The organism is Hyphomicrobium sp., assembly GCF_036262015.1.
Taxonomy (GTDB): Bacteria; Pseudomonadota; Alphaproteobacteria; order Rhizobiales; family Hyphomicrobiaceae; genus Hyphomicrobium_C.
This window is the reverse complement of record NZ_DATAJR010000008.1, coordinates 1,398,373-1,452,498: the sequence shown is the minus strand read 5'-3', so window position 1 is coordinate 1,452,498 and position 54,126 is coordinate 1,398,373. Positions and strand designations below refer to the sequence as shown.

At 61.2% G+C, this 54,126-nt stretch carries 59 protein-coding genes and 1 tRNA gene (2 of these 60 cut by a window edge); 38 read left to right on the top strand and 22 right to left on the bottom strand.

Going from position 1 to position 54,126, the window contains the following annotated elements:
• The 4 genes from VHO05_RS15345 to VHO05_RS15330 form a co-directional block, all read left to right on the top strand.
• A protein-coding gene (locus VHO05_RS15345) for a vitamin B12-dependent ribonucleotide reductase (protein WP_329647452.1) crosses the window boundary here: on the top strand, window positions 1-3,287 show its 3' portion. 490 nt of this gene lie to the left of the window's left edge; 3,287 of the gene's 3,777 nt are visible here — the last part of the coding sequence; its start codon lies off the left edge, out of view; its stop codon occupies window positions 3,285-3,287.
• A 101-nt stretch (window positions 3,288-3,388) separates the two neighbouring features.
• The gene (locus tag VHO05_RS15340; RefSeq protein ID WP_329647451.1) at window positions 3,389-3,628 is read left to right on the top strand and encodes a hypothetical protein; all 240 of its coding nucleotides are present in this window, start codon (window positions 3,389-3,391) and stop codon (window positions 3,626-3,628) included.
• A gap of 353 nt (window positions 3,629-3,981) precedes the next feature.
• Window positions 3,982-4,323: a hypothetical protein gene (locus VHO05_RS15335; RefSeq protein WP_329647450.1), complete on the top strand. Its 342-nt coding sequence runs from the start codon at window positions 3,982-3,984 to the stop codon at window positions 4,321-4,323.
• A 150-nt stretch (window positions 4,324-4,473) separates the two neighbouring features.
• Window positions 4,474-5,082, top strand: a complete 609-nt coding sequence (locus tag VHO05_RS15330) for a hypothetical protein (protein WP_329647449.1) — start codon at window positions 4,474-4,476, stop codon at window positions 5,080-5,082.
• A 114-nt stretch (window positions 5,083-5,196) separates the two neighbouring features.
• Here the strand turns inward: VHO05_RS15330 and VHO05_RS15325 are convergent, their stop codons facing one another.
• Window positions 5,197-6,405: a septal ring lytic transglycosylase RlpA family protein gene (locus tag VHO05_RS15325; protein ID WP_329647448.1), complete on the bottom strand. Its 1,209-nt coding sequence runs from the start codon at window positions 6,403-6,405 to the stop codon at window positions 5,197-5,199.
• A gap of 161 nt (window positions 6,406-6,566) precedes the next feature.
• A complete protein-coding gene (locus VHO05_RS15320) occupies window positions 6,567-7,310 on the bottom strand; it encodes a competence/damage-inducible protein A (RefSeq protein WP_329647447.1) in 744 nt (247 codons plus the stop codon).
• Between the two features lie 96 nt (window positions 7,311-7,406).
• Between VHO05_RS15320 and sfsA the strand changes: the two genes are divergently transcribed.
• Together sfsA and msrB are read left to right on the top strand one after the other, a co-directional pair.
• The gene (gene sfsA / locus VHO05_RS15315; RefSeq protein WP_329647446.1) at window positions 7,407-8,129 is read left to right on the top strand and encodes a DNA/RNA nuclease SfsA; all 723 of its coding nucleotides are present in this window, start codon (window positions 7,407-7,409) and stop codon (window positions 8,127-8,129) included.
• 84 nt (window positions 8,130-8,213) lie between these two features.
• Window positions 8,214-8,702 carry a peptide-methionine (R)-S-oxide reductase MsrB gene (msrB, locus tag VHO05_RS15310; RefSeq protein WP_329647445.1) on the top strand — a complete coding sequence of 163 codons (489 nt, stop codon included), beginning with the start codon at window positions 8,214-8,216 and terminating at the stop codon, window positions 8,700-8,702.
• A gap of 65 nt (window positions 8,703-8,767) precedes the next feature.
• On the opposite strand, the gene VHO05_RS15305 is transcribed toward msrB, so the two are convergent.
• Window positions 8,768-10,855: an elongation factor G gene (locus VHO05_RS15305; RefSeq protein WP_329647444.1), complete on the bottom strand. Its 2,088-nt coding sequence runs from the start codon at window positions 10,853-10,855 to the stop codon at window positions 8,768-8,770.
• A 489-nt stretch (window positions 10,856-11,344) separates the two neighbouring features.
• Here VHO05_RS15305 and VHO05_RS15300 point away from each other — a divergent pair, with 489 nt between their 5' ends.
• From VHO05_RS15300 to VHO05_RS15290, 3 genes are all read left to right on the top strand, one after another.
• Window positions 11,345-11,605, top strand: coding sequence for a hypothetical protein (locus tag VHO05_RS15300; RefSeq protein ID WP_329647443.1), 261 nt, complete (start codon window positions 11,345-11,347; stop codon window positions 11,603-11,605).
• Window positions 11,606-11,765: 160 nt separating this feature from the next.
• Complete coding sequence (locus tag VHO05_RS15295) at window positions 11,766-12,206, top strand: cytochrome c (RefSeq protein ID WP_329647442.1); 441 nt, start codon at window positions 11,766-11,768, stop codon at window positions 12,204-12,206.
• 16 nt (window positions 12,207-12,222) lie between these two features.
• On the top strand, window positions 12,223-12,945 hold the full coding sequence (locus tag VHO05_RS15290) for a cytochrome b/b6 domain-containing protein (RefSeq protein ID WP_329647441.1): 723 nt from the start codon (window positions 12,223-12,225) through the stop codon (window positions 12,943-12,945).
• Window positions 12,946-12,954: 9 nt separating this feature from the next.
• Here VHO05_RS15290 and VHO05_RS15285 read toward each other — a convergent pair whose 3' ends face one another.
• Window positions 12,955-14,163, bottom strand: coding sequence for a pyridoxal phosphate-dependent aminotransferase (locus tag VHO05_RS15285; protein WP_329647440.1), 1,209 nt, complete (start codon window positions 14,161-14,163; stop codon window positions 12,955-12,957).
• 361 nt (window positions 14,164-14,524) lie between these two features.
• Here VHO05_RS15285 and VHO05_RS15280 point away from each other — a divergent pair, with 361 nt between their 5' ends.
• The 3 genes from VHO05_RS15280 to VHO05_RS15270 all read left to right on the top strand — a co-directional run bounded on the left by VHO05_RS15280 (window position 14,525) and on the right by VHO05_RS15270 (window position 15,819).
• The gene (locus VHO05_RS15280; RefSeq protein ID WP_329647439.1) at window positions 14,525-14,830 is read left to right on the top strand and encodes a hypothetical protein; all 306 of its coding nucleotides are present in this window, start codon (window positions 14,525-14,527) and stop codon (window positions 14,828-14,830) included.
• Between the two features lie 113 nt (window positions 14,831-14,943).
• Window positions 14,944-15,477 (top strand): hypothetical protein, encoded by a 534-nt coding sequence (locus tag VHO05_RS15275; protein ID WP_329647438.1) that lies wholly within the window; start codon window positions 14,944-14,946, stop codon window positions 15,475-15,477.
• Between the two features lie 162 nt (window positions 15,478-15,639).
• Window positions 15,640-15,819 (top strand): hypothetical protein, encoded by a 180-nt coding sequence (locus VHO05_RS15270; RefSeq protein WP_329647437.1) that lies wholly within the window; start codon window positions 15,640-15,642, stop codon window positions 15,817-15,819.
• Between the two features lie 15 nt (window positions 15,820-15,834).
• Here VHO05_RS15270 and VHO05_RS15265 read toward each other — a convergent pair whose 3' ends face one another.
• Window positions 15,835-16,551: an SDR family oxidoreductase gene (locus VHO05_RS15265; RefSeq protein WP_329647436.1), complete on the bottom strand. Its 717-nt coding sequence runs from the start codon at window positions 16,549-16,551 to the stop codon at window positions 15,835-15,837.
• Between the two features lie 199 nt (window positions 16,552-16,750).
• On the opposite strand from VHO05_RS15265, the gene VHO05_RS15260 reads away from it, so the two are divergent.
• On the top strand, window positions 16,751-17,983 hold the full coding sequence (locus tag VHO05_RS15260; protein ID WP_329647435.1) for a ParA family protein: 1,233 nt from the start codon (window positions 16,751-16,753) through the stop codon (window positions 17,981-17,983).
• Window positions 17,984-17,995: 12 nt separating this feature from the next.
• Entirely contained in the window at window positions 17,996-18,658 is a 663-nt protein-coding gene (locus VHO05_RS15255; protein WP_329647434.1) for a hypothetical protein, read from the top strand.
• Window positions 18,659-18,729: 71 nt separating this feature from the next.
• Here the strand turns inward: VHO05_RS15255 and VHO05_RS15250 are convergent, their stop codons facing one another.
• The 3 genes from VHO05_RS15250 to VHO05_RS15240 form a co-directional block, all read right to left on the bottom strand.
• A complete protein-coding gene (locus tag VHO05_RS15250) occupies window positions 18,730-19,023 on the bottom strand; it encodes a hypothetical protein (protein WP_329647433.1) in 294 nt (97 codons plus the stop codon).
• 151 nt (window positions 19,024-19,174) lie between these two features.
• Complete coding sequence (locus VHO05_RS15245) at window positions 19,175-19,855, bottom strand: hypothetical protein (protein WP_329647432.1); 681 nt, start codon at window positions 19,853-19,855, stop codon at window positions 19,175-19,177.
• Window positions 19,856-19,958: 103 nt separating this feature from the next.
• Window positions 19,959-20,276: a hypothetical protein gene (locus VHO05_RS15240; protein WP_329647431.1), complete on the bottom strand. Its 318-nt coding sequence runs from the start codon at window positions 20,274-20,276 to the stop codon at window positions 19,959-19,961.
• 265 nt (window positions 20,277-20,541) lie between these two features.
• Between VHO05_RS15240 and uvrB the strand changes: the two genes are divergently transcribed.
• On the top strand, window positions 20,542-23,403 hold the full coding sequence (gene uvrB, locus VHO05_RS15235) for an excinuclease ABC subunit UvrB (RefSeq protein WP_329647430.1): 2,862 nt from the start codon (window positions 20,542-20,544) through the stop codon (window positions 23,401-23,403).
• An 18-nt stretch (window positions 23,404-23,421) separates the two neighbouring features.
• Here uvrB and VHO05_RS15230 read toward each other — a convergent pair whose 3' ends face one another.
• Both VHO05_RS15230 and VHO05_RS15225 read right to left on the bottom strand, forming a co-directional pair.
• Window positions 23,422-23,676, bottom strand: coding sequence for a hypothetical protein (locus VHO05_RS15230; RefSeq protein WP_329647429.1), 255 nt, complete (start codon window positions 23,674-23,676; stop codon window positions 23,422-23,424).
• Between the two features lie 133 nt (window positions 23,677-23,809).
• Entirely contained in the window at window positions 23,810-24,196 is a 387-nt protein-coding gene (locus VHO05_RS15225; protein ID WP_329647428.1) for a hypothetical protein, read from the bottom strand.
• 169 nt (window positions 24,197-24,365) lie between these two features.
• Between VHO05_RS15225 and VHO05_RS15220 the strand changes: the two genes are divergently transcribed.
• Window positions 24,366-25,010 (top strand): DUF502 domain-containing protein, encoded by a 645-nt coding sequence (locus tag VHO05_RS15220; protein WP_329647427.1) that lies wholly within the window; start codon window positions 24,366-24,368, stop codon window positions 25,008-25,010.
• A gap of 17 nt (window positions 25,011-25,027) precedes the next feature.
• Here the strand turns inward: VHO05_RS15220 and VHO05_RS15215 are convergent, their stop codons facing one another.
• Window positions 25,028-25,765 carry a LuxR C-terminal-related transcriptional regulator gene (locus VHO05_RS15215; protein WP_329647426.1) on the bottom strand — a complete coding sequence of 246 codons (738 nt, stop codon included), beginning with the start codon at window positions 25,763-25,765 and terminating at the stop codon, window positions 25,028-25,030.
• Between the two features lie 349 nt (window positions 25,766-26,114).
• Here VHO05_RS15215 and VHO05_RS15210 point away from each other — a divergent pair, with 349 nt between their 5' ends.
• Together VHO05_RS15210 and VHO05_RS15205 are read left to right on the top strand one after the other, a co-directional pair.
• A complete protein-coding gene (locus tag VHO05_RS15210; protein WP_329647425.1) occupies window positions 26,115-26,408 on the top strand; it encodes a GYD domain-containing protein in 294 nt (97 codons plus the stop codon).
• Window positions 26,409-26,439: 31 nt separating this feature from the next.
• On the top strand, window positions 26,440-26,763 hold the full coding sequence (locus VHO05_RS15205; protein WP_329647424.1) for a hypothetical protein: 324 nt from the start codon (window positions 26,440-26,442) through the stop codon (window positions 26,761-26,763).
• 81 nt (window positions 26,764-26,844) lie between these two features.
• Here the strand turns inward: VHO05_RS15205 and VHO05_RS15200 are convergent, their stop codons facing one another.
• From VHO05_RS15200 to VHO05_RS15190, 3 genes are all read right to left on the bottom strand, one after another.
• Window positions 26,845-28,305 carry a methyl-accepting chemotaxis protein gene (locus VHO05_RS15200; RefSeq protein ID WP_329647423.1) on the bottom strand — a complete coding sequence of 487 codons (1,461 nt, stop codon included), beginning with the start codon at window positions 28,303-28,305 and terminating at the stop codon, window positions 26,845-26,847.
• 143 nt (window positions 28,306-28,448) lie between these two features.
• A complete protein-coding gene (locus tag VHO05_RS15195) occupies window positions 28,449-29,036 on the bottom strand; it encodes a hypothetical protein (RefSeq protein WP_329647422.1) in 588 nt (195 codons plus the stop codon).
• Between the two features lie 95 nt (window positions 29,037-29,131).
• Window positions 29,132-31,714, bottom strand: a complete 2,583-nt coding sequence (locus VHO05_RS15190) for a hypothetical protein (RefSeq protein ID WP_329647421.1) — start codon at window positions 31,712-31,714, stop codon at window positions 29,132-29,134.
• A 349-nt stretch (window positions 31,715-32,063) separates the two neighbouring features.
• Between VHO05_RS15190 and VHO05_RS15185 the strand changes: the two genes are divergently transcribed.
• The 5 genes from VHO05_RS15185 (at window position 32,064) to VHO05_RS15165 (ending at window position 34,521) form a co-directional block, all read left to right on the top strand.
• A complete protein-coding gene (locus tag VHO05_RS15185; protein ID WP_329647420.1) occupies window positions 32,064-32,561 on the top strand; it encodes a GFA family protein in 498 nt (165 codons plus the stop codon).
• 107 nt (window positions 32,562-32,668) lie between these two features.
• A complete protein-coding gene (locus VHO05_RS15180) occupies window positions 32,669-32,980 on the top strand; it encodes a hypothetical protein (RefSeq protein ID WP_329647419.1) in 312 nt (103 codons plus the stop codon).
• A 99-nt stretch (window positions 32,981-33,079) separates the two neighbouring features.
• Window positions 33,080-33,226 carry a hypothetical protein gene (locus VHO05_RS15175; protein ID WP_329647418.1) on the top strand — a complete coding sequence of 49 codons (147 nt, stop codon included), beginning with the start codon at window positions 33,080-33,082 and terminating at the stop codon, window positions 33,224-33,226.
• Between the two features lie 27 nt (window positions 33,227-33,253).
• Window positions 33,254-33,856 (top strand): hypothetical protein, encoded by a 603-nt coding sequence (locus VHO05_RS15170; protein ID WP_329647417.1) that lies wholly within the window; start codon window positions 33,254-33,256, stop codon window positions 33,854-33,856.
• Between the two features lie 86 nt (window positions 33,857-33,942).
• Window positions 33,943-34,521 carry a type 1 glutamine amidotransferase domain-containing protein gene (locus VHO05_RS15165; RefSeq protein WP_329647416.1) on the top strand — a complete coding sequence of 193 codons (579 nt, stop codon included), beginning with the start codon at window positions 33,943-33,945 and terminating at the stop codon, window positions 34,519-34,521.
• 67 nt (window positions 34,522-34,588) lie between these two features.
• Here the strand turns inward: VHO05_RS15165 and VHO05_RS15160 are convergent, their stop codons facing one another.
• Entirely contained in the window at window positions 34,589-35,131 is a 543-nt protein-coding gene (locus VHO05_RS15160) for a tetratricopeptide repeat protein (RefSeq protein ID WP_329647415.1), read from the bottom strand.
• Between the two features lie 659 nt (window positions 35,132-35,790).
• On the bottom strand, window positions 35,791-36,672 hold the full coding sequence (locus VHO05_RS15155; protein WP_329647414.1) for an aldo/keto reductase: 882 nt from the start codon (window positions 36,670-36,672) through the stop codon (window positions 35,791-35,793).
• 320 nt (window positions 36,673-36,992) lie between these two features.
• Between VHO05_RS15155 and VHO05_RS15150 the strand changes: the two genes are divergently transcribed.
• Window positions 36,993-37,286 (top strand): hypothetical protein, encoded by a 294-nt coding sequence (locus tag VHO05_RS15150; RefSeq protein WP_329647413.1) that lies wholly within the window; start codon window positions 36,993-36,995, stop codon window positions 37,284-37,286.
• Between the two features lie 124 nt (window positions 37,287-37,410).
• Here the strand turns inward: VHO05_RS15150 and VHO05_RS15145 are convergent, their stop codons facing one another.
• Window positions 37,411-37,878, bottom strand: a complete 468-nt coding sequence (locus VHO05_RS15145) for a DoxX family protein (RefSeq protein WP_329647532.1) — start codon at window positions 37,876-37,878, stop codon at window positions 37,411-37,413.
• A 224-nt stretch (window positions 37,879-38,102) separates the two neighbouring features.
• Between VHO05_RS15145 and VHO05_RS15140 the strand changes: the two genes are divergently transcribed.
• From VHO05_RS15140 to VHO05_RS15120, 5 genes are all read left to right on the top strand, one after another.
• Window positions 38,103-39,506, top strand: coding sequence for a phenylacetate--CoA ligase family protein (locus tag VHO05_RS15140; protein WP_329647412.1), 1,404 nt, complete (start codon window positions 38,103-38,105; stop codon window positions 39,504-39,506).
• Window positions 39,507-39,559: 53 nt separating this feature from the next.
• Window positions 39,560-39,883, top strand: a complete 324-nt coding sequence (locus VHO05_RS15135; protein ID WP_329647411.1) for a ribosomal protein L7/L12 — start codon at window positions 39,560-39,562, stop codon at window positions 39,881-39,883.
• A gap of 255 nt (window positions 39,884-40,138) precedes the next feature.
• On the top strand, window positions 40,139-40,423 hold the full coding sequence (locus tag VHO05_RS15130) for a glycosyl hydrolase family 5 (RefSeq protein ID WP_329647410.1): 285 nt from the start codon (window positions 40,139-40,141) through the stop codon (window positions 40,421-40,423).
• A gap of 329 nt (window positions 40,424-40,752) precedes the next feature.
• The gene (locus VHO05_RS15125) at window positions 40,753-41,235 is read left to right on the top strand and encodes a hypothetical protein (protein WP_329647409.1); all 483 of its coding nucleotides are present in this window, start codon (window positions 40,753-40,755) and stop codon (window positions 41,233-41,235) included.
• Window positions 41,236-41,255: 20 nt separating this feature from the next.
• On the top strand, window positions 41,256-41,615 hold the full coding sequence (locus tag VHO05_RS15120) for a hypothetical protein (RefSeq protein WP_329647408.1): 360 nt from the start codon (window positions 41,256-41,258) through the stop codon (window positions 41,613-41,615).
• A 19-nt stretch (window positions 41,616-41,634) separates the two neighbouring features.
• Here the strand turns inward: VHO05_RS15120 and VHO05_RS15115 are convergent, their stop codons facing one another.
• Window positions 41,635-42,291: an MBL fold metallo-hydrolase gene (locus VHO05_RS15115; protein ID WP_329647407.1), complete on the bottom strand. Its 657-nt coding sequence runs from the start codon at window positions 42,289-42,291 to the stop codon at window positions 41,635-41,637.
• Between the two features lie 231 nt (window positions 42,292-42,522).
• Here VHO05_RS15115 and VHO05_RS15110 point away from each other — a divergent pair, with 231 nt between their 5' ends.
• From VHO05_RS15110 to VHO05_RS15100, 3 genes are all read left to right on the top strand, one after another.
• Window positions 42,523-42,852, top strand: a complete 330-nt coding sequence (locus tag VHO05_RS15110) for a hypothetical protein (protein ID WP_329647406.1) — start codon at window positions 42,523-42,525, stop codon at window positions 42,850-42,852.
• Window positions 42,853-42,960: 108 nt separating this feature from the next.
• Window positions 42,961-43,497 (top strand): RNA polymerase sigma factor, encoded by a 537-nt coding sequence (locus VHO05_RS15105; RefSeq protein WP_329647405.1) that lies wholly within the window; start codon window positions 42,961-42,963, stop codon window positions 43,495-43,497.
• 1 nt (window position 43,498) lies between these two features.
• Entirely contained in the window at window positions 43,499-44,344 is an 846-nt protein-coding gene (locus tag VHO05_RS15100) for a hypothetical protein (protein ID WP_329647404.1), read from the top strand.
• 9 nt (window positions 44,345-44,353) lie between these two features.
• On the opposite strand, the gene VHO05_RS15095 is transcribed toward VHO05_RS15100, so the two are convergent.
• Together VHO05_RS15095 and ctrA are read right to left on the bottom strand one after the other, a co-directional pair.
• Entirely contained in the window at window positions 44,354-46,591 is a 2,238-nt protein-coding gene (locus VHO05_RS15095) for a S8 family serine peptidase (RefSeq protein ID WP_329647403.1), read from the bottom strand.
• A 412-nt stretch (window positions 46,592-47,003) separates the two neighbouring features.
• Complete coding sequence (gene ctrA, locus VHO05_RS15090) at window positions 47,004-47,702, bottom strand: response regulator transcription factor CtrA (protein ID WP_295558623.1); 699 nt, start codon at window positions 47,700-47,702, stop codon at window positions 47,004-47,006.
• Window positions 47,703-48,355: 653 nt separating this feature from the next.
• On the opposite strand from ctrA, the gene VHO05_RS15085 reads away from it, so the two are divergent.
• A complete protein-coding gene (locus VHO05_RS15085) occupies window positions 48,356-48,736 on the top strand; it encodes a flagellar export protein FliJ (protein WP_329647402.1) in 381 nt (126 codons plus the stop codon).
• Between the two features lie 184 nt (window positions 48,737-48,920).
• Entirely contained in the window at window positions 48,921-49,514 is a 594-nt protein-coding gene (locus tag VHO05_RS15080) for a hypothetical protein (RefSeq protein WP_329647401.1), read from the top strand.
• A gap of 101 nt (window positions 49,515-49,615) precedes the next feature.
• On the opposite strand, the gene VHO05_RS15075 is transcribed toward VHO05_RS15080, so the two are convergent.
• Window positions 49,616-49,894, bottom strand: coding sequence for a DUF1153 domain-containing protein (locus tag VHO05_RS15075; protein WP_026868147.1), 279 nt, complete (start codon window positions 49,892-49,894; stop codon window positions 49,616-49,618).
• A 347-nt stretch (window positions 49,895-50,241) separates the two neighbouring features.
• On the opposite strand from VHO05_RS15075, the gene mnmA reads away from it, so the two are divergent.
• From mnmA to VHO05_RS15060, 3 genes are all read left to right on the top strand, one after another.
• Entirely contained in the window at window positions 50,242-51,354 is a 1,113-nt protein-coding gene (gene mnmA, locus VHO05_RS15070; RefSeq protein ID WP_414653785.1) for a tRNA 2-thiouridine(34) synthase MnmA, read from the top strand.
• Between the two features lie 82 nt (window positions 51,355-51,436).
• Window positions 51,437-52,177 (top strand): class I SAM-dependent methyltransferase, encoded by a 741-nt coding sequence (locus tag VHO05_RS15065; RefSeq protein WP_329647399.1) that lies wholly within the window; start codon window positions 51,437-51,439, stop codon window positions 52,175-52,177.
• 180 nt (window positions 52,178-52,357) lie between these two features.
• Window positions 52,358-52,434, top strand: a tRNA-Met gene (locus VHO05_RS15060).
• 133 nt (window positions 52,435-52,567) lie between these two features.
• On the opposite strand, the gene VHO05_RS15055 is transcribed toward VHO05_RS15060, so the two are convergent.
• The gene (locus tag VHO05_RS15055) at window positions 52,568-53,395 is read right to left on the bottom strand and encodes an SDH family Clp fold serine proteinase (RefSeq protein ID WP_329647398.1); all 828 of its coding nucleotides are present in this window, start codon (window positions 53,393-53,395) and stop codon (window positions 52,568-52,570) included.
• Between the two features lie 167 nt (window positions 53,396-53,562).
• Here VHO05_RS15055 and VHO05_RS15050 point away from each other — a divergent pair, with 167 nt between their 5' ends.
• Window positions 53,563-54,126 carry the 5' end (the start) of a GGDEF domain-containing protein gene (locus VHO05_RS15050; RefSeq protein ID WP_329647397.1) on the top strand. The gene runs 1,269 nt beyond the window's last position, so 564 of the gene's 1,833 nt are visible here — the first part of the coding sequence; the start codon lies at window positions 53,563-53,565; the stop codon falls past the right edge of the window.

Here is a 54,126-nt window from a genome sequence, read left to right as displayed (position 1 = left end):
CCTACGGCATCGATGGCCCGAGCCAGGGCCATTTCTACGTCGATCACGAGACTGGCAAGCTGACCGTCTCGGCTTCGTCGTACGAGCACCCGCAACCCCACGCCTGCTTCATCCAGTCGGTCGAGGACGATCTCGTCAACGAGAACGGCATCATGGATCTCTGGGTGCGCGAAGCGCGCCTCTTTAAGTACGGCTCCGGCACCGGCTCCAACTTCTCGAGCCTGCGCGGCGCCAACGAGAAGCTGTCGGGCGGCGGCCGCTCGTCGGGCCTCATGAGCTTCCTCAAGATCGGTGACCGCGCAGCGGGCGCCATCAAATCCGGCGGCACGACGCGCCGCGCTGCCAAGATGGTCGTCGTCGACGTCGATCATCCGGATATCGAGGAGTACATCGGCTGGAAGGTGCGCGAGGAGCAGAAGGTTGCCGCCCTCGTCACCGGCTCGAAGATCTGCCAGAAGCGCCTCAAGGCCGTGATGAAGGCTTGCGCCAACTGCGATGCCGACGGTGACGCCTGCTTCGATCCCGCCAGAAATCCGGCGCTCAAGCGCGCCATCAAGGAAGCGCGCCGCGACGACGTGCCGATGAACTACGTCCATCGCGTCGTCCAGTTCGCGCGCCAGGGCTACAAGGACATCGACTTCGACGTCTACAACACCGATTGGGACAGCGAAGCCTATCTCACCGTCTCGGGCCAGAACTCGAACAACTCGGTCCGCGTCACGGATGAGTTCCTGAACGCAGTCGAGACCGACGGCGTGTGGGCACTGACCTCGCGCACGACTGGCAAGACCGTGAAGACCGTGCGCGCCCGCGACCTGTGGGAGCAGATCGGCCACGCGGCTTGGGCTTCCGCTGACCCCGGCATCCAGTTCCACACCACCATCAACGACTGGCACACCTGCCCGAAGTCGGGACCGATCCGCGCGTCCAACCCGTGCTCGGAATACATGTTCCTCGACGACACGGCGTGCAACCTGGCGTCTCTCAACCTTCTCACCTTCCGCCGCCCGGACAAAAGCTTCGACACCGAAGCCTACGAGCACGCCTGCCGTCTCTGGACCATCGTGCTCGAGATCTCGGTGCTGATGGCACAGTTCCCGTCGCGCCAGATCGCAGAGCTCTCCTACCGTTACCGCACGCTCGGCCTCGGCTTCGCCAACATCGGCGGCCTGCTGATGGCGTCCGGCATCCCGTACGACTCGGCTGAGGGCCGCGCGATCTGCGGCGCCATTTCGGCGCTCATGACCGGCATCTCCTACGCCACGTCGGCGGAGATGGCAGGCGAGCTTGGACCGTTCCCAGGCTTCGAGCCCAATCGCGCCGACATGCTGCGCGTGATCCGCAACCACCGCCGCGCGGCCTATGGCCAGACCAGCGGTTATGAGCGCCTGTCCGTCACGCCGGTGCCGCTCGATGCCGCCAACTGCCCCGACGAACGACTGATCAGCGCCGCTCAGGCCGCCTGGGATCTGGCCATCGACCTCGGCCAGAAGCACGGCTATCGCAACGCACAGTCCACCGTGGTCGCGCCCACCGGCACCATTGGTCTCGTCATGGACTGCGACACCACCGGCATCGAGCCCGACTTCGCGCTCGTGAAGTTCAAGAAGCTGGCCGGCGGCGGCTACTTCAAGATCATCAACCGCGCGGTCCCTGAAGCCCTTCGCGCGCTTGGATACCGCGAAAGCAACATCGCCGAGATCGAGGCCTATGCCGTGGGGCACGGCTCGCTGGCTCAGGCTCCGCACATCAACCACGCCTCACTGATGGCGCGCGGCTTTACGCCGGAGATCATCGAGAAGGTGGAAGCCAGCCTCGGTACGGCGTTCGACATCAAGTTCGTCTTCAACCGCTGGACGCTCGGCGACGAGTTCCTGACCGGCTCGCTGAAGATCCCGGCTGCGAAGCTCGAAGAGCCTACCTTTGATCTCTTGAGCCACCTCGGCTTCTCGAAGAAGGACATCGAGGCCGCCAACGAGCACGTCTGCGGTGCGATGACGCTCGAAGGCGCCCCGCACGTGAAGGCCGAGCACCTGCCGGTGTTCGACTGCGCGAGCCCCTGCGGCCGCAAGGGCAAGCGCTACCTGTCGGTCGACAGCCACATCTACATGATGGCCGCATCGCAGCCCTTCATCTCCGGTGCGATCTCGAAGACCATCAATATGCCGAACGAGGCGACCGTCGAGGACTGCAAGGAGAGCTACAAACTTTCCTGGCGTCTTGCACTCAAGGCCAACGCGCTCTATCGCGATGGCTCCAAGCTCTCGCAGCCGCTGAACGCGCAAGTGCTCGGCGACGACGTCGACGAGCAAGACGAGGCCACCGAGCAGCTGACCGCCGACAAGCCGCAGGTGCAGCGCATCCTCGCTGCTGCCGAAAAGCTCGCAAAACGCGTCACCGAACTCGAAGCCCAGCTCAAGCATGCGTCCGAGCAAGGCAACATCCGCGAGCGCGCGAAGATGCCGGGCCGTCGCAAGGGCTATACGCAGAAGGCGTCCGTCGGCGGCCACAAGGTCTATCTACGCACGGGCGAGTACGACGACGGCGAGCTCGGCGAGATCTTCATCGACATGCATAAGGAAGGCGCCGCCTTCCGCTCGTTGATGAACAATTTCGCCATCGCCATCTCGCTCGGCCTGCAATACGGCGTGCCGCTGGAAGAGTACGTGGAGGCCTTCACCTTCACCCGCTTCGAGCCGGCCGGCCTCGTGCAGGGCAACGAGACCATCAAGAACGCCACCTCGATCCTCGACTACATCTTCCGTGAGCTTGCCGTGTCCTATCTCGGCCGCAATGACCTCGCGCACGTTGATCCGCGCGAGATCGTGGGTGAGACCGGCCTTGGCTCCTCCGACGAGGAGACTGACGAGCAGCTCGACCTCGACTTGCCCGAGCGCGTGACCAAGGTCGTGTCGAAGGGCTTCATGCGCGGCAACCTCCGCCTCGCCTCGTCCGGCGGTGGCCGTGGTCACCATCACGACCACGATACAGCGCTCTCCTCGCTGCAGAGGGACATGACGTCCTATCCAATCGCGGAAGACGTAACCGCTCTCTACACGAGCGACGGCGCCACCGCGCTCAAGACCGACACCGAGGTGATGTTCCGCCGCACGACGGTTTCAGAGACACAGGTCGTCGCCAAGCGGTCGTCCAGCGATCGCGTAGCGGAAGCGAGATTGCGCGGCTACGAGGGCGTCTCGTGCTCCGAGTGCCAGAACTTCACCATGGTGCGAAACGGCACCTGCTTGAAGTGCGACACCTGCGGATCGACGAGCGGTTGCTCGTGACGAATGAAGGGCGGGTCCGCAAGGTCCCGCCCTTTCACTATCAATAAGAACAAAATCGACGGGAGCGGAACGGATATCGGGACTTTTCGAAAGGCTCCAGAATGCACGCTCATCCGTTCGAACTGCTTGAACTCCCCGACGGCCGCTGGTGCGTCGCCAAAATCGCAACCGCCGGAGCAGGCCTCGTCGCCGGTTCTTTCGCAGCACTCGAAGCGTTGTCGTCAGGCGAAGCCGATCCCGTCGGCACCTACCCGTCGCGAGACGATGCCGAACTGGCAGTGCAGCGCGCCGCCCCTTCGTCTCGAGATCCGCTCAGCCTGCTCGCCGACCTGCTGCGATAGCAACAGCTCCGCGCGGCACACGTGGTTGAGATGTATATTCCCACACCACCGTACTTCCCCACGCAATTCACAGCCCTTGCGGTCCACATCTGTGGATCGGGTGCCCGCGCAACAGACAACACGAGCAAAAAGCGCAATATGGCCAAGGACGCGCGCACGGAGGCACGAGGTGAACAAGTCCACCTCTGCAACCGATACGTCCACAGTCAGTCCACCAATCAAGTTGCGTTTGTGCACACAGGCGTCGTCGTTCTCGCGGCGATGACTGGCTTGGCGCACACCCGAGCATAGAGTTCAATCCGTCACAGTGTCGAGGAGACGACCGAGGAGAAGCAGCAAGCAACGAGGCGACAATGGGCAGCTACATTCCAAGGCTCGCGCGGATTAGATCCGGCAACCTCAAGAGTGGACGATGCACCCCGCACAGCGGCGACCTCGAACACGAGGCACCGGTGAACGTCGAACGTCTCACAAGGCTTGTACCGCAGATCCGCAAGCGTCTCGCCATCGGCCGCCCGTTCTCGGACGCGGCCCTCCTGGCAAGCCTCGTCGCCATCGCACGCCATCCCTCGCATGAGGCGCGGTGGCGCGCAGCGGAAAGCTCCACGCTCGGTCAGTACCTCGCGAGTAGCGTCAAGGATAGAAGCCACGCTCTGGTGACGATCTTGTCGATGCTGCCGAAGCCACATCTCTAGCCGCCCGAATCGGTTCAGTGTCGGGCTAAGAAACTCAAGCCGTCGAATTCAACTACCGAGACGCCTACCAAGACCCCGCCTGCCTCCTGTGTCGCGTCACTCCACTGGGCACGTTCTTGCCGGCCTCACGAAAGCGATACGGAGTTATTCATGCCGTCTGCCGGCCTCACGGCCCCTGCCGTCGTCTACTTGTTGGCCGACCACCTCGACACGTCTCTCGCCGCTGGTGAAGATCTTCTGAAATCAACGCTGCGCTGGAACGCTGGTGACTCGCGCTCTGAAAGCCTGAACGGTGCGCGCCGCGAAGAGCGCGAAGCGATCGAAGCTGTGCGCACGTTGGAAATGGTGCTGATCGCACGCGTGCTGAAATCACGCGAGAGCGCACAGGAGCTGGCGAAGCTCGACAGCCGCTTCAAGCTGATCGCACGCCTCTACGCGAGCGGCACCGATGTCGTTGCCGGCGCGTCGAGCGAGTTCACGGATGAGACGTCGCGTGCGTTCGATGCGGGCGATGGCGTCACCGCCTTCCTGCGCTCGCGTGGCTTCATTGCCGAAGACGCGGCAGCTCCACTCGAGGCCGCCAATCTTCCCATCAACGAGCAATTCCTCGTCGCCGGGCGCATGCAGCTCGGACCGCTGCTCGATCTTGTCGCGATGTTCCTCGACACGCTCGAAACGCACTACGAGCTTTACGAGGAGCCGCGCCGCAGCGCGCGCGCCGAAAACACGCCGACGACCACGGGCACTGCGATCCAATAACGGATTGCCGAGACAAAGAAGGGCGTCCGATCCACGGGATCGGGCGCCCTTGCTTATTGCCGTGTCAAATCACGGCGAACCGAGCCGAAAGACCCGGGTTCGCAGTGGGCTTCATCAGCCGTCGCGGCGGTCACGTGCCGCGAAGCGTGTCGCCGAGGAGTAATAGCGACGACGGGCAGACTCTTGAGGCGCAAGGCGCTCCATGCCCGCGTGCGGATGCCGCGTGAAGACCGACATGTCGTTCGTCCCATCCTGGGTGACGAACCGCTTACCGGATTCGCGCGCCGACGCCGTCATCACGGGCTTTCCGCGAGCGGCCAGCCGCTGCTTCTGCTTGGCCGCGGCCACGCGATAGGAACGCGAGTTGCGCGGAGCCGTACGCTCGGCATGGCTCCTGGATTTCGCCGCAGGCTTCGACGCAGCCTTCTTCTCGATCTGGCGAACCGCCTGAGGCTCCGTCGCGGGAACATCCTGAACCGCGACAGTCGAGACAAGCGCCGCAACCTTGATCGGTTGCAGGGCTGGCTGAGCCGCGACCGCCGTCGACGACTCTGAGGGCTCCGCCGCAGCGAGAACCGTCGGTACGATCATTGCCGCGCCACTCTGCGTTCCTAAGGAACCAGCAACCACAGTCGGATTGCCGCCGCCGAGGACGGCAGGGAACGGCGACGGAAGGCCAGCAACCATGTAGGCCCGCTCAGCTCCCGCCTGTGCTTCGTCCAGGCTGGCGAACTCGCCGATGTAGCCCGGCACCGGATCATAGGACCGGTTTTTCTTGTAGGTGGCTTCCTCAAGGCTCGGCGCATCGATCACGCGCACCTTGAGCTTCGCGACGCCTTGGCCGGCAAAGCCGAGCTTTTCGGCAGCCTTCCGCGAAACGTCGAGTCTACGGTCACCCCAATAGGGCCCCGCGTTGTTGACCCGAAGCACGAGCGACACCTTTGTCGCTGGCGACCAAACCAGCAGCGCCGTCCCGTCCGGATAGATCGGGCTCGCCGCGTTGTCAGGCGCTTCGGAGTCGAAGGGTGCACCTGACGAAGTCAGGCCACACGGATTGTAGCGGTCGCGTTTGCAGGAGTCGTAGTGGGAGGCCATTAAGGTCTCCTCGGAGCCGACGAGCGCCTCCGTCTCCTTGATTGTCTTCACGCGATGACACTTGCTGTAGAAGCAATACGTCTTGCCTGGTGTCTTGGCCTCCGCGCGATCCCCGGAAAGTCCGGTCGAGAGAAGCAGGGCACCGAGTGTTGGAACAAGTGAGGATAGGGCCACCCGTCCGATCTTATAAGCACCCGAAGCCGCACGCCTGCTCGAAGGGCTTTTCATCGATCAGCTCCATATCTGTTTCTACTTTGGGATTGACCAAGAGGCGGCGTCCCCGCGCCGTTAACTCTCGGCGGGCGGAAAAGAGCAGCTGCAACGATGGCAAGGAAACGGCGACGATGCCGCACGGAGGGGTATGTTAGACCGCTCAGTGAAGAACGATTCTAAAGAAGACGTTGCTCAGTAAGCTGCCTAACGAGCCCGGCTCGCGCCTCCTCAAGACGGATCGAATCCGAGCTGCGCAGAACAAGCTCGGTCAGGTAACTTCCCCCCGCAAAAGAAGGATAGCTGCCCATGGTCACGTCCGGGTAAGCGGCCTGATGCGCTGCGAACAGCTCCGCGATGTCTCCTTCGGCGCGGTGGAGTACAATCGAAACAGCGTTCACTTTCGGGCCCGTCCTGAGCCGTTCTGTCGCAGCCAGAAGCATCGACTTCATGATGTCTGGGACGCCCGCGAGCACAAACACATTGTCAATTTTGAATCCGGGAGGCGCCGAAACTGTGTTCGTGATGAGCTCAGCGCCCGCTGGAATCCGCGCCATCCGCAGCCGCGCCGCGTTGAGCGTGATGCCGCGGGCCGCATAGACCGGCTCCATCATCGCCACCGCCCGGGGGTCGATGTCCACGGTTACGCCGAAGGCCGCACCCACGCTGTCCGCCGTGATGTCGTCGTGGGTCGGCCCGATCCCGCCAGTGGTAAACACGTAGGCGTACCGGGCACGGAGGGCATTCACCGCTGCGATGATCTCGGGCGCATCGTCTCCGACGACACGCACTTCCTTGAGTGCGATGCCGATGGAGGTCAGGTGCTCGGCTATGGTGCCGATATTCTGGTCCTTCGTCCGGCCGGATAGGATCTCGTCGCCAATGACGAGCACGGCCGCCGTGATGATCTCAGTCCCGCTCACGCATCGCTCCCTGATGTCCGCACACCCTTTATAGCACCGCCGCGGGCCGAGTTTGCCGTTGCAGAGCACGCCTCGGCCCCCTAATGCTCCCCGGCCATGAAATTCCCGATCCCCCTCATCCGCGGCCGCCTCGTGAAGCGCTACAAGCGCTTCCTTGCCGACGTCGCCCTCGACAGTGGCGAGATGGTTACCGCCACCTGCCCCAACACAGGTTCCATGATGGGGCTGGCGACGCCAGGCGCCACGGTGTGGCTGTCCGCAAGCGACAGCCCGACCCGCAAATACCCCCATACCTGGGAGATGGTAGAAGCCGACCTCGGACAGGGTCCGCAGCTTGTCGGCATCAACACCAACCACCCGAACCGTCTCGTCTCAGAGGCCATTGCCAACGGCGAGATTCCAGAACTCGCCGGTTACGCGAGCCTCCGCCGCGAGGTGAAGTACGGGCTCTCAAGCCGCATCGATATCCTTCTTGAGGATCCGGCCAAGGGGCTGGCCTACGTCGAGATCAAGAACGTGCACCTCTCCCGCACAGGCGGACTCGCCGAGTTTCCGGATTCCGTCACCGAGCGCGGCGTTAAGCATCTCGTCGAACTCTCGGCCATGGTGGCTGCAGGCCATCGCGCCGTGATGCTCTATCTCATCCAGCGGGCTGATGCGCAGGAGTTCGCCTTCGCTGCCGACATCGATCCCCGTTACGCCGAGGCCTTCAAAGCCGCGCGGTGCGCTGGCGTCGAGGCGATCGCGTATGCCTGCGATCTCACGCCGGAAGAGATCACGATTGCGAGGCGGATTCCCTTCCGGGCCACGACAGATTGAAACAAACTCGATCTCCGGCGGTATAAGAAGACTGAGAAGCGGGCGCGACAGACGCCCGCCGCAGGCAGGAAGCGCGAGCACGAAATGTTGAGTAGAAGGAACCTGACACTCTCAGGCCTGGGAGTGGCGCTCGCAGCGACCGGTCTGCGCCGGAGCCCGGCAACTGCAGCCGAGCAATTCCCGGTGTCGAAGCCCGAGGCCGAATGGAAGGCCGAGCTAACACCAGCTCAGTACGACACCCTGCGGGGTCACGGCACCGAGCGCCCCGGCTCAAGTCCGTTCGACAAGATATACGCCGCAGGTGAATACCGCTGCGCCGGTTGCGGACAGCCCCTCTTTTCATCTGAAACGAAATACGATTCCGGCACCGGCTGGCCGAGCTTCTACACACCGTTCGAGAAAGCGGTCGGTTTTTCGACGGACCACAAGCTCGCTTCCCCCCGCACCGAGGTCCATTGCAGCCGCTGCGGCGGGCATCTCGGCCACGTCTTCGATGACGGCCCGCCGCCCACCGGCAAGCGGTACTGCATGAATGGGGTCGCTATGACCTTTACCCCACACTCCGAGAAATAAGTCCCAAATGGAAAGGCGGGCCGCGGCGGCCCGCCTCCGTTGCGAGTGAGCAAAATGCCCTCAGCTCACTCCGCAGCCTCGCCATGACTTACGAGCACCTGATCCGCCAGGCGCCCCGTCAATTCGGCGAGATGATGGAACTTCGCCGTGTAGGTTCCAACTCCCGAAGTCGCCGAGCGTAATTCGACGATCAGGTCTTCGATCTCCGCTTCCGGAATATGGGCCGAAACGACGTCCCATCCCGGCCAACCATCCCGGCTGTCGAAGCCCAGGATTTGCCCGCGCCGTTGTGGGATCAGGCCGTTGATCCGTGCCGTTGCCTCCGAGGGAACAGCGATATCGACCTCCATGACCGGCTCCAGAAGCACCGGCTGACATTTCGGCATACCTTCACTCATCGCCAGCCTGCCGGCTTGCCGGAAGGCCATGTCGGAGCTGTCGACCGTGTGGAAGGACCCGTCCGTCAAGGTCACGGCGATGTCGACCACCGGGAAGCCGAGCGGACCATGCTTCATGTAATCGGAAACGCCGATTTCGACTGACGGGATGAACTGCTTCGGCACCACGCCACCCGTGATCGTATCGTTGAACGTGAAGCCTGCGCCACGCGGCCGTGGCGCGATCGAAATCACCACATCTCCGAACTGGCCATGCCCGCCCGACTGCTTTTTGTGGCGGCCACGGATCTCCGTCGATTTGCGGATCGTCTCTTTATAGGGGATGTGCCGCTTCTGCCGCTCGACCACGACGCCGTACTTGCGCTGCAGCCGCTCAAAGGTGACCCGCAAGTGCATTTCGCCTTGGCCCTTCAGCAGGACTTGATGCGTCTCGGCGTTGTGTTCCAGAATTAGCGATGGATCTTCCTCGATCAGCTTACCGAGCGCGGAGGACAGCTTGACCTCGTCCTTGCGGTCCTTGAGGCCAATACCGGATGCCAGGACTGGTGATGGAACGGCGGGTTTTGCGATTTGCACGATACCGGCCTTCTCAGTCGTGATCGTATCGCCCGTGCGGACGTGATCGAGCCGGCCCAGCGCAACGGTATCGCCCGCCCGGGCAGCCCCGCGCTTTTGGGTTTCCTCGCCGCGAAGCGAGAACACCCCGGCCGCGCGCTCCTCGACGGCATCCCCGCCGGTCATGCTCGCTCCGTCGGCAACCTCCCCTGTCAGAATGCGAGCGATCGAGAGCTTTCCGCCATGCCCGGTGTACAGCGTCTTCAGGACATACGCCGCGCTCTTCGCATTCTCGACTTTGAGCCGCTTTGCGGTCGCGTTGACGAACGGAACCTCATGACGAAGCGCCTTGAGCAGACGCAGGATGCCGTTGCCATTCTCCGCGCTTCCAAGCAGCACGGGGCAGATGAGCCCGTCCTCGAACTCTCGCGAAAGGTCGGCGAACACCATACCCGACTCCGGCGTCGCATCGGACAAAAGCGTTTCCATCAATGCATCGTCATAGTCGGCAAGCTGCTCGAGCATATGGAAGCGCGCTTCCTTTTCCCGCTCGATATCGCTCGCCTTCAGCTCGATCATCTCCGAGGGCGCGTTCTTGCGGAACAGAAATGCCCGTTCCAAGGCGAGGTCGATGAAACCCGTCGCGACACCGTTCTCCCAGATCGGGATTTGCCGCAGCACGAGAGGCTTCGAGGACGCCGGCTGAAGAGCCGGAAGGATCTCTCGGATCGGCGTGTGACAGGTTTCGATCTTGTTCAGGAAGAGAAGGTGGGGAATTCCACGGTCCTCGAGTTGCTTGAGGATGACCTGAAGCGCGGGAACCCGTTTCGGATCTGGCTCGGAGACCACGACCGCTGCGTCGCATGCCGTCAGAGCTTGCGCCCCCTCGTACTGAAATTCGATCGAGCCGGGACAATCGATGAATGTGAACGTATCGCCGAGAAAAGTGGCATCCGCCACATTGAGCTCGACGCTCATTTCATGGGAGCGGGCTTCGGGGGAAGCGTCACCAACGGTGGATTTTTCAGCTACCGAGCCGGGCCGGACAAGGCCGCCGGTGCGGGCGAGAATGGATTCGAGAAGGGTGGTTTTGCCGGAAAGAAATGGGCCGATAAGTGCGATGCAGCGGGTGCTGCGGCCGGATGCATGCCCTGAGCCGGCACCCTGTGTGGTGCCTCTCGGGCCGTCGGATTGCCCCATGGTGTCCTCCTTCCCGCTTCCCGGATTCTGGTTCCGGGTTGAGCGCTATGAGGCGCAGAGGGATGCGCATGTCGCACACCTCCCGCGCCTCACCGAAGGAGCGCGACGAAATGATCGTCGCGCCGCTCCGAGAAAGACGCAAGAGACTTCCTACTTAATCATGCACTAATCTTTGCGCTCCAAACTCGAAGGCAGTGAGTCTTGAACCCACCCCAATGCGATCCCGAGGCAAGCTATTGCGATGCAACAAGCATTCGCAGGTGCGTTAGGCGAATCCGTGAAAAATGTTACCAAAAATTACTTGAACACAATCGCCCTTGACCGCATCATGGATCGTCAACTTGAAGGCTTACGCATCTCAAGCAGACGACCAGAAAAACAATAAACGCCCCCGGGAGAGGCAAAGGCTAGGCGAGAAAAAACACGGGCGGGTTGTCGGAACCAAATGGCCCGGAGTGACGCTTACCTTCAAAGAAGGATGTGCCTCAAATGAGTAGAGAGACGCTCAATAAGTCACTGGTGAAGGCGGCCGATGCTGCGGGTTATGCCATGGCGTCGACCGAAGAGGACTTGACCGAGTGGACATTGCTCCAGCCGGAAGTGGCTCTGCGTAATGGACATTCTTCTGCAGCCAGTGCAGCACGCAAGATGTCCCTGCCCTTCGCGCGCTTCGAGCACTGGGTCGCGCACATGCTATCTATGGCGGAGATCCGGGCGCATGCGCCGCGCGCTCTTCTGCCGAGCCGCTGAGATCCCCCTTCAAGTTTTGAATTGAGAAGGGCCGCACGTATGCGGCCCTTAGCTTTTCAGTGATACCGTCGGTTTGCGTGCTTGGTTGACACCCTCTCGCCGCGATGCAAGCCTTCGAGCCAAACAACTTGTGTCCGCTGATACGGGAGAGAAGATCGCCATGCGCCAGGTACTGATCGCCGTTGCAGCATTCGCCCTCGGCGCGACGGCCGTCGCAGCACAAAACGTGGCCGTCATCAAAGAGCGGAAGGACCACTACAAGAAGATGGGCGACGCCGCAAAGCCGGTGAGCGCCATGTACAAGGGCGAAGCCGACTTCGAACTCGAGAAGGTTCAGGCCGCCCTGAAAATCATGCAGGAGCAAGCGGTCATCCTTCCCAAGCTCTTCCCGGACGACTCGAAAACGGGCGAGAAGACCGAGGCCCTGCCCATCATTTGGGAGGAGAAGGCCGACTTCGAATCCCGTTTCAAGAAGCTCGGCGAGGCTGCGAAGGCCGCCGAGGCCAAAATCACGGACGAGGAGACGTTTCCTGACGCCTGGAAAGAGGTAATGGGAAACTGCAGCGGCTGCCACAAGAAGTTCCGCAAACCGAAATCCTGATGCCGGTATTGCCCGGATGCACGCGACCGACACGCAACGCGTACCCGTTTGGGACCTGCCCACGCGGCTGTTTCATTGGACCCTTGTGTTCCTGATCGTTTCCGCCTGGGTGAGCTATGAGTTCGCCGAGGACATTGGAGACGAGACACTGATCTGGCACCGCGCAAACGGCCTCGCCATCCTCGTTTTGATCGTCTGGCGAATACTCTGGGGCCTCTGGGGCTCTTCGACATCGCGCTTTTCTGGCTTCGTGCCGACGCCCTCGGCGATCATGCATTATGCCCAATCCCTCTGCAGCGGGCGCGCGGCTCGCTATCTCGGGCACAATCCGCTTGGCGCACTCATGGTGTTGGCGCTCATAGCCACCGTCGCTGCAATCAGCGGCTTCGGGCTGTTTGCGACTGACGACAACGATCTCGTCGGCGGCCCGCTCTATCGCCTGGTCAGCGAGCAGCAGAATGCGCGCGCGGCCCGGCTTCACGACCAGCTGTTCAACTATCTTCTGCTGCCGCTCGTGGCGCTCCACGTCACCGTCAACGCTCTCTACACGCTGGTGAAGAAGGAACCGCTCATCCAAGCAATGATCACGGGGAAGAAACCGGCGGAGCCCTATGCGGACGCACAAGAGGCGGGCATCACTGCCCGCCCCGGTCTCCGCGCGATGGTCTGCCTCGTGGCCGCCGCAGCGCTTGTGCTTGGCGGCATCGTTGCCGCCGGTGGCCGCCTCGCGCTTTACTAGCGTGAAGATCTACCTCAGCTTTCCACAGAAGCGCTGAATGCGCGTGCAGGCCTCCGTCAGCGCCGCCGTGGACGTGGCATAGGAGATGCGAAACGCGGGCGAGCCTTCGAAAGCCGCGCCGTGCACAACCGCCACCCCTTCCTCCTCAAGCAGCGCCGTTACAAAATCCTCGTCCGTCTTGATGGAAACGCCCTTGGGCGTGGTTTTGCCGATTGCGCCTGCGCAGCTCGGATAGACGTAAAACGCGCCTTCCGGCTTGGGGCACATCAAGCCCTTCGCTTGGTTGAGCATGCCGACCACGAGATCGCGCCGCTCGACGAACACCTTGTTGTTCTGAGCGATAAAGTCCTGCGGACCGTTGAGCGCCTCGACACCGGCCCACTGCGTGATGGAGGTCGGATTGGACGTCGACTGCGACTGCAGCTTCCGCATGGCGTTGATTAGAGGCTCGGGGCCCGCTGCGTAACCGAGACGCCAGCCCGTCATGCAATAGGCTTTCGAAAGCCCGTTCATCGTAAGCGTGCGGTCGTAGAGACCTGGCTCCACCTGCGCCGGCGTGAAGAACTTCAACCCGTCGTAGAGCAGGTGCTCGTACATATCGTCCGTCAAAACCCAAACGTGCTTGTTCTTGGGCTGCATCAGAATGTCGGTCAGCGCCTTCAGGTCTTCGCGCGAATAGGCGGCGCCTGTCGGATTGGACGGCGAATTGAGGATGAGCCACTTGGTTTGTGGCGTGATGGCGCGGTCGAGCGCTTCGCCCTTGAGGCGATAGCCGTCCTCGAGCTTCGTCTCGGCGAAGACCGGTTTACCGCCGCCGAGTTGAACGATGTCGGCATAGGACACCCAGCACGGAGCCGGGATGACAACCTCGTCGCCAGGATTGAGGGTCGCGAGCAGCGCGTTATAGAGCACCTGCTTACCGCCCGTTCCCACCGAAACCTGCGCCGGGGTGTAGTCCAGATTATTGTCGCGCTTGAACTTCGCAACGATGGCAGCCTTGAGCTCCGGAATACCGTCGACGTCAGTGTATTTGGTCTTGCCGTCTTTCAGCGCCTTGATCGCCGCCAGCTTGATGTTCTCAGGCGTATCGAAATCAGGTTCGCCTGCCGAAAGCGAGATGATGTCCCTGCCCTGCGCCTTCAGCTGGCGCGCCTTCATGGAGACGGCAATGGTCGCGGAGGGCTGGATACGGTTCAAGCTGTCGGCAAAAAAGCCCATATGGCTATCTTTCGTTTCTCGGTTGAACGGGCGGCCGCGGCTGCTCACGCGCCGGCTGGCCTAGCTGCAAACGGCGCGGACGCTACGCCTCGCACGTGCGAAGTGCAATATCTGCCGTACTGGCCCAAAGTCTTAGGTCATCCGCGCGTGCGACAGCCCCGTATACAGGACGATGCCTTGATCCCGACCCTGGCCATCCCAAATCCCGTGTCGGGATAAGCACAAGTTCAAAACTAAATTTCCTCTCTCATGGAATAGCTCGTCTTTGCCACATTCCGAGCAAACCCCCGCCACAGCGCGGGATTGTCATCGCACTCGGATCACGTTGGGCTCGAATCATTCGAAAGGAGGGTCGTACTGCATGAAGCGTACTAAAGGTTCTCCATACTTTCGTCGGCACTTGCCCGATCTCGTCGCCGGCCTCGCCGTTTTCAGCATTATGGTTGGGCTGATGGGCTGGCACGTCGGAATTGCATTCGCGTCCGACACGAACTCGCTCGCCTCGAGCCTCGACCGCAACGCCTCGGCCGTGCTGTTGGCGGGGGCCCTCGCTGCCATGGCTGTGTTCAATGTGGCCTTCTTCCGCCACCTCTGCCGCGCCTACGCGCCGCGGCGCAAGGACACGGTGCCGAGCCCGGGTTCTTCTAGGCAACTATCTAAAATGTAGGGATTTTTTCAACCAAGGGGCTCTTTTTCTCTCCTGGGGCTCGCCCCTGAACCGAGACCACGCTATAAGCGTTACAGGATAACCGTGAGATAGTTCGCCAAAGGGCTTTCATCATGACTCTCCGCCGCTTCGTTCTCGCCTTGACGCCAGCCACCCGTGCGAGCGCTGTTCTGGCTGTACTGGCGTTGGCTGGGATCGGGATTTCGACCGCCAATACCGAGGCTGTCGTAACCCAACGCTTTGCGGCTGCCCTTAAGGCGAATGCTGCCGGGGAAACCGCATCCCTTCGGGCCGATCAGGCTCTTGTCTCCGGAAGCGAAGCCTATTGGCTCCTGAACAAGCGGCACGAGGCCCAGGGGGCTGCCCTTGAGCCAGCCGCCTGGTCCGCCCCCGTTGCAGGTGGCCTGAGCGTTGGCGACCGCATCACGATTTCCTCCGGCAAGACCGAGCGGGTGCTCAAGGTCGTTGCAGTGACCGATGTCGAGCCCTCGAACGGCATCGTTAAAGCATCTGGCACCGGCGAAGAGCCGGTGCGTCAGATTGCTGTCACATGCCGGGACGTCAACGCGCCGGACGCACGGCCCGTAACCTTCATTGTGCCCACGAACACCGTTCAGGGTCCGGCCAAGACGGCGCGAGCCCTCTAATCCTTTTCGCGTTGTGGCCGGATGATCTCAGGCCCCATCCTCTCTTAGCCGAGCCGTTCCTTGCCCGTTGCGCAGCCGGTCGCGGCCCCTATTATGGCGCACGCGCTGGAGCCGCCGCGCCCCGCGCAAACAGGCACGCCGGCAGCCAAGGGAGTTCGCGGCATGAGGCTCAATCCCCCGACGATCGTGATCTTTCTGATCTCGTTTGTGCTGGCGACGCTGGCGCTGATCACCAAGCTCGGGTTCATCCCCGTGCCGCGCTACCTGCCGCATCAGGAGTTCTGGCTGTCGATCACCGCTTATCTGACCCTGATGATCGGCAACCTCGTCCGCGGTCTCTGATCCGGCTGGGCGCACTCACCAGGCAATTGGCTTCCTGTCCTTGAAGAAGCCGCCGGTCGGACCCTCGTCCGGCAACGTCGCCAGCCAAACCGCGGTATCCGCACCCTCTTCCGGTGTGCGCTCGGCATTGGTGCCGCCCATGTCGGTCTTCACCCAGCCCGGACACATCGAGTTGACCTTGATGTTCGCGCCATTGAGTTCTGCCGCCGCGATGCGCGTCAGTGCGTTGAGCGCCGCCTTCGACATACGGTAAGCTGGGTACCCGCTTCCCATCTCAGACAGCTGGCCCGCAGTCGACGAGATATTGACGATCCGCCCATACTCTTGCGCGCGCATGACCGGCGCCGCCGCCTGGATCAATCGAACCGGTCCGATCACATTGGTTTCGAATGTGCGCCGCATCGTATCGGCCTTGAGATCGAAAAGACTGGCTTTGAAGCCACCGGGCTCGTCGATGAGGATCGCGGCATTGTTCACTATAATGTCCAGCCGTCCATAGAGGCGCTGAACCTCGGCAACAGCCTCTGCGGCACTGCCGTCGCGATCGACATCGAGCTGCACGACCGGAACATCGAGCCCTTCTGACTGCAGCTTTTCGGCTGCAACCATCCCATCCTTGGTATCTCGCGCTCCGATGACTGCGAGCACGCCAAGCCGGGCGAGCCCCCGCACGATCTCGAAACCGATGCCCCGGTTCGCGCCGGATACGAGTGCGGTCCGTGTCACGGCCATAAGGGTCTCCCTGGCTCCAGCGCCGATATGAATCTCTTCGCCAAGCTTAACTCCTAACACCTGTCCAGACACCCAAGTATCGCTGGCAACACGGACAATTCTGCAATCAGCAGCTAACGCGTTGTCCGCATGCTGTACATCCCCCGGTTGCGAATGCATAGTTGAACAAAAACAGTTTGCGTGGGGGTGGGGGAGTGCAATGACGGCAATTGTAGATTCGCTGGCTAGCCATCTTGGGAAAGAGGCAGCAATATTTTTCGGATCGGTCTTTCTAGCAGCGCTTTACGCGGCATTCCGCGTCATATGGCGCGAGATTCGACGCTTCGGATGCTTTCTGTGGAGCCGACATCGCACACTGGTCAGTGTGGCCCGCACTCATACGCAAGACGGACCACGTGAGGGTAATGGTGTTTGGGTAACACAACCCATCGTGCCGCCAGAGGACTACAAAAATAGCTTCCACGGCGCAAAAATCCTCGCGATCTCAAATCTCAAGGGAGGCGTGGGCAAGACAACACTTGCAGCAAATATTGGAGCATTCCTCTCTCACGACGCGCGATGGAATAAGCGTGTGCTCCTCGTTGATCTAGATTTTCAAGGCTCCCTATCGTCGATGGCCCTGCCCGAAGACGAACGGTGGCTGCCACCCGCCGGCCAAGACTCCTTGGCCACGCGTGTCCTAAGCGGTGATATAGATGCAGGCATTCTCGTGAGTTGCGCAAAGGCGACGCAACATGAACCCCGGCTGAAGATCATCACTGCACACTACGATCTAGCACAGGCCGACAATCGCCTTCTAATTGAATGGCTATTGAAATGCCGGAACCAGGCAGGGCGAAGCGTACGCAAAGCGCTTGGCGATTTGCTCTACGGCAGGCTCTTCAAGAAGTACGATGTGCGGTACAATCTTGCCGCGGTCCTTCATTCCGAAGCGGTGCGGGAAGCTTTTGATCTTGTTATCATCGACTGTCCCCCTCGCCTCACAACCGGCGCGATCCAAGCTCTCTGCGCAAGCTCTCACCTCCTTATCCCGACGATCCTGGACCGTCCTTCTGCCGAGGCAGTCCTCAGGTTCTGCGAGCAGGTGGAAACCTTGAAGGCCTCAAAAATATGCCCACATATCAAGGTGCTTGGTTCAGTGGGTTCCAAGTATCGTAGCGGCCAACTAGCGGCGAGGGCTGCATCCGCTCGGATCAGCGACCGATTGAAAGAAATGAAGGTTGGCTACGGCCTCCTCCCGGAACAACTGTTCTTTCCACAGACCGTCGCGCTCGTCCGGGATGCGTCTGAAGGAATCGCCTACTTTGTCATGGACAATGACGATGCCGGAAGGAACGCCCGCGCAGCGATTGAAGGTCTTTCGACTTATCTCGCGCAACACATGGGAATACCGCCGGATCCGAACTCACCCGCCCAAACCACTTCGGCATGATAGGTGAACAAAATGAAATCAGCGGCTTTCGCAGATCGTCTGGATGAAGCTGCAGCGATGTTCGAGGCAGCGCAGGCCTCAAGTGCAGCGCACGCCCTGAGAGCTTTGGTTCCCATCTTCAAGGCGTTGCCAGCAAAAACAGTCGCAGACGTTGTCAGTAAGCTCTCAACCCAAGATTTCCCGACAGCATCGTTCATGCAGACACGGGTTGACACGATAGCGAGTACATTGCCCGCGCTTGATACGTTCGTCACATCCATAGCGTCAAAGGCGATAGCTGCGGACTTCGTTGCATTGACCGCATTGCTCCATAGGCACAAGAGCGTCAGCTTGGACCAGTTCGTTGCGAAAGCCGCCGACGTATTGGTCAGCTCAGTTGCCAGCAAGCCGAAGTCCGTAAAGGCATCCAAAGTTCTCAGAACTGACTTAATAGAAAAATACAATAAACGCCTGGAGGAAGCGCTAGGCGATGATCCAGGATTCCGTCAGCTACTCGCACAACTCCGGCAAGATGCGGAAATGACAAGCGCGGAAATGACAGCGTTGGCCAAAAGATTTGCGTTTGCAGCGGCAAAAGGCCGAGATCAAGCCCTCAAGAAGATAGTTTCCCGCCACCACGACTTGATGATTAGCAGAGCGGCATCACGCGCCACGGCCGGCCGGATTGCCGGCTAACCCAAACCGAATAACAAAAAGGCGCCCCTACGGGCGCCTTTCAATTCCACCACTTCCAGCCCAATGCCGCCCTACCGCGGCGGATAAAGCCAGCCTGGACCGACCGAGTCGTTGCGGGTCGGCGGAGAGGCGAGCCCATTGTTGAACGCACCCGGCCCGAAATCATAGGTCGTGCCAGGAACCGAAGTGCCGATCGGAGGCATCAGAGAACCAGGATCCATGTCGAGCCCAGCCTTCGGAGCGGCCTGCCCCGACGACGACTGCTGCTGGCCGCTGCCCTGCCCTTCGTACGTGAACGCGAGCGCGGCCTGCGAAGCCACGAGCGTCGACGCGCCGAGCGCAACAGCCATAAGAAGCGATCTCATTGGCAATCCATCCAGATAAGTCTGCCTTGAAGCGCAAGATGGTACATGAATCGAGGCATTCAAAGGGCAATCGCGGCGCTTTCCGCGCCTCGTGCTCGGCAAAATCCGACACTGTGACCGTTACGCCACGCACCCCCCGGATTTCAGGCAATTATCCCCGGCGGTGGCGCGGCGCTTCGGCCCGGAACACCGGCTCCCCAGCCTTGATCCGCGCCGTGACCTCCTCGCCGAAATCATCCATGGGGATGAGGCTGCCGTCGTCCTCCTCCCACAGCAACTCCGGAACCAGATATCCAGCGGGATCGTCCTCTCCGAGCACGAGTTTCACGGCCTCGACATGGCCTGCGATCTCATACAGCTGATCGTCGATGAGAATGGCCTGGGCGGTGACGCCGCCCCAGGCTCGGAAGCCCCCGTGATTGTAAGAACAGTAGATCGTGCCCAATGCCGTTACCGGGCCCACTGCGATCATCGTCGCACCACCCTTGAGGATATGGCGCACGTGGAGCGGCCCGAGCGTAACAAGGAACGGCCCGCCATCGCAGCAGAGGTTGACGATATCGCCCGTCACAGTCAGCGCACCCAGCGCGATGATCCCGCGATAGCTTCTTCCACCGGCCACAGCCTCCTCGTGATCGAGCACCAGGTCGCCATCCACCACCGCTCCCTCCGGAAGCGCCAGGACTCCGCTGCTTTCATAGTCGTCCGCAAACATCAGCTCATGGTCGAGCGCAATCTCGAGATCGGCTTTTGCCATGAAGGACGCCAGGACGGGCGCTACGAGCGCACGAGCCTCCTCGACGGTCATGATCCTGGCGTTGGCAAAACTCATTGAGCACTGTTTCTTTGCAGGGACTAGCCCGGGCTAACACAGCCCGGGCTAGCACGCAGTTCCCTGAGAAACAGGCTTGGAGCATTTCGAGGAGGCCGAAGCTTCAACGGCCGAAAAGGGGACCATCCGAATCCGGGCAGTAGTCCTGTGCGTTGGGATTCCCGCTCAGAAAGCGGCAGATTTCGTCCTTGCGGTTCGGGTTTTCCCGGATTTCCGCATCCGACACTCTCGCACCGCGGCTCCGCGCGATCTGCGCCAAGTGCGCATCATTGCAGTAAGGCGTCGAGATCCAATTGCCGCCGGAGTCCTGAAAACCATCCTTGCAGACAATCGCCGCTTGGGCAGAAGCTGGCAGGGTCGCCGCCAAAGCGAGCGTTGAGAAACCGAGGGCGGAAAGAACGTAAATGAATGAATTTGACATGGGGCGTCTCCGTGATGCGACTAACTGCATACCCCCGTTCACAACGATTGAGATGGTTCGCCGACCGCATCATCGCAAGCCCGCTCACACATCCGTAAGCCTTGACCAAACTCAGGACGCTCAGGTCAATGGATCAGCGCAATCTACGCAAGGCCCACCTTCACGGTATCATCTGAAATTTCAGTCAAATCCCTCGCCAACCTGACGCAATCGCCGGCTCGCGCCCACCCTTCCCTCCGGACGCGCGGCACGCCATATTCGGCGCATGGCTAAATCCCCCAAAATCCCCAGCGCCGCGAAGCCGATCCGTCCCTCGCGCGGCCGCTCCGGCAAGCCTTCCGCTCCCCCGGTCGAGACCTCTGCCGGAACGCCAGGCTTCGGCGAGGCCCCGCAGAATGCCTTCACGGCCTCCGGGCCGCTAGGTGATGGAACGCACAAACCCTTGCCCGCGCTCCGCCAGCAAGGTCCGCTTCCTCCGCGTGGCGCCGTCGGCGAAAGCTTGGGCGACAGCCTGAACGCCATTCTCACGCGCCCCAACGAGCGCACTGACAAGGCCAAGGAGATCCTGTCCCGCCAGCCGATGATCGCGTCTCATCCGCTGGTCTCCGGCGCGATGCCGATGTTCATGCCGCATCGCCCGGAGCGCCCCGAGAAGAGCGAAGGCGGCAAGCACTTCCAGATCGTCTCCGAGTTCGAACCGAGGGGCGACCAGCCGACCGCCATCGCCGACCTCGTCTCGGGCGTGAACGAGAGCGAGCGCACGCAGGTGCTGCTTGGTGTCACCGGCTCCGGCAAGACGTTCACCATGGCCCAGGTCATCGAGGCGACGCAGCGCCCGGCACTGATCCTCGCCCCGAACAAAACGCTCGCCGCCCAGCTCTACGGTGAGATGAAGAGCTTCTTCCCGGAGAACGCGGTCGAGTACTTCGTCTCCTACTACGACTACTACCAGCCGGAGGCCTACGTCCCGCGCACGGACACCTATATCGAGAAGGAAGCCGACATCAACGAGCAGATCGACCGCATGCGCCACGCCGCAACGCGCGCCCTGCTCGAACGCGACGATGTCATCATCGTCGCGTCGGTCTCGTGCATCTACGGTATCGGCTCGGTCGAGACCTACACCGCCATGACCTTCGCGGTGAAGCTCGGCGAGCGCTTGTCACGCGACCAGCTCCTGGCTGATCTTGTCGCGCTCCATTACCGCCGCAACGACGCGGCCTTCGTGCGCGGCAATTTCCGCGTCCGCGGCGACACGGTCGAAGTCTTTCCGGCCCACTATGAGGATCGCGCCTGGCGCATCTCGCTGTTCGGCGACGAGGTGGAGAGCATCACCGAATTCGACCCGCTCACCGGCCAGAAGAGCGACGATCTGGCACTCATCAAGATCTACGCCAATTCGCACTACGTGACACCGAAGCCGACGCTGCAGCAGGCCATCAAGAGCATCAAGAGCGAGCTCAAGCAGCGCCTGAACGAGTTGTACGACACAGGCAAGCTTCTCGAAGCCCAGCGCCTGGAGCAGCGCACCGTCTTCGACATGGAGATGATGGAAGCTACCGGAAGCTGCGCCGGCATCGAAAATTACTCGCGCTATCTTACAGGTCGCAATCCGGGCGACCCGCCGCCAACGCTGTTCGAATATTTGCCCGACAATGCGCTCGTATTCGTCGACGAAAGCCACGTCACCGTTCCGCAGATCGGCGGCATGTTCCGCGGCGACTACCGCCGGAAGGCGACGCTCGCGGAGTACGGCTTCCGCCTGCCCTCCTGCATGGACAATCGCCCGCTCCGCTTCGAGGAGTGGGATGCCATGCGCCCGCAGACCGTCGCTGTCTCCGCCACGCCCGGCGGCTGGGAGCTGAACGAAACCGGCGGCAGCTTCGCCGAGCAGGTGATCCGCCCCACCGGCCTCATTGATCCACCGGTCGAGATCCGTTCTGCCAAGACACAGGTCGACGATCTGCTCGACGAGGTGCGCCAAGTCGCCAAGCGCGGCTACCGCTCGCTCGTCACCACGCTCACCAAGCGCATGGCCGAGGACCTGACGGAGTACATGCACGAAGCGGGCATCCGCGTGCGCTACATGCACTCCGACATCGAGACCCTGGAGCGCATCGAGATCATCCGCGACTTGCGCCTCGGCGCTTTCGATGTGCTGATCGGCATTAACCTGCTGCGCGAAGGTCTCGACATTCCGGAGTGTGCGCTCGTCGCCATTCTCGACGCCGACAAGGAGGGCTTCCTGCGCTCGGAGACCTCGCTCGTGCAGACCATCGGTCGCGCCGCGCGCAACGTCGACGGCAAGGTGATCCTCTACGCCGAGCAAATGACCGGCTCCATGGAGCGCGCCATGGCGGAAACCGAGCGCCGACGCGAAAAGCAGATGGCCTACAACATCGAGCACGGCATCACGCCCGAGAGCGTGAAGAAGAACATCGCCGACGTGCTCGCGTCCGTTTACGAGCAGGACCATGTCACCGTCGACGCCGGCCTCGCCGACAGCCCGACCGTGGGCCACAACCTCGCAACCGTCATCGAGGACATGGAGCGGCGCATGAAGGAAGCCGCCGCCGATCTTGAGTTCGAGACCGCCGCGCGGTTGCGCGACGAGATCAAGCGCCTGCGCGAAACGGAGCTTGCCATCGCCGACGATCCGCTCGCGCGCCAGTCCTCGGTGGAAGATCAGGCCGGCAGCTTCAAAGGTGAGCGCAAATTCGCCGGCAACGCCAACATGCTCGCCGAGCCGAAAAAGGGCGGCAAAGGCGGCTCACGCATCGCCACAGAATACGAGCCCGTGCAGCCGAGCCACGCCCAATCCACGACGCGCATCCGGAAGCCATCACTCGACGACATGGGCCCGGGCACGGATCGCGCCATTCCGCGCCGCCCCGATGTCGATCCGCGCACGAAAGCCGGTGCGTTCGGCGAAGGCGTGCGCGGCCCACACAAGCCAACGCTCGACGAGATGGGGCCGCACGCCTCGCTGGCCGTGAAGAAAGCCTCGGGCCCACTCCCGCAGAAGCCCGACCTCACGAAACCGGCGCGCACCGTCGAGATCGAAACCGACGCCGAGAAAAAAGCCCGCCGCGGCCGCCCGAAAAAGACGGGACGGCCGGGGCACTAAGCCGGAACGCGAACGCGCTCAGCTGCAAGCCGGACGCGACGCTTTGCAATACGTCGTGAAGGTGTCTTCGCGGCAGGTCAGCTTGATCTCGCCCGAAGGCTTCAGGCCTTTCGCTTCGATTGCGTTCTTAAGCGCTGCATTGGCCATGAATTTCGCGAGATCGGTCGTGACCATATCGGCCGAGCCGACCACCGTACGGCAGCCCGCCTCTGCGCTCTGACCGAACAGAACTGCCGCGGCGAGAGAGACAATCGCAAGACGACACATCGACATCGGAAGCCCTCCGTAGTTTTACCGAGGACCTACAAATACGCCCAATACCGGCCTCACGCAGGCAACAATCCAAAGGATTCCCCGCGACGCGCGAAATCGATGGAGGGCGTGTCCTCACCGACACGCCTCAATCTCAGCGCCCTCGCCGTCCGACGAGCCACACAACGAACAGCAGAAGCGCAAATCCACCGGCGAGCCAGAGGGATAGGAGCAAGAAAAGCAGCGGCGCCATCGGCTCGACGCTGCGGACGACCATCACAAACGTAACCGCAAACAGAATGAGGGCAACGGCCTGCCCGGTGGCCAGAAGCCAACGGGTCATGTTGGTCCGCCCGAGCCGCAATCCAATCCACGCATACGCCAGGGGCAACAGGACGACCCCGCCCATCACCAACGCATCTCTGGGCGGTATCGCAGACAACTCCGCATGGTTGTTGATCCGCACAGTGTAGTAGATGGCGGCGATCGCCAAGGCGGCGTGCAGACCGGCCGCGATCGTGGTGATCCGAACCGGATGCATGCGGTCCCCTCTTCCCTATTATTGCCGCGCGCGGCACGCCTTGCACTGTAGCATCATTCCGTTATCGGAAAACCGGTCGATCTACGAAGGATCTTGACGGCGCACTGACGGTCACGGACGCTTCGTCCGCGCTCGCAGAATCGTCAGAGAGACAATTGGAGCAACTTCGATGAGCAAAATCGGACGCATCTTTTTCGCAGGCCTTCTGGCCGCGCTGCCGCTGTTGCTCACGATCTTCATTACCGGCTGGCTGCTCGCGCTGATCAACCAGTACCTGGGGCTGAACAGTGCCTTCGGAAGGTTTCTCTCGTCGCTCGGTTTCGGCGTCGAAACATCCGAGATCGTGCCTTACTTGATCGGCCTCGCGATCATCATCGGCGCGATTTACGCCCTCGGGCTCCTGGTGCATTCCCGGCTCGGTGCGTGGGTCGCCTCGCTGTTCGTCAGCCTGATCCGCCGCGTTCCGCTGGTCTCGAACGTCTACGACCTGTCGAGCCGGTTCGTCTCGATCGTCGACACCAAGAACGGCGACAGCCTCAAGAGCATGAGCCCGGCGTGGTGCTTCTTTGGCGGCAAGCCCGGAGCGGCCGTACTGGCCCTGCTTCCATCGAAGACGCCGATCCGCATCGGCGCTGAAGACTATCTCGCGGTTCTCATCCCGTCTGCCCCAGTGCCCTTCGGTGGCGCTTTGGTCTACGTCCCCGCCGCTTGGATCGAGCCCGCCGAAGGCGGCATCGACGAGCTGATGAGCGTCTACGTTTCGATGGGCATAACGCCCCCAACCATCAAACCGGCCGATAGCGCCGCCACCTAAGAAACACCCGCAAACAGCTATTTCTCGCCGGGCCAGAGTTTCGAAGCGAGCAAAGCAGCCTGCGTTCGGCTCTTGAGGTTGAGCTGCTTCAAAATCGCCGAGACGTGCAGCTTGATGGTATGCGGCGACCGGAAAAGCGTCTGGGCGATTTCTGCATTCGATTTCCCTTCACCCAGCAGCTTGAGAACCTCCAATTGCCGCTTACTGAGCTTCGTGGCGGGATCGACGTCCTCTCGGTCAAACCCTCTCGACGCCTCGAACATAGTCTGTAGCTGCGAGACAAGCGCATCGGTCACGGATTGCTCGATACCCCCGAGAACTGCGGCAGAGGGATCGATCAACGTCCCCGTTGCGCGAGCGGTATCGCGTGCGGAAGCCATCGGAAGCAGGCTGGTCAGCTCCGCGTGAAGGATTGCCGCCCCGTTCGGCCGTTCGACAGAAAGCGGCATACCGATCAGGAAAAACCAGCGCTGTTTCGATGGCGAATCGCAGGGATAAACCATCGTGATCATCTCGCACCGGCCCGCAAGCAAGTCCGTGAGTTGCGCGGAGAGCTGCCCCGCCCCGTTCTGTCCCGTCTCGCAATATTTGAAGTAGCTTTCTCCAACACCGAAATCCGGAAGACACAGTCCATTGGTCTCGCCGAAAGCCTTCCACGCCTCGTTCACGGCCACGATACGTCCTGTCGCATCGAGCACCGCGACACTCACGGGAAGCGACTGAAGATGTTGGAATTTATCCAGATTGTCTGCCATAGGCGAACGTCCGCCAGTCGACTGGGCCCAACAGAACTACTCTTTCGGGCTATACCCGCAAGCCAGGTACGCTTGTACCTAGAGGGAAATCGTCGCGAAGCAATGCTGCGGCAAGGCCATCGCCATGTTCGTCCACCTCGTTGGCACATATGTTTTGACCACGGCGCCGGTCTATGCCGGCCTCATCTGGCTTCTGGCGCGTCTGTCGCGCCCAAGCGGCGCCTCCTGGCTTGTGCGCTCCCACTCGGAAAAGCCCGAAGAGCGCCCCTGAGCTTACGGGTCTACAAATCACAACTTGAACGCGGTAGACTTCCGGGTGACGGGCGGAGTGCCAACCTTGGAGGCTTCAATGCCAACCTACGTCGTGCTCGCTTCCTTCACCGACAAAGGCGCCCATGACATCAAGGATACCATCGGCCGCTCGGACAAATTCAAAGACATGGCCAAGAAGGCGCGGATCACTGTCAAAGACATGTATTGGACACTCGGTCCAACGGACGTCGTTGCGATCTGTGAAGCCCCTGACGACGAAACCGCGACTGCCCTGTCGATGAGCGTCTCGGCGCGCGGTCACGTCCGAACGCAAACGATGCGCGCTTTTACGGCTGACGAGATCAGCAAGATCCTCGACCGCCTGGTGTGAATGAGCGCGCAACACGGACAAGCAATAGGCAATGGCTTTCACCTTTGATTGGCTTGATCCGTGGTACCCTATCGACGATGCAACGACGCAGACCGCGCTTGAGGCGCAGCTACGCCGAGAGATCTCGTCAGGTCATGTCCTTTATGGAGAGACAGCCCAACTCATCGCCCGAAGAAGTGACACCGACGATGCGCTGTTCCAACTTGAAGGGGCGCGCGTAGCGGAGGTGCATTTAACTTGGCGCAAGAGCCCGGAGCCGGATCCGCGCTGGCCCGCCACTGCCATCTTTTCCTCGCTGGATGAGTGGGCGCGCGACGCGATGGCCCCACTCCACCGCGCGTTGTCCGGAGACTGAACGTCGGGCCGCTCTATGTCTTTAGCGACGCGTTAACCTGAGCGGGATTTGCATCCGCCGGTTCTGATCAGACGCCGCCTCTCACGCGGTGTAAGCTAGCCGCAAGCCACCCCAGTGGCGTCCCTTGATCACAATCGGTGCCGACACATCGACCATGGGTGCGAACGTGCCACCCATGTCGCGCATGTACGTCTGCACGAGAAACGGCCTCTGGTTCTTGCCGGCGCCGAGCCCAACGCGATCGTTGAAAATGCGCCGGTTCCGGCAGTTTGCAGCATTCCAAACCGGATCCGCGCCGGGCATTTTAGAGAACTTGCTGTTGTGCGTCGGCAGATAGCCGTTCACATCGACCGGCGCACAGAACACCACCTTGCCGTCGAACAGAAGCGCCTCGTCGATAATCGGAGTGATGATGCGATCAAACGCATCCACGTAGGCGGTCTTGTACTGCTGCGGATTTGAGTTCGCGACCGTCTGATAATTCCGGTCGAACAGACTATCGAGCGAGAGCACGCCGCGATCTACGGCGGCCTCCAGCGCTTCGACAACGATTTTCGCGCGGTTGACCACTTCGAACACGAACGGGGAATCCTTTGTCGTCACGCCGGTCTCGACGCTCGTCGTGATCAGCGCCTCGCCTGCCAGCTGCAATTCCCCGACCCGCGTTCCGACGCGACCGATGTTGGCAGCGGAAAGCGTGAATCCCTCCATCACCTGCTCGACTCGCGAAAGCAGAGATCGGCTCCGCTCGTCGATGGCAGAGGCTGCCCCTTGGATGTCCGAAGACTGCGACACGAGATTGCCGACGGTGCCCTCGATGGAGTCGAACGTAGCGGAAATCACGGACGCGCTTTCGTCGACGGAGCGCGCCAGCTCTGCGCTATGCCGCCCTTTGTCGATCAAGAGATTGGCCTTGGTAGTAAGATCGCAGATCGTCGCTGCGATTTCGCTCGTTGCCGAAGCCGTCTGGCCCGCCAGCGCCTTGACTTCGGCAGCGACCACCGCAAACCCGCGTCCGGCGTGTCCTGCCCGCGCAGCCTCGATGGTGGCGTTGAGAGCGAGCAGATTGGTCTGCCGCGTGATGGCGTCGATTCCGGCCGCAACCTTCGAAACTTTGGTCAGCGCCTCCTGCAGCACCTGGAGCAGCTCGCGCTGCTCCGAGACGGTCGTCACCAACCTTTGAATACTGTCCAGCGACGAGCGCACCGCCGCTGAGGATTGCGTAACGTCGTCATTGGCCCGCTGAGCCACGTTGAGGCTCGTCTGTGCGCCATCAGCGATCCGCTGGTTTTCCGCGCCGAGCGCACGCATCTCCGCACCGATGGCTTGCATCTGCGCGTTCTGCCCTTGAACGCGGTCGCCAAGCTCTTTGATGTTGCAGGCGATGTCGATGATCTGATGGCCGACGCCGGTGGCTTCCTCAGCGAAGCGGCGAACAAATCCCTGCAGTGCGCGGTCTGCACCGGATGACGCGGGAGCCGCGTCAGCGGCCACCTCGCTAGAAATGGAAGGCTCGAGAGAGGAACTTCGAAGCTTCATCATGCGTCGGACATAGCCGATTCGAACCGATGACCTCTATCCGTGTGAATCTCGACTTTTGGCTAAGATCGGTGCCTTTCATCCGCAACCGGATCATCAAAAACAGGCGCGCCCCGCACGAGAACCGAGACACCCCGGTTCCGTCGCTACTTCGGCTGCCTGTTCGCCGGAGGTTTAGCATCGGCTTTCGGAACGACGACGGGAGGCGGTGCGGCGTGCACCTGTGCTGGCACGGCTCCGACCGACAAGCCGAACACTTGCCATTGTCCGTCCGCGGGTTCGTAAATCAGCTCGAAGTTGATCTGCATCGGCTGCGTTTGGAAATACCCCTGGAGACGCAGTCGCTGTTCTGGCCCGACGATTTGCGCTTCGCTGAGCTGCGGTGTCAGGATCGCGACGGCCGCCAGATCCGGCCTTTGCGCTTCGAGCGTCGTGAAAATTCGCGAGAGACCCGCGGCGGTATTGGCGCGCCGGAACGACGGACCACCCCTGTCGAGCAGCACCGTGTAGTTGCCGCTTTGGATGGCGTCGTTGAGCGTCAGTAGCGACATGCGGATCAAAAGAACGAGCTTCTCCGCGGTCGGCACTGCAAGTTGCGGCAGCGGCGCTTGCGCGGGCGTTTGAGCCACGAGCGCAGGCTGTGCGAACTTGTTCTGAGCGTTCGCAGGAAGTGCCGCGCTCAACGCGGCCAACAACACGAACGCAACCGAGGCGAGCCGGATGAAATGGCGCATGCTCTGCCTCTAAGCGCCCTTCGCAACACTATTATGAAAGAACGGCGGACAGCCTTTGACTGTCCGCCGTCCGATTTTTCAGTGAGACTTGAACCTTACCAGCCCAACGTGATGCCCGCCTTACCGGCGACAGTGTTCTCGCTGGTGCCGTAGCCGAGGCCGCCGTCGATCACGATCGAGGTGCCCTCGCCGAGAGCGCCGCGATCGAGCACGCCGGCCATGCTGAGACCGACAGCGCTCGAACCGTCGAAGTTGCCCCAGCCAAAGCGCATCGCGAAGTCCTGGCCAGGCAGGATCATCGGAGCCGAAAGCGCAAGCGAGATCGCGATGCCCTCGGCCAGTTCGTCGTCGCGTTTCTGCAGCCCGCCGATCTGGGAGTTGAGATGGCCGATGTCGCTGGTCGAAGCAAGACCGAGCTCGGCAGCCGTATGCGTCGCAAGATCGCCGTTGGCGTTCGACGTCACGAACGACGTCGGAGCGCCCTGAGCGGCCTTGCTGGCGGACGATGTGAGACCCGCCATCGTGTAGCTGTTCGACGCCGTGCCGACCGCAACCTGGTTGGCGCGCGACGTTTGAGCACCCTGGCCGATGGCCGTCGAGTTGGCGTGAGACGCTTTCGCGCCCTGGCCGAGCGCCGTCGAGTTGGCGCCGCTCGCAGTCGAACCCTGACCGATCGCAGTCGAGTTCGCACCCGTGGCGCGAGCATACTGACCCGTCGCCGTCGAGTTGGCCTCGGCGGCATAGGAGTTCTGGCCCAGCGCCGTGGTGTTTTCCTTCCAAGCGGTCGACCCATCGCCGTAAGCCGACGAGTTGGTGCCGAGAGCGCTCGAAACGCTGCCCGTGGCGGTGCTGAAGTTACCGCGCGCGAGCGAAGCCTTACCGATTGCGGTAGACTGCTCACCCTCGGCCGTCGACGACGCACCGAGTGCCGTTGTGTTGCGGCCGGATGCCGTCGCACCACGGCCGTTTGCCGTTGCCCAGTCGCCAGTCGCCTGTGCGCTGTAGCCCGTGGCTGTCGACTCCGCGCCGGTAGCCTGCGAGTTCCAGCCAGTTGCGGTCGAATCCGCACCCGACGCCGTCGCGCTGCGGCCGGTCGCCGTCGAGTACGCACCCGAAGCATTGGCCAGCACGCCCGTTGCGGTCGACTGTTCGCCACTGGCCGTTGCGTAGCTTCCGGTTGCGGTGCCGTCGGTGCCCGAAGCGACCGCCTCGGTGCCGGTTGCCGTCGAATAGACCCCCGTCGCCTTGGCATTCTGGCCCGTTGCCGTGGCCCCGTCAGCAGTGGCCCGCGATCCCTGCCCCGTTGCGGTCGAGAGATTGCCGTTGGCCTGAGCGCCCTGACCGGTTGCCGTGGACTTGTCGCCCTGCGCGGAGGCGTTCTGGCCGATCGCCGTCGCATTCTGCTTCGTGTTGTTTGGATCGCCGGCTACCGCGCCGTCACCAAAGGCAGACGAGTTCGTGCTGTTGGCGGTCGCAAGCGCGCCGACAGCCGTGGTCGACATGCCACGCGCGAACGAGGCTTTACCGACAGCCGTCGACTGTTCGCCGTAGGCGTTGGACGAAGCGCCGATCGCCGTGCCGTTCTTGTTCGCGCTGGCGCCGTAGCCGTTAACCGTCGACCAGTCGCCATTCGCTTGTGCGCCATGGCCCGTCGCCGTTGCGTTCTCACCCGAAGCATTCGAGAGAACGCCGGTCGCTGTTGCGTAGTCGCCGGTGGCCTGTGCGGAGTTACCGGTCGCCGTCGACTGCTGGCCAGATGCAACGGCCGAGCCGCCCGTCGCTGTCGAATAGTCGCCCGAGGCCTCGGCCGCTTGGCCGGTGGCGGTGGCGCTGTTGCCGGTCGCTTTGCTGCCCTGGCCCGTGGCCGTCGTGTCGGCGTTGGTCGCCTGCGCACCCTGGCCGGTCGCTGTCGCATTCTGCCCGCTCGCCTGCGAGCCATCGCCCGTCGCCGTCGAAAGCTCGCCGCTGGCGCTCGAGTTCTGACCCGTGGCCGTTGCGCCGAGGCCCGTCGCGCGTGCCAGAGAGCCCGTCGCTGTGGTGCGATCGGCCGTTGCCTGCGCGAACTGGCCCGTCGCGGTCGAAGAGCTGCCGGTGGCATTCGAGGCATAGCCCGACGCCGTCGCACCAGCCCCCATTGCCTTCGCCTGCTTGCCAAGCGCCGTCGCGTAGTCGCCGCTGGCAACCGAGTCCGAGCCAACTGCCGTCGACGACACGTTGCTCGCTTCGGCGTTCTCGCCGACTGCCGTTGCGTAAAGACCCGAAGCCTTGGCGTCCTGGCCGATGGCCGTCGTCCGGATGTTGGACGCCGTCGCCCCCTGGCCTACGGCCGTCGAGTCAACGCCCGTCGCCTGGGCGTTCTGACCGTTGGCGGTAGTGTCCTGCTGGCTAGCCACGGCGCCCTGGCCAGTAGCCGTGGAGCTTACGCCCGTCGCTTGGGCACCGGTACCAACGGCCGTTGCATTGTCGTTCCCCGCAACGGCGTTCACGCCGCAAGCGAGAGCATTTGTCCCCGAGGCAACGGCGCCGCCATCGGTGTTGCCGGGCAGGAGAGCACAGGTCTCTGCATGTGCGGATTGCGGTGAGGCCGCGAGAGCGACGGTGATTGCGAGGATGCTCGCGGACGCACGAAGTCGCCAGGCGCGGCGCGCGGCGCCGGCCTCCAAAATGTTACTCGACACTAGATGAACTCCTGTTGCCCCAGATACGCGATACGAAAGGGCCGGATCTCGGCTGCAGCAGAGATCCGCCTTGCAGACGCGCTCTTCAGACTCCCCTCGAGCGCGTTGCCGCCGCAGCTAATGCGGGCTCGATGACAGGCGTTTATAGTTCCTGTGTAAACTGCGAGTTTTCGCGCAGTTTCACTTCGTTTCATTCGCGCTGTTGCCTGCACGAAACAAATGATTTGCAAGCAGACTTTATTGTCCGCTGTCCGCGTAGCTCGACAAAATCACGCTACTCCGCGATCAAACATTTTGAATGAACCTGCGCTCAACAAAAATCGTTCGGAACGCAACATGGAGGTGCCACATGCCAATCACATTGAAAGGCTCGTGCCGTTGCGGTGCTGTGAACTTCACATGCGAAAGCCACACGCCGGTGCCGTACCAGCGTTGCTATTGCTCCATTTGCCGAAAGACCGATGGAGGTGGCGGATACGCGATCAATCTCGGTGCCGATGCGCGCACACTCAAAGTTGAAGATCCGCACAAGGCGATCCGGATTTTCCGCGCCGAGATCTGCCAGTACGATGGAACGTGCGAGCTTTCGACAGCCGAGCGCAACTTCTGCTCGCGCTGCGCGACAGCCCTCTGGCTCTTCTCTCCGGAGTGGCCGGACCTCATCCACCCGTTCGCCTCGGCAATCGATAGCGAGCTGCCGAAGCCCCCGTCGTCGGTGCATCTGATGTTGAAGTTCAAGCCGGGCTGGGTCGAGCCGGACATCAAGGAGCACGACCAGACGTTCGATCTCTATCCCAAGCAATCGCTCGAGAACTGGCACAAGAGCCGGCATCTCTGGGTGGAGTAGCGCAGAAAGGCGGGGAGACGCCCGGAACTCTTCAGGCTGTTCTGAAGCGCGGCTTGATTTACCCTACGTCTGGCGCGACGCTCGCTCGTCCATATGGGAGAGCAGCCATGTTTCCGCAAATCGACCCATTGCTGGCCGTGGGCGTGTTGATCGCAACGGCCGCCACCGATGCTGTTTATGTGATGTTTACCTCGGCCGTCATTGCACGGCACCGCATTTGGGCCGCGAACTGGAGCAGTCTTTGGTACGTGCTCTCCTCGTTCGCAGTCATCTCCTATACCAACAACTGGGTCTACATCATCTTTGCTGCGTTGGGTTCATGGGCGGGCGCATTCCTCACGATGACGTTCCTGCACAAACCGCCCGGCAATCCATCGGGTCCGCTCGCGCCCACCATCCCAACTGATGCGGTCAAGTAAACCTCAAAAAACATCGCGAAACGGGGCTTGTAAGTCGCGTGTCAGGTTTGTGAGTCACTGAGCAGCCGGACCTCTCCGCAACGGCGCGAGGACGGCAGCATGGAACAGACCACGTCTCGTGACACTTGGAGCACCTCCAAGGTGCCCGAGATTACGCTCGCCTTCTGGCTCATGAAGATCCTTGCCACCACGCTCGGTGAAACTGCTGGCGACTTCATTTCAATGACACTCAACCTCGGCTATTAGGCCGGTGTTGCCATCACGTTTACGATTTTGGCGGCCATCCTCTATTTTCAGATCAGCCGCGCCTACCACGCACTCTTGTTTTGGGCCGCCATTGTCGCGACGACGACCGCGGGCACCGAGATCTCCGACTTCATGGATCGCTCGCTGGAGCTCGGGTACATGTGGGGCAGTGTTATACTGGCCAGCGGGCTCTTCCTGACACTCGCGGTCTGGTACGTCCGCGATCGCAGCCTGCGTGTCTATCCGATACTGCGCAAAGACGCGGAGATCCTGTTCTGGATTGCGGTTCTGTTCTCGAACAGCCTCGGCACCGCATTCGGAGATTTCCTCGTCGACGACGGCGGGCTCTCTTTCATTCAGGGAGCATTCGTGACGGCTGGCGTCATCGCGATCGTCGCAGCGATGCACTACTTCACGCGCCTATCAGATGTACTGCTCTTCTGGATCGCCTTCGTCTTCACGAGGCCATTTGGAGCCACGTTCGGAGACTTCCTCACAAAACCAGTTGCTCAGGGCGGCCTGAACCTGCCACGCGAAATGGCGTCACTCGTCACGTTGACGCTGCTATTGAGCATTCTCTATGTGTCGACACGCCCACACGCAGAGGCGCGCAAAGTAAACCGATATTGATAGCGGCTCTAACCCTCTACGAGAGGGAACCACCCACCGCATTGGCCCGTTTTCTCCTATCCCTGAATGCAGGATAGGAGCCCGAGATGCCGAAAATATCCAAAGCCAAAATTCTCATTCTGGCCACCGACGGATTCGAGCAATCCGAACTCGAAGTCCCACGCGCGAAGCTCAAAGAAGCCGGTGCACTCGTACACGTCGTCGCTCCTAAGCAGCGCAAGGATAAGAAGGAGATCCGCGGCTGGAAGGAGAAGGACTGGGGCAACGGTGTCCCGGTCGACCGGGAGCTGGCAGATGCATCCGAAGGCTTCTACGATGCACTTGTTCTCCCGGGTGGCCAGATGAACCCCGACACCCTGCGCGGCATTCCTGAAGCAATGGAATTGATCAAGGCGTTCGTAAGCTCCGGCAAACCCGTCGCCGCCGTCTGCCATGCGCCGTGGCTTTTGATCGAGGCGAACGCCATACGCGGCCGCAAGGCGACATCCTACAAAACGATGAAGACAGATCTGGTCAACGCGGGCGCCGACTGGCGCGACGAAGCAGTGATAGCCGATCAAGGCCTGATCACGAGCCGCAACCCGGGCGATCTTGATACCTTCGTCGCCAAAATCATCGAAGAAGTCGAAGAAGGAAAGCACGACCGCGCTGAGCTCGCAGCATAGTCGCGCCGTGAGATGTAGAATGCAAATCGCCGGAGCAAACGATTTCGGGCGCAGATCGCGTTCAAAATCAGCCGCGCGGAAAGCGAACGTGGGATGCAGCGATCGCATCGGCCAACGTCTGATAATCTTCACAGGACACACCGCAGTGTTTCTCGATTTCACGCAGCTGCTCGCGCGCTTTGGCCAACTCTCCAAGTGAGAGAAATGCCTCGCCCATATACTCACGCGTTTTCGTGTCACCCGGATTGATATCGAGCGCTTTCTGATAGTAAGGCATCGCGCCGTCCACATCGCCGAGCTTGCGGGTGGCAAAGCCGGTAACACGCAGGATACGCGGATCTTCCTTGTTCTGCGCCTGAGAAGCCATCGCGATGGCGGCTTGGTAGTTGCCGTTCTTCGCACTCAGGTAGGCGGACTCATAGATCTGGTCGTCGCTGAGCTGCCCATTCTGAGGCGCACAGGCTTGTTTGTCGGTGTTGGATATATCCCCACAATCGAGCTTCGGACGCGGGGACGGTTCATCCATTGCAGCGAGGCTCGCATGAGGCGCAATGAGGACACCGATCGCGAGAGCCAGGCCAAAGGCCGAGCCCAACAATAAGCGTGACATGGGTTGCATCTCCTGGAAGGCGGAACGTTCGCGGGGCACATCCGAAGCGGAGCGCCACGGGGGCTCCCTCTATGCGCGAAAAGCGCAAAAGGCTGTTCCGTACGGAGCAGCGAGCCGGATTTTGGCTTTCAGCAGTGAAACACTGCCCAAAAGTTCAATACAGGGCGCCGCGAGTTACCGTCAGAGTACGCGGACGGAGCATGCGCGCCCAGCGCTATGCCCGCAAAATCATATACGCGAGAAAAACCGCGATATTTCCGGGGGAACCGACAATGGGACCAATTAGTCCTGAGATGACACTTGCCTTAGTGGTTGCAGCTGCGATCGTCGTGATGCTCATCGCACTTCTGGGACGCCGTTCACCAAGTAGCAAGACGCCGAATGCAACGCCTGTAGCGACGTCACAAACCCCACCCCCCGCTCCGGCAGCGCGACCGGCAAGCGCAGCACCCGCGCAAGCTTCCATTCCACAGTCTTACGCGGCAATCGCAGCGGCGCAGGCGCCGACAAGAGCAACAGCTACCGCAGAACCGCCACCGGCGCGGATCGACTATACGGGCGAGCCCACGAATGTTGCAGCGGATGCCTCATACGCCGCAATCGCCGTCGCCACCGCCGCAAGAGCCCGCTGACGGCGAGCTCTTTTTGGCCACTAGCGATCAGCTCGCAGCACGCCCGGCCTCCTTGGCGAGCGCGCTCAACTCGTCGAAGTCAATATCGCTGAGCTTGATCGCGGCAGCGGCCACGTTCTCTTCGAGATGCTTGACCTTGCCTGTTCCGGGAATGGGGAGCATGACGGGGCTACGCTTGAGGAGCCATGCGAGCGCAATCTGGCTCGGCGATGCGCCGTGCTTTTTCGCGATACCATCGAGAACAGATCCCGGCCGCGCGAGCGTACCGGACGCCAGCGGAAACCACGGAATGAAGCCGATCCCCTGCGTCTCGCAATAATCGACCACATCCTCGCTGCTGCGGTCGGCGAGATTGTAGAGGTTTTGCACGGTCGCGACTGTGAACACCTTCTGCGCCGCCTTGATCTCGGCAACACCCACTTGGCTCAATCCGATGTGCTTGATCAATCCCTCGCTTTGCAGCGCTCGGACCGCCTCGAATTGCTCACCCTGCGGAACCTTCGGATCGATGCGATGGAGCTGCCAAAGATCGATCTGCTCGACACCGAGGCGCCGGGCACTGAGGATAGCCTGCTGCTTGAGATATTCCGGCCGGCCGAGGGGAACCCACTGGCTCGGGCCGGTCCGCGCGAGGCCGCCCTTCGTGGCCACGATGATATTCTTATAAGGGTGCAGAGCTTCGCGGATCAGCCGCTCGCTGACCTCCGGTCCGTAGCTATCCGCGGTATCGATGAAGTCGATCCCAAGTTCCGGAATACGCTTCAACGTGCGTAAGGCTTCTGCTTGGTCCGCAGGCTCGCCCCAAATCCCACTGCCGGTAATACGCATCGCGCCGAAGCCGAGCCTAGTCACCGTAAGGTTGCCGCCAATCGAGAACTGTCCGGAGAGTTCCGCCGAAAGCTTCGTCATTGTGAGGGAGCCCCAGATTTCTATTGCTGATCCGGCATCTAGGTCGCCGGCTGCGCCTTCGCAAGGGACAACGGCCTATACAGCCTTCGGAATGCGTTCCTTTCCGCGTTCTTACTCTTGTGTAAGCGCCCGTCTGGCCGCTTGTGCGGCGGATAACCCGCCGCCAGATCCATTTTCATCCCACCGTGGCGAGACGCCTGTTTGAGGTGTCTCAAGCGCCGGAACACACTCCCCGTGCCGTTACGGCGGCCTGCTCGTCACGTCGAGATGCCCGACTTCAAGTTCGGGCGAAATTGCGTCGAGTACCAAGGAGTAGATCGATGAACAGCGCAATGAAGAAGCTGACAGTTGGATGCGCTTCAGCAATGGTCCTGATGGGCGCCACAGCCCTTTCAGCCAATGCGTTTTACACGGGTTATGGCAATGGAGATCCGGGCAACTGGGACTTCTGGGAAGAACAGCAAGGCGGCCCGAAGCCTCAAGCAAAAGCACCAGTTGCAACCCCGAAGCATGCCGTTTTGGAAGGCCATAGCTGCAGCTATCTTCACCACAGGGCCATTGAAACAGGAAAGGCCTCTTGGTGGCATCGCTATCACGCCTGCATGAACGGCTAGCGTTGGCAGAAACAATCAGCACTCGTCGCGAGACGAGTGCTGAAAAAGAGATCCGTAGTCATCTCCGAGGCCTTCGTGCAACCGAGATGCAGAAGATTGCAGGCACACCTGCGTCTAGGGGAACTTAACTGCGAACCGGCGACGCACGTGTGGGTCTAGAGACCATCCATTTCAAAAGCCAATCCAGCGACACCGGACCAGGCCCCGCCACGGCAAGCCATCCGAAGAGCGCCATGTAGGCAACCTCTTCGAAACCGAGCAAAGTTTCGAGAGAATCTATCTGGTTCAATTTCGCGGCCAGGATTGCGACGATCATCACAATCACGAGCGGCGTTGCTGCCAAGCGCGTGAAGAGACCCAGCAGCAGCAGCAAGCCGCCGACGAACTCGACGCCGGAAACGAAAGGCGTCATGAGCTCGGGGTACGGAATTCCCCATTCCGTGAAGTTCTGGATCATCTGCGGGAGGTTGTTGAGCTTCGCCCAGCCCGACCACATGAAAACCCACCCGACAACCACCCTGGCAAACAGGGGTGGCAACCAGCCGAATACGGCAGAGAGCCGTTCCGGAATATCGATCAGCCAATTTACCATTGCTCGCACGGGATGCCTCACTGTGAAGGATCGCAGTCTCGCCGCATCCTCAGGACACGGTTGCCATGCATACGGACGGGTTCACATGAAGTTTCACCGGGCGTGTGAGCGCCAACAGAATATCGGCAGAAAAATACCCCGCATGCGCCAAATCGCTCGCGAATTGCAACCAGGAGCGGCCTTTGGGCTTTATAGTCGAGCGGGCGCCCACCGGGAGATCGCTGATGTTGAGCCTCATCCGCTTCGCCGTAATGCTGCAGAAGCTCTATCCGTTCTGGTACGACGGACCGAGGATCCGGGAGAAGCAAGAACAGAGCTTCCGCGCTTTGCTGGCACATGCAGCGCAGCACTCCCCATTCTACCGCCGCCGTCTCGCCGGATTGGATCTCAAGACCTGCTCGCTTTCCGAGCTCCCCATCCTCACGAAGTCGGACATGATGGCGAACTACGACGACTTGGTCACCGACCGCCGTCTCAAGAAAGCTGATCTGTCTGCCTTCGTCGATGACAAGCGGAACCTCGGCAAGCTCTACATCAACACGTACGGCGTGAGCCATACGTCGGGAAGTCAGGGCCAGCCCGCACTCATCGTTCAGGATCGCGAGGCCCTGAACCTCGTATTCGCGGTTCAATTTGCACGCGGAGCTAAACTCAAGCGCCGCTTTCTCCCGCACTTGGGACGCCTGATCAAACCGGCTCGCATGGCAGTGCTCACGATTGCCCCCGGCTTTTATCCGAGCGCCGCCGCCTTTGCGTACATGCCGAAATTCATCTCTCCGGGCTTCAAGGTTCTACACCTCACGGTCTCGGAACCGATGGCAAAGAACATTCGCAAGCTCGAGGACTTCCGTCCCGATTACATCACCGGCTATGCCAGTGCCCTTGAAGCCTTCGGACGCGAGGAGGCAGAAGGTCGGATGCGGCTTCGCAAGTTGGGATGTCTGAAGCAGATCACCAACGTCGCAGAGCCCATGCCCGACGAAGCGGCGGAGCGCTTGGAGGACGTGTTCGGCGTGCACGTCACCGATGAATATGCCATGGGTGAATGCTTGGTCCTCTCCTCCGGCTGCTTCACGGGGCGCGGCGCACACGTCAACGCGGACCTTGCCATCCTTGAGGTGGTGGACGAGCAAAACCGCCCCGTACCGCCAGGCATTGAGGGTCGCAAGGTTCTGCTCACGAACCTCTACAATCACGTGCAACCCATCATTCGCTACGAGGTGGACGACCGCATCACGATGAGCGATGTGCCATGCGCGTGCGGCAGCCCGTTTCCTCGCATCGCGAAGATCAGCGGGCGCAGCAAGGATCTGCTCTGGATCGAAGAGAGCGGCATACGCCGCGAGGTCCCTTACTACGTTTTCCTCGCGCCGCTTCATCACGTACTCGATCTCGCCGAGCATCAGATCGTGCAGACCGGGCCCCGAAGTTTCGTCATTCGCGCCGTACCACTGGCCGGCAAACACCTTTCCACGGACCACATTCGGCGTTTGGTGATGGAGCACGTGCGGTCGGAGGGACTGGAAAACACAATCGACATCTCGATTGAAATCGTTCCGGACATCCCGCGTGGTCCGTCCGGGAAGGTCTCACGCGTGAAGAACGAATACGCATTGATGGTGCACTAAGCTCGGGACCGGGCGACGCATCAGCACGCAGGCCCAATCAATCCGGATGCCAAATGATCGAGACATCGTATTCGCTCGTCACACTGCTTCTCACCTTCTTGATCGGTTTTGCCCTGGGCCGCGTCACCGCCGCTGTCTCAGACCCCCGTCGAAGGGAAACAGCACGGGAGCGCCGTATGGCCTCTACCGTGAACGCCGAGGACAACGTGCTCCGCCTCGCACCGGAAGTGCACGCCGAGATCGAGCAACTTCTCACCAGCGGTCAAAAGATTGAGGCCATCCGCGTTTGTCGGATGGCTCTCGATCTGGAGCTGAAGGAAGCGAAAGACACTGTCGACCGGATCGATGAAAGCCTGTCGCGAGGAGCGCGCGTTTGAGCAATAAGTCCCTGTAAGCTTGCTTGAGCGTCTCGCGAGTGGCGCGCACTTTGTCCGCTCCAGGCAGCCGAGAATTGGACAGCCGCGCTATAAGACCTCCGTCCGGCGCCTTCGTCCGTAATCACACCAATAAATTGAATAGCCCGGGTTTTCCTGAACAAGTTGACAGCAACGCGCCGTTCTTCCGCCACGCCTTGCGACGTAAAAAACTCCCACATGCCGAGGGCTCAAATCGCATGTGAAGGAGAGAAATCGATGAGACTGAAACCTCTCGCCATTGCGGCGTTGATCGCTGCCGGCGCATCGCTCGCGCCGAAGATGGCATCGGCCGCGACGGCGCTACCGGTCAACGCAACGCACCAGTCGACCAGCGCAAATGCCGGCATGCTCCAGGAGGTCGGCCACCGTCACTGGCACCGTCATCGCCACTGGAACCGCCCCTTCGTCGGCAGGTGCTGGAAATGGCGCAACATCTGCGCGGACCGTTGGGGTTGGGGCACCTGGAAACAGCAACGCTGCCTGCGCAACCACGGCTGCTAGCCGGCAAATCTTTCCGGACCATGCGCAGTCGCGACACCTTCGTCGCGACTGCGTTTTGCTGCCAGCCATGTTGTGAGCCCCAGGGGCGCCGCTACCAGGCGGCTCATCATTGAAAAAGTCAAAATCTATCAAACAATTAGGTTGCAGATGCCTTTTAAAACCCTTGCACGACCCATAAATAGGGCTGGGCTCGGGCTTCCAGGGAGACAGACCCTGTGTTGCGCCGGAACCACCGTAAAGTTTATCGGCGATGCTAAGAGTGTTTTGAGAGGGCTGACTGATACTGGCGCCGTTTTTGTGCCGGAGATGCGCCTTTGGGGAGGCTTCAAGTGATACGTACACGTAGTGCCCTCGTTTCAGCTGCCATTTTGACTGTCGCGGCAGCCACCAGTCCAGTTCGTGCGGCGGACGCAACCTTTGCGGCACTCGAGGGTGCCTGGTCGGGATCGGGCAGCGTACGCCTCGAGAACGGCAAGAGCGAACGTCTCAAGTGCAAGGGCTATTACAACGCCAAAGCTGGGTCGACACTCGGCATGGCCATCAATTGCGGCAACGCCTCATTCAAGATCAACATGCGCGCCAACCTCAAGAACGCGGGCGGCAGCATTTCCGGAACCTGGGAAGAGCGTGAGTTCAACCAGACGGGTAACGTCACCGGCAAACAGACCGAGAACGGCTTCCAGCTGAAGTTCACCGGCGCGCTCTCGGGGTCCATGAACGTGTCGATGACCGGCGCCAAGCAGACCGTTTCCATTTCCACTGGCGGCCCGGGCTTCACGGGCGTGAACCTGCAGTTCGCGAAGAGCAGCTGACAGGCAAGGAGACACACGCGATGACACTGCGCAAGACGACCGCTTTCCTGGCATTGGCTCTCGTGGCTGCGTCAGCTTCGGTATTGACGAGCTTCGAGGCTGAAGCCGGTTGGAGACGGGCGCCCGAGCGCGATGTTGCCGTGGCCGTCAGCCGCTTTGGAAACGGGACAGTATCGGGGCCCGTGCGTACCACGAGCACCGGTTACGAAGTCCGTCTTCCCCGCGGCACCTGGGTGCCCTGCCGTCGCAGCTGCAGCGAAACGCTGCGCGTCGAGACCGTCGATATCTTCGAGAACAACGACGGCAGCCCCACAGGGTACGGCACCGCTCTGAACGAATGCGGCATCTTCGGATGCCTGGAGCTGCGCTACCCGCGTTGATCCAAAGCGCTTGCACGCATTACGTCAGGAACGGATTGCTCTGACGCTCGGCGCCGATCGTGCTCGTCGGTCCGTGCCCGCAGATGAAGGCATAGTCGTCGCCGATGGGAAGCAACTTGGTCGTGATCGCGTTGATCAGCGACTCGTGATTGCCGTAGGGGAAATCGGTCCGCCCAATCGAGCCACGGAACAACACGTCGCCCATCAAAATCAGCTTGTGCGCATGATTGACCAGCACCACTGATCCCGGCGAATGCCCCGGACAGTGCAGCACATCGAATGTGTGTCCGGCGATAGTGACCGTGTCACCCTCTTCCAGCCAGCGGCCCGGCGTAACGGGACGTGCGGGTATGCCATAGGCAACGCCTTGCTTTTCGAGGTTGTCGAGCAGAAACTTATCGGCAGGATGCGGCCCCTCGATCTCGACGCCAAGCTTCTCCTTCAATTCCGCTGCGCCGCCGGCGTGGTCGATATGGCCATGCGTAATCACGATTTTCTCGACCTTAATGCCGAGCTCCTCGATGGCTTTCTGGATCTCGTCGAGATCTCCGCCGGGATCGACCACGGCCCCCACCATGCTTTCCGCGTCCCACAGGAGGGTGCAGTTCTGCTGAAATGGTGTAACGGGCACGATTGCTGCCCGCAGCCCCTTGGGTTCTTCCGCAGATTTCGTCATGTACGAGGGCACCACCTGATTATTTTTGCACCCGACCTCCATAATGCGCTTCCGGAAAAGTGGGAACCACTAATGCGCGCTGCAACGCGCCGTTGAAACCGCACGCGAGCCTCCCCGACCCTGCTGACGGAACAATCGTCAACGTGTAGGGTCCGCGCACGGGCGTTGGGGAAAGAGCCTAAAAGCATGCAACTGAGAGAAATGCGGTTTGCCAAAATCGACGGCACCGAAGTGCAGGTCGAGGTCAAAACCGAAAAGGAAGCCAGAGCCGCTATCAAAGAGCTGAAGCATAAAAAGAAAGAGCTGGCGCTGCTGAAGAAACGAATCGCAAAGCAGGAGGCTCGTGCGCGCCGCACCATCGAGCGGGCCGAAGAAGCGGCCGAACGCGAAGCGCGCCGCCGCGGCCTTTTTGCAACCCTGCGACGGATCTCCCGATCCTTCGGCAAGCGAGAGGCCCTACCGGATGTCAATGAAATCGAACGAAATCTCGAGAATACCGACGAGATCATTCACAATATCGATAGCTGCATTATTCAGCTCGAAGGCCGCCTGCTGGGTTAACGGTCACGCCCAGCGCCCGCAAAGCCACACTCGCCCCAAAAAGACCGCTCTCAGGAATAAGCTAGCGGAGGTTGCGTTGTATCCCATAGTCGCGGAAGGGGGGCCGTGATGGATGAAATCCAATCGCGGATGATTCAGCTTCTACCGCGCCTGCGCAGGTTTGCACTTGCACTGACAGGCGACAAAGACAAGGCAGATGACCTCGTACAGGACACGTGCGAGCGTGCCCTCGCGCACCTGGACCAATGGAAACCCGGAACGAGTCTCGATAGTTGGATGTATCGTATTGCGCAAAACATTTGGGTCGATCACCATCGGGGCCGCAGAGCGCAGGGTGGTGACCAGCGGCATCTGGATGAGATCGAGGACGTTGTCGGTATCGACGGCCGCAACGTCACCGAAAGCCGCCTGACGCTGGCGGCGGTCACGGAAGGCATTTCTCGTCTGCCAGCGGACCAGCAGGTGCTTGTGGCCATGGTCTGCGTCGAAGGCATTTCATACAAAGAAGCAGCCGGTATCCTCGGCATCCCAATTGGCACCGTTATGAGTAGGCTCTCTCGCGCGCGTCAGGCCCTTTACGCAGCGCTGATCGAGACCCCCATGGCGGACCCTGTCCCTCTTCGCGCAACGAGCCGGGAGCGTTAGAATGATTGCCGTCCCCGATGAAATGTTGATGGCGTATGTTGACGGCGAACTCTCGCCGGACGAGTCGCAGGCCCTTGAGGCGATGTTGAACCATGATGCGCAGCTACGCGCACGCCTCGGACCTTTCGTCGAGACCCGTACGCGCCTCGCGGCCGCCTTCGAACACGCGCTGCATGAACCGATCCCCGATCGCCTGATCGCAGCGATCGCCCGCGCGCCCGTTCAGACCCAGAGCGCGCCAGCGGCTGCGCCTTCTTGGGCTGAGCGTTTCCGCGCAGCATTGGATGCGGTGGAAGCCGCCCTGTTTCCAAATGGCTTCAATCCGGCGTTGGCTGCAAGCGCCGTAGCCCTCGTTGCAGTAGGCGCCGGAGCTGGGTGGCTGGCTGGCCATCAAGCCCCTGCACAGCAGGCCGGATTGATCGACGTCGCTCGCTTCGACGACGGCCGGCTCATCGCATCCGGCGCACTGGCCCAGGTCCTTGAGCGCAAGCCGAGCGGTGCGACCGATACCGGCACCAACGGCGAAACGATCGTCCCTGTCCTGTCCTTCCAGAACAAGGACAAGGGCGTGTGCCGCGAGTATCGCGTCGCCGGCTTGTCTTCCCAATCGGACTTTGCCGGCGTCGCGTGTCGCACGGCGGAAGGAACCTGGCGTGTCGCTCTCCACGTGGAAACGCCGAAGCCTGCTGCCGGCAGCCCGTCCTATCAGACGGCCTCCGGTGCCAGCGTGCCGGCAGTCGAAGCCGCAGTTGACTCACTGATTACCGGCGACGCCTTCGGCAAGGAAGACGAACTGAAGTTTCTGAAAGAAGGCTGGCCCGCGCCGTCAGATGCAGCAAAGCCCTAATTGGGCGCACTAGGGCGCGAAACCAGCACCAGCTTTGATGAAGGTCGTGGACCACGCTCCATGATCGCCTGATCCGCTCGCGACCGCGTTCCCACGCCCAGTGCATTGCTGCGGCGCCTGCGCCAATCCCGCGCCATAGATGGGATCCTGCCCCGGCGGGCCGAGATCGTACGTCGGCAGTTTTTTCAAGACGCTGGACTTGCTGCCGCCCGCAGGCATGTCCTCCCCAATGCGGGTCGCAAGGATCGCTGTCACGAACGGCGCCGCGAAGGACGTCCCGGTACGGTAACCCTGCTTCGCATCTGGCAGCGCCGTGAGGATGTCTACGCCCGGCGCGGACACGTCGATGTATGTTCCGCGGTTCGCGCTGCGATAGTTCTCCCCGTTCCGGTTGACAGCCGTAACAGCGATCACGCTCGGATAGGCTGCGGGATAGCTCGGCGACGCGGTCGGTCCCATGTTGCCCGCCGCCGCCGTGAAGATGATGCCCTTCTTGCTCATGCGCTCGATAGCGCGAGCAAACGCGGGATCTTGTGGCCCAGAGAAGCTCATGTTGACGATATCGACGTCCATCTGCTCGAGCCAGTCGAGCGCCGCGAGCAGGCGAACCGTATCTGTCGAGGCATTGCCTGCGGCATCGCTTCTGAACGCGGTAGCGAGCAGAAACGTCGCGTCCGGGATCAGTCCCGGCGTGCCACTGTGCGGATTGCCGGCAAGCACCGACAGAACAGCCGTTCCATGCCAATCGTAGGGCGAAGGCCTCTCACCATCCAGGAACTCACCCTGAATGGCGTTGACGCTCTTGAACGCTGGGTGGCCGATATCGAACGACGTATCAATCACTCCGATCCGGACATCTTTCGTGCACGGGCTCAGCGCTTCTTTCCACTTGATTAGATGGCTACCAAAACAATTGTTGTCAGAACACGGCTGCGATGAAGCGGGAGCCACCTTGCGCCGGTCTAGACCTGGCAGCGCGGCTGCACCCTCCGTTTCTCCGAGAGAGCCGATGAAGATGTTGTAGGCGTAGTTGGGCGTGACGGAGAGGAACGGCATCACCTTGTGCAATTCGCGCTCGGCTTCGTCGCGTCCAACCCCCGGCGCACTCAGACGCTGCACCTTTTTTCCGGATCCCGGCAGAACGGTTGTAGGCCCGACGGCGAAGCCGTGCGATTTGGCCGTTTCGATATCGACCGGCGAAAGCTCATTGACGATGAGCTCTTCTTCACGCTCCTCGTTGAACTGCTTCGCGGGAAGCTCTGCCCCTTTGTCGGCCCCCGGAAACGATCGGGTTCTCCGCGCCTCCACGGCGGCCTCGCGCTCGACCCTATTCCGCCGCGCGTCGTCCTTCGCAGCCTTACCCGGCTCGATCGCCGCTCCGCCCTGAGGTGCAGGAGCTTCCGCGCCTTCGGTCGCATCGTCGCCGCGCGCCTGCTCGGAAATGCCCTTGAGCGCGTTCCGCCCCATCCCGAGGTGCGACGCCTGATTTTGGAGGCCGTCGAGCCACTTCACGCGGCGAGACTTCCCATCGTCCTCGGCACCTTCGTCCCGGCTGACAGAGACGGGAACGACTGCGGGCTTATCCTTGCCTTCTCCCGCGGCCTGTCCGTTGCGCGGGCCATCTGGGTTGCGATCCGGCCCTGGTCGATCTTTGTCCTGCTCAGCCCACTTACGGAGGCGCTCCTCGCGAGCTTGTTCCTTCTGCCGCAGCGTGTCCTGATCGCGTTGAAGGCGGAGGCGCATCCGTTCAATCGCGCGCACGCGCCGCTGAACATCGCCGCTTACTCCCGGGTCGAAATCACCTTCATCAAGGTCCGCGACATCTTCATTTCCGTTCTGATCTGCATCGCGACGCCGGCCTGGCGTATCGCCCCGATCCTTGTCGTCGTCGCGGTCTTGCAGGTTCGCTCGCTTAGTTGAGTCCCTATTTTGACCCCAAGGATTGTCGTCCCTGTCGCGCTGAGAGTCGCGCATAGAGCGATCCGGCTGCTGCCGCGCCATCCGCTCGGCCTCTCTTTGGGCCTGCTCAGCGGCGCGCTGCGCCTTCTGCAACTCGCGCTGCTGCTCTTCGCGTTGCCGCGCCATCTCCCGTTCGAAGTTTTGAAAATAGGGGTTGCGGTTCTTGCGATTCTTTTTCGCAAGAACATCGGATGCGCCGAGCGATACCACCAGAAGCGCCACGAGCACGAGCTGCAGAGCCCTGCCCAGATGCGCCAACGTGAGGTGCTCCCCCCGGACAGACATCATGGATGCCCGCCCAACGACTGTAGCAATACGCATCTTGAAGAAATCCCGACGCACACGCCCCCGCGTAGGATTGTGACCAAATGCGATAACGAAGGGAAGAAGGTCGTCATGTGTTGTCCACATCTCACTGAAGACAGCGAGGTCGCTCAAGCACACTGACGTTCTGCGACCAACCCGCGAAGCAGAATGGATTGCATGGATGAGAAGCCATACCGGAGTCGGAATTGAGGCAAAGCAGAAATTTTCAGACACATTCGAGCAAGGACTACAGCACTTATACCCGCTCGCGCCAAAACAGAACTCTAGAGGATCGAGCCCGGGAGGTTGAAAACAAAAAAATGGCGGGAGCTCTATGAAGCCCCCGCCGAAATTCAACCTATTCTCTCGAGCGAAACAGTAAAAGCGCCGCCACTTAAGCGGCAGCAATATTCTCGTCGCCGGGATTACGAAGCACGTAGCCGCGCCCCCAAACTGTTTCGATGTAGTGCTGACCGCCGGTCGCGACCTGAAGCTTTTTGCGAAGCTTGCAGATAAACACGTCGATAATCTTGAGCTCGGGTTCGTCCATACCGCCGTAGAGATGATTGAGGAACATCTCCTTGGTGAGCGTCGTGCCCTTGCGAAGCGAAAGCAGCTCGAGCATCTGGTACTCTTTGCCGGTGAGGTGGACGCGCTGCCCGTTGACCTCGACCGTCTTCGTATCGAGGTTCACCCGGAGGTCACCGGTCTCGATAACCGACTGTGCATGTCCTTTCGAACGACGCACGATGGCGTGAATTCGTGCGACGAGCTCGTCCTTGTGGAACGGCTTCGTCATGTAGTCGTCAGCGCCGAAGCCGAGCCCGCGAACCTTATCCTCGATCTGGGCAAGCCCGGAAAGGATGAGGATCGGCGTCTGCACCTTCGCCACGCGAAGCATCTTCAGAACCTCGTAGCCGCTCATATCCGGCAAATTGAGATCCAAAAGAATAATGTCGTAGTCATAGAGCTTGCCGAGGTCCACGCCCTCCTCGCCGAGGTCGGTCGTGTAACAATTAAAACCCTCGGACTGAAGCATCAGCTCGATGCTTTGCGCAGTTGCGCTATCGTCCTCAATGAGAAGGACCCGCATGCTAATTTCCTCTTCCTTGCCCCATCACAAGGCGCGCCGCCCAAGTCTTAAAAAAACCCTACCAGGCTCCAGACAACCTAGCCCGAACTGTCATTACAAAAGTAACAATCACAGGTTAACAAATCCTAATTTTCGTTTCGAAACACGCCAACGAACGAATGGTTCATTTTAACCTGCGCGAGACACAAAAGCTCGCTCGCCCGCACCAAGTCGGAACGTCACAAAACCCGAAATTGCAGAACAAGCCTTCCCCGCCAAGGCCGCCCAGATCCAAGTCGCGCCTGACCCCTTCCCCGCCCGGGGACGAACAAGCACCGTGGGACGCTCCGAACGACACGAATCAAGAGGTAACAGAATTCGCCCGCTAGCCCTAGGGCCCGAAAACAACTACAACAGTGTCAGAACGTAAATAATTAACAAACGACGGTAGAGCGTTGCTTTACCGCAACTTAATGCGGTTATGTAAGACTGCTCTCCCGAGGGTTGCGGGCCTTCGGTTTTCACCCGGGCCGATGGCCGGTTCGGGTAGCTTTTAGGGAGCACAACGGCTGATTTTGCAGGATCCCTGGAACGTCGCGTTTTGATGGCGATCAAATGGCACGGATCTTGATTGAGCGTAGGATTAATGTGTTCTTGTGTAGGGGTAACGGACGATGAAGGCACGTGAGACAGCGCTGAGGCTCAAGCGCTTCGAGATGGATGAAAAAGCCCGCAAAGTCGCAGATCTCGAGCAGATGATCCGTGAATTTGAGAACATCGCCAGCGATCTCGACCGCCAAATCCACGCCGAGGAAGATCGCACGGGTGTCAAAGACCCAAGGCATTTCGCCTACTCGACCTTTGCCAAGTCGGCGAGCCAGCGGCGGGACAACCTTCGCGCGTCGATTGCCGAGCTTCGTCAAAAGCTTGAGACTGCCCAGCGAGATTTCGACGACGCCAAGCAGCAACTGGCGCGCGTAACGACGGATCAGCCACGGGAAGTCACCCGCAGCCGCCGCCGCCACGAGCGGACCGCCGGCTTGGCGCTCCGCTGAGCCGCGAACCTGCACATTAGCCCCCGCTCGCCGTTCACAACCAACGGCGGGCGCCGACTTGCGTTTGCCTGTTTCCCATGCCAATCGCTCCATCGAAGGGCGATAGACTCGGCCCTGTCGCAGATGCCAGGGAGCCGCTGCACGACTGCGCCGTTGTATGGCCCAGCATGCGCCGGACAGAACGATGCCCCGGAAGGAACGTATCTTCGCGGTCACCGCTCTCGCTGCTGCCTGCGCAGCGGCGGGATGCTCAGGCGACAGCGCCCCTCCGGTCTTGGGGCTCCCCCCACCTCCCCATGAAGCCGGCAATACGGGAGCGCCGTCGGCGCTGCAGGCCTTGCTCACACCAAAGGACTTGGTTGTAGGCACCCCCACCGAAGTTTACACGCGGATCGCGAGAGGCGTGCTCACCTGCTGGTTTGGATCCACCGGCCCCCTCAAGGCGAGCTACATCTACCATGCGGACGCCGAGCCGGCGTCCAAAGGCGGCGGATCGGAGATCAAGATCCTCACGCGCGACACCGAAGCCGACGATCCTCGCGCACTGCGCGCCTACCGGGTCGTGATCGCACCGTCGCAGGACAAGACCAAGATCGAGGTCGAAAACGTGCGTCTCCCCGAACCGCTCGCCGAGCGGCTCAAGAACGATGTCGAGCGGTGGGCCTCGGACGAAGAGGGGTGCGGAGAAGGGCCGGTCACTGCGGGCTGGGGCGCCGAGCAGGCCGTCGAGGCTCCAAAAGCCCAGAAGAACAAGAAGGCCAAAAGCCAAAAGCCGTAGAAATGGCCTGGACTGGGCCACCTCCCACGGCTTTCCGCACGGCTCTGCCGCCTGCGCCAGAGGGGGCGCCGGCTAGCTGAGCCTCGAACCTGATCTAACGATCAGCTCCGATAGTCCTGGATTCGCGTTGCCCGCAAACCAGGAAGACCGTGCTTGTCGATCGAACGCTGCCAGGACAGGAACTCGTCCACGGTCAGCTTGTATCGCTCGCAGGCTTCCTCGATGCTGAGAAGACCCCCACGCACAGCCGCCACGACCTCCGCCTTACGGCGGATGACCCAGCGTTTCGTGTCCCGTGGCGGGAGATCGGCAACAGTCAACGGACTCCCATCGGGGCCGATAACGTAGCGCACGCGCGCTCTCATCTGATGTTCGGTCATGATACTCAATACTGCTACTGACCAGCCCTGAACTTACCCCACGTGTGTTAAAAGTGGGCTAAGCCATTGAGTAAACATACTCTAAACCAAGCACGAAATCACGCAACACCCATCGATATGGTTGACGGAATCGCGCTTGAAAAGACCGCATTTGCGGCCTGCTGCGCCGTGTCAGCTTGCACAGGGCACGGACTGGCCCTTATCATGCGCACCCGAATAAGTTAGGCGCCGCTACCGCGTTGCACAATGCACGGCACGGAGCCAGAGGTAAGAGAAAACCGTCAGTGGCAGCGCCATCCCTTGAGACCCCGATCGGAGACGGCCAGCGGAAGCGCGTCGTTGTCGCCATGTCTGGCGGCGTCGACTCGTCCGTCGTTGCCGGCCTGCTCGCGCAGTCGGGCCACGAGGTCATCGGCATCACGCTCCAATTGTACGATCACGGCGAGGCCGTGGGCCGGAAAGGTTCATGCTGCGCGGGCCAGGACGTCGAGGACGCACGCCGCGTCGCCCAGAAGCTCAATATTCCGCACTACGTCCTGGACTACGAGAAGCGCTTTTCTGATGCGGTGATGAAATCGTTCGCTGAGAGCTACGTCGCCGGCGAGACACCGATCCCATGCGTCACCTGCAATCAGACCGTAAAGTTCCGTGACCTGCTCGGCACCGCTCGCGAGCTTGGAGCCGATTTGCTGGCAACTGGACATTACGTTCAGCGCGCCGAGGGACGCGACGTCCCCGCCCTCCTTCGCGCCGCCGATAGCGACCGCGATCAGAGCTACTTCCTATTTGCCACCACGCGGGAACAGCTCTCCCACCTTTGGTTCCCGCTCGGAGGAATGCAGAAGCCGGACGTGCGGGCCCTCGCGCACGACTTCGGCCTGCTTGTCGCCGACAAGTCCGACAGCCAGGACATTTGCTTTGTCCAGAAGGGTCGCTACAGCGACGTCATCGAGCGCCTGAAGCCGGGCGCGCTCCAGGCAGGCGACATCGTCCACATCGATGGGCGCCACCTCGGCCGGCACGAGGGCATCATCAATTACACGATCGGCCAGCGCCGTGGTTTGAAGATCCCCTCGCCCGAACCGCTCTACGTCCTTTCGCTCAATGCCAAGCGGAACGAGGTTGTCGTCGGGCCGCGTTCGTTCCTGCATACGCGCACCCTCATTCTTAGAAACGTCAACTGGCTCGGTGACGGCACTCTGGAGGAGGCGGTTTCCGGGGCAGGCATAGAGGTCTACGCACGCATCCGCTCATCTCAGGCTCCGCAGCCGGCCACGGTTTCCGTAGGCGCCGACGGCGCTGTGATCGTGACGCTCCGCGACGGAGAGAACGGCGCGGCGGCCGGGCAAGCCTGTGTTCTCTATGCCGACGGCTCGACCGAAGCGCGCGTCCTGGGCGGCGGCTGGATTGCGGAGGCCGTGAAGGCCGATAAAATGGACTGGTTGGAATCGCCCGCCTGATGGCGGCCGAAGCAGAACTCCGAAGCCAAAGGCGCGAAGTGCTGTGTTTCCGGATAATGAGACTTCGGTGGGAGAGAAGCGCGTGCAGAAGACGAACCCCTCGATGAAGCCCCGCTTGCGGGTGGACGACCTCGAGCGTGACAATGGCCGCATCGTCGGCATCGGACGCATCGAGGAGGACGTCGTCAAGACCGCTTACCGACGGTGGGCACCGATCTACGATCACACCTTCGGCCGGGTTTCGACCGAAGGACGTAAACACGTCGCACAGGTGATCAACTCCAGCCTCGAAAGCGGACGCGTTCTCGAAGTTGGCGTAGGCACCGGCCTCGCCCTCGGCGATTACGACCGGCACCTCGAAGTCATTGGCATCGACCTCTCACCCGACATGCTCGACAAAGCGCGCGAACGCGTCGCAACCGAGGGCCTGCACCATGTCACCGGACTTCATGAAATGGATGCCGGCGACCTGACGTTCCCGGACAATTCGTTCGATATCGTCACGGCGATGTTCGTCATGACGGTCGTACCGGAGCCGGAGCGCGTCATGCGTGAGCTCGCACGCGTGACGAAACCTGGCGGCGAAGTGCTGCTCGTCAATCATTTCAGCCAGACCGAAGGCGTCCGTGGCTGGGTCGAGCGCCGCATGGCCCCCTTCGCCGAAATCATCGGCTGGCGCTCTGTGTTCGATCAGTCGCGCGTCATGGTCTGCGACGACCTGAGCCTGACCGAGCGCAAGGCGCTGCGTCCTTGGGGCATCTTTACGATGATGCGCTTCAAAAAGCAGGCCGAGCAGAGCCATCAACCCGTGGCTGCCGAATAGGGCGCGCCCCACCGTTCAGCAAATATGCCCAATCCCGCGCGCGGCGCTTGACGGCGGGCTCGCCGATTCCTATAGACCAGGGTCTACCTCGACCGGATCGGTCCAGGTACGAAATGCGGCGTCGAACTTAGCCAGTTCGGCGCTTGAATTTTCGGCCTCGCACAAGTGGCCCGGAAATACGGCGGGATAGCTCAGGTGGTTAGAGCGACGGTCTCATAATCCGTAGGTCGGCGGTTCAAGTCCGCCTCCCGCTACCATCATTACCACAGAAAACCGAGCATCCCCTTTAGCTGGTGGGCAGGGCGCCTGTCCGCGGCCCAGCGCCCGGATCGGGTGTCGCCCTTGTTGCGCCGATCGCCAGCGCCGCGTTGTCGGCGGAAGCCGTCTCCCTCAACCCCGCGGGCGACGCGGAAGATCAATCGGAAGAAACTCCACGCCCGATTGCTGGATAGGCTGCGGATAGAGCTTCATCAGCCCCATAACTTCGATCGGCATACCGACCCGGACCGGTAAACCGAGCCCCTTTGCCTCCGCGGCTGTAAGCGCATAGTCATGCGTCCAATGCCCACCGGCAAGCTTGTTAGCAATGGCCTCGGCTGCTCCTTGATCGAGCCGCGGCGTAAGAAGCTCGACCGCACCGCGCTTGACTTGGGCCAGCGCTTTTTCGCTGACATCCGCCAGAACAAGCGTGAGGTCCATCACGTCTGCAACGGGCTTTGAATCGCGCGCCTTCACGATGCTTGCCGCCGGAAAGCCGAGGATCTGCGGATCGATCGGCCCCAGCACCGAGAATTCACCCAGCACGATCTCGTCGGCAGCAAGCGCAATCAATGTGCCGCCGGACATCGCATACACGGGCACGTACACCGTGACCTTGGCGGGGTGCGCCTCCACTGCGCGCGCAATTTGCATCGCGGCAAGAACGAGCCCGCCGGGCGTATGAAGGATGAGATCGATCGGAACCGTATCAGGCGTCTCCTTGATCGCCGCGATGATCGTCTGCGCATCCTCGAGATCGATGTGCCGCGCAACCGAGAACCCGAACAGGCGCCGCTGCTCCTGCCGATGGATCATCGTGATGACGCGCGTGCCGTGCTTCTTCTCGATGGCTCTGATCGCCTGCGCGCGGCGCACCGTGAACCATCGACCCATGAGCAGCGGCTGAAGCGCAATGACGACAATCGCGATCCAGAACAGCGTTGAAAAATCGAAGGTCACCGCTCATCTCCCTGGCTGCGGGTCCGGAAAAGTCTAAAGCCTTGTCCTGCGAGCCACCTCACCGTAGTGGGAAAAGATCAAATATGACAGTTGGATGACGGACTGTTTAAGATGAGCTTCACCTGCCGTTGGTAATAGCCTCCTTTAGGGGAACGGCGGAGATATCAATGTTTTGTGCGTCGGCTCCATTGCTTCTCGAGAGCGATGGACAGGAAGTTTTTCTCGATCGGGTCAGGTCGACGATCGACGCGGCGCTTCAGCCAATCACCGACATCCGGAACGGCACGGTCCACGGCTTCGAAGCTCTTGCAAGAAATACCCCGGCACTCGGTTTTCCGAGCATAGCCGAGTTCTTCGCGTTTGCAGAGCGCATCGGGGCTCGGACCGAAGTGGACCACGTGCTCTACAGCAAGGCGGCCGAGAAACTCGTCGCCGCCCAAAAGCCGTCGGATGCGCTACTTTTCTTCAACCTCGACCGCCGCCGCGCCGCGGCCCTCGACGAAACACTGCCGGCACTCTTGTCGAGCATCAGAACCGCGGGGCTTGCCCCGTCCGATATCTGCATCGAGATCACCGAAGGAGGCGAAGCTTCCTCGATCGAAGAGCCGCTCCCGACCGTGGAGCGTTTGCGGCGCCTCGGCTTCCGTCTGGCCATCGATGATTTCGGCACTGGCCTTTCCGGTCTTCAGGCGCTCTACGAATGGCAACCGGACTATGTGAAGATCGACCGC

Excerpts from the sequence above, each read along its gene's own strand:
- VHO05_RS15265 (WP_329647436.1), bottom strand. The coding sequence starts at position 16,551 with ATGGCCGTGACACGGACCGCACTCGTATCCGGCGCGAACCGGGGCATC.
- msrB (WP_329647445.1), top strand. The coding sequence starts at position 8,214 with ATGTTGAGTAGAAGGAACCTGACACTCTCAGGCCTGGGAGTGGCGCTC.
- VHO05_RS15075 (WP_026868147.1), bottom strand. The coding sequence starts at position 49,894 with ATGACCGAACATCAGATGAGAGCGCGCGTGCGCTACGTTATCGGCCCC.
- VHO05_RS15105 (WP_329647405.1), top strand. The coding sequence starts at position 42,961 with ATGGATGAAATCCAATCGCGGATGATTCAGCTTCTACCGCGCCTGCGC.
- VHO05_RS15300 (WP_329647443.1), top strand. The coding sequence starts at position 11,345 with ATGAGTAGAGAGACGCTCAATAAGTCACTGGTGAAGGCGGCCGATGCT.
- VHO05_RS15220 (WP_329647427.1), top strand. The coding sequence starts at position 24,366 with ATGAGCAAAATCGGACGCATCTTTTTCGCAGGCCTTCTGGCCGCGCTG.
- VHO05_RS15200 (WP_329647423.1), bottom strand. The coding sequence starts at position 28,305 with ATGATGAAGCTTCGAAGTTCCTCTCTCGAGCCTTCCATTTCTAGCGAG.
- VHO05_RS15180 (WP_329647419.1), top strand. The coding sequence starts at position 32,669 with ATGTTTCCGCAAATCGACCCATTGCTGGCCGTGGGCGTGTTGATCGCA.
- VHO05_RS15250 (WP_329647433.1), bottom strand. The coding sequence starts at position 19,023 with ATGAGATCGCTTCTTATGGCTGTTGCGCTCGGCGCGTCGACGCTCGTG.
- VHO05_RS15085 (WP_329647402.1), top strand. The coding sequence starts at position 48,356 with ATGAAGGCACGTGAGACAGCGCTGAGGCTCAAGCGCTTCGAGATGGAT.
- VHO05_RS15275 (WP_329647438.1), top strand. The coding sequence starts at position 14,944 with ATGACTCTCCGCCGCTTCGTTCTCGCCTTGACGCCAGCCACCCGTGCG.
- VHO05_RS15150 (WP_329647413.1), top strand. The coding sequence starts at position 36,993 with ATGAACAGCGCAATGAAGAAGCTGACAGTTGGATGCGCTTCAGCAATG.
- VHO05_RS15225 (WP_329647428.1), bottom strand. The coding sequence starts at position 24,196 with ATGCATCCGGTTCGGATCACCACGATCGCGGCCGGTCTGCACGCCGCC.
- VHO05_RS15330 (WP_329647449.1), top strand. The coding sequence starts at position 4,474 with ATGCCGTCTGCCGGCCTCACGGCCCCTGCCGTCGTCTACTTGTTGGCC.
- VHO05_RS15285 (WP_329647440.1), bottom strand. The coding sequence starts at position 14,163 with ATGGGCTTTTTTGCCGACAGCTTGAACCGTATCCAGCCCTCCGCGACC.
- VHO05_RS15260 (WP_329647435.1), top strand. The coding sequence starts at position 16,751 with ATGACGGCAATTGTAGATTCGCTGGCTAGCCATCTTGGGAAAGAGGCA.
- VHO05_RS15340 (WP_329647451.1), top strand. The coding sequence starts at position 3,389 with ATGCACGCTCATCCGTTCGAACTGCTTGAACTCCCCGACGGCCGCTGG.
- VHO05_RS15135 (WP_329647411.1), top strand. The coding sequence starts at position 39,560 with ATGATCGAGACATCGTATTCGCTCGTCACACTGCTTCTCACCTTCTTG.
- VHO05_RS15230 (WP_329647429.1), bottom strand. The coding sequence starts at position 23,676 with ATGTCGATGTGTCGTCTTGCGATTGTCTCTCTCGCCGCGGCAGTTCTG.
- VHO05_RS15095 (WP_329647403.1), bottom strand. The coding sequence starts at position 46,591 with ATGATGTCTGTCCGGGGGGAGCACCTCACGTTGGCGCATCTGGGCAGG.
- VHO05_RS15175 (WP_329647418.1), top strand. The coding sequence starts at position 33,080 with ATGGAACAGACCACGTCTCGTGACACTTGGAGCACCTCCAAGGTGCCC.
- VHO05_RS15295 (WP_329647442.1), top strand. The coding sequence starts at position 11,766 with ATGCGCCAGGTACTGATCGCCGTTGCAGCATTCGCCCTCGGCGCGACG.
- VHO05_RS15305 (WP_329647444.1), bottom strand. The coding sequence starts at position 10,855 with ATGGGGCAATCCGACGGCCCGAGAGGCACCACACAGGGTGCCGGCTCA.
- VHO05_RS15155 (WP_329647414.1), bottom strand. The coding sequence starts at position 36,672 with ATGACGAAGCTTTCGGCGGAACTCTCCGGACAGTTCTCGATTGGCGGC.
- VHO05_RS15130 (WP_329647410.1), top strand. The coding sequence starts at position 40,139 with ATGAGACTGAAACCTCTCGCCATTGCGGCGTTGATCGCTGCCGGCGCA.
- VHO05_RS15335 (WP_329647450.1), top strand. The coding sequence starts at position 3,982 with ATGGGCAGCTACATTCCAAGGCTCGCGCGGATTAGATCCGGCAACCTC.
- VHO05_RS15270 (WP_329647437.1), top strand. The coding sequence starts at position 15,640 with ATGAGGCTCAATCCCCCGACGATCGTGATCTTTCTGATCTCGTTTGTG.
- VHO05_RS15215 (WP_329647426.1), bottom strand. The coding sequence starts at position 25,765 with ATGGCAGACAATCTGGATAAATTCCAACATCTTCAGTCGCTTCCCGTG.
- VHO05_RS15080 (WP_329647401.1), top strand. The coding sequence starts at position 48,921 with ATGCCCCGGAAGGAACGTATCTTCGCGGTCACCGCTCTCGCTGCTGCC.
- ctrA (WP_295558623.1), bottom strand. The coding sequence starts at position 47,702 with ATGCGGGTCCTTCTCATTGAGGACGATAGCGCAACTGCGCAAAGCATC.
- VHO05_RS15145 (WP_329647532.1), bottom strand. The coding sequence starts at position 37,878 with ATGGTAAATTGGCTGATCGATATTCCGGAACGGCTCTCTGCCGTATTC.
- sfsA (WP_329647446.1), top strand. The coding sequence starts at position 7,407 with ATGAAATTCCCGATCCCCCTCATCCGCGGCCGCCTCGTGAAGCGCTAC.
- VHO05_RS15160 (WP_329647415.1), bottom strand. The coding sequence starts at position 35,131 with ATGTCACGCTTATTGTTGGGCTCGGCCTTTGGCCTGGCTCTCGCGATC.
- VHO05_RS15325 (WP_329647448.1), bottom strand. The coding sequence starts at position 6,405 with ATGAAAAGCCCTTCGAGCAGGCGTGCGGCTTCGGGTGCTTATAAGATC.
- VHO05_RS15290 (WP_329647441.1), top strand. The coding sequence starts at position 12,223 with ATGCACGCGACCGACACGCAACGCGTACCCGTTTGGGACCTGCCCACG.
- VHO05_RS15195 (WP_329647422.1), bottom strand. The coding sequence starts at position 29,036 with ATGCGCCATTTCATCCGGCTCGCCTCGGTTGCGTTCGTGTTGTTGGCC.
- mnmA (WP_414653785.1), top strand. The coding sequence starts at position 50,242 with ATGTCTGGCGGCGTCGACTCGTCCGTCGTTGCCGGCCTGCTCGCGCAG.
- VHO05_RS15210 (WP_329647425.1), top strand. The coding sequence starts at position 26,115 with ATGCCAACCTACGTCGTGCTCGCTTCCTTCACCGACAAAGGCGCCCAT.
- VHO05_RS15185 (WP_329647420.1), top strand. The coding sequence starts at position 32,064 with ATGCCAATCACATTGAAAGGCTCGTGCCGTTGCGGTGCTGTGAACTTC.
- VHO05_RS15255 (WP_329647434.1), top strand. The coding sequence starts at position 17,996 with ATGAAATCAGCGGCTTTCGCAGATCGTCTGGATGAAGCTGCAGCGATG.
- uvrB (WP_329647430.1), top strand. The coding sequence starts at position 20,542 with ATGGCTAAATCCCCCAAAATCCCCAGCGCCGCGAAGCCGATCCGTCCC.
- VHO05_RS15205 (WP_329647424.1), top strand. The coding sequence starts at position 26,440 with ATGGCTTTCACCTTTGATTGGCTTGATCCGTGGTACCCTATCGACGAT.
- VHO05_RS15245 (WP_329647432.1), bottom strand. The coding sequence starts at position 19,855 with ATGAGTTTTGCCAACGCCAGGATCATGACCGTCGAGGAGGCTCGTGCG.
- VHO05_RS15120 (WP_329647408.1), top strand. The coding sequence starts at position 41,256 with ATGACACTGCGCAAGACGACCGCTTTCCTGGCATTGGCTCTCGTGGCT.
- VHO05_RS15140 (WP_329647412.1), top strand. The coding sequence starts at position 38,103 with ATGTTGAGCCTCATCCGCTTCGCCGTAATGCTGCAGAAGCTCTATCCG.
- VHO05_RS15115 (WP_329647407.1), bottom strand. The coding sequence starts at position 42,291 with ATGACGAAATCTGCGGAAGAACCCAAGGGGCTGCGGGCAGCAATCGTG.
- VHO05_RS15280 (WP_329647439.1), top strand. The coding sequence starts at position 14,525 with ATGAAGCGTACTAAAGGTTCTCCATACTTTCGTCGGCACTTGCCCGAT.
- VHO05_RS15100 (WP_329647404.1), top strand. The coding sequence starts at position 43,499 with ATGATTGCCGTCCCCGATGAAATGTTGATGGCGTATGTTGACGGCGAA.
- VHO05_RS15240 (WP_329647431.1), bottom strand. The coding sequence starts at position 20,276 with ATGTCAAATTCATTCATTTACGTTCTTTCCGCCCTCGGTTTCTCAACG.
- VHO05_RS15165 (WP_329647416.1), top strand. The coding sequence starts at position 33,943 with ATGCCGAAAATATCCAAAGCCAAAATTCTCATTCTGGCCACCGACGGA.